The 54,841-nt window shown below is 58.8% G+C and carries 63 protein-coding genes, 4 tRNA genes, 1 pseudogene and 1 riboswitch (2 of these 69 running past the window's edge); of the genes and pseudogenes, 13 read left to right on the top strand and 55 right to left on the bottom strand.

Annotated features, from left to right (window positions below):
- The 3 genes and pseudogenes from M516_RS23315 to def form a co-directional block, all read right to left on the bottom strand.
- Positions 1-347, bottom strand: a pseudogene (locus M516_RS23315) (PhzF family phenazine biosynthesis isomerase) (it extends 387 nt beyond the left edge of the window).
- 143 nt (positions 348-490) lie between these two features.
- The gene (locus tag M516_RS0111160; RefSeq protein ID WP_029099199.1) at positions 491-1,507 is read right to left on the bottom strand and encodes a homoserine dehydrogenase; all 1,017 of its coding nucleotides are present in this window, start codon (positions 1,505-1,507) and stop codon (positions 491-493) included.
- 54 nt (positions 1,508-1,561) lie between these two features.
- On the bottom strand, positions 1,562-2,086 hold the full coding sequence (gene def, locus M516_RS0111155; protein WP_029099198.1) for a peptide deformylase: 525 nt from the start codon (positions 2,084-2,086) through the stop codon (positions 1,562-1,564).
- A 173-nt stretch (positions 2,087-2,259) separates the two neighbouring features.
- Between def and M516_RS0111150 the strand changes: the two genes are divergently transcribed.
- On the top strand, positions 2,260-3,561 hold the full coding sequence (locus tag M516_RS0111150) for an aminotransferase class I/II-fold pyridoxal phosphate-dependent enzyme (RefSeq protein ID WP_029099197.1): 1,302 nt from the start codon (positions 2,260-2,262) through the stop codon (positions 3,559-3,561).
- Between the two features lie 77 nt (positions 3,562-3,638).
- On the opposite strand, the gene M516_RS23310 is transcribed toward M516_RS0111150, so the two are convergent.
- From M516_RS23310 to dacB, 14 genes are all read right to left on the bottom strand, one after another.
- Positions 3,639-4,343, bottom strand: a complete 705-nt coding sequence (locus M516_RS23310; RefSeq protein WP_193746964.1) for a YczE/YyaS/YitT family protein — start codon at positions 4,341-4,343, stop codon at positions 3,639-3,641.
- 46 nt (positions 4,344-4,389) lie between these two features.
- The gene (locus M516_RS0111140) at positions 4,390-4,794 is read right to left on the bottom strand and encodes a MarR family winged helix-turn-helix transcriptional regulator (protein WP_238550963.1); all 405 of its coding nucleotides are present in this window, start codon (positions 4,792-4,794) and stop codon (positions 4,390-4,392) included.
- 135 nt (positions 4,795-4,929) lie between these two features.
- The gene (locus M516_RS0111135) at positions 4,930-6,108 is read right to left on the bottom strand and encodes an acyltransferase (RefSeq protein WP_029099195.1); all 1,179 of its coding nucleotides are present in this window, start codon (positions 6,106-6,108) and stop codon (positions 4,930-4,932) included.
- Positions 6,109-6,220: 112 nt separating this feature from the next.
- Positions 6,221-7,414 (bottom strand): DUF418 domain-containing protein, encoded by a 1,194-nt coding sequence (locus M516_RS0111130; protein WP_035289463.1) that lies wholly within the window; start codon positions 7,412-7,414, stop codon positions 6,221-6,223.
- 215 nt (positions 7,415-7,629) lie between these two features.
- On the bottom strand, positions 7,630-8,940 hold the full coding sequence (brnQ, locus tag M516_RS0111125; RefSeq protein ID WP_238550968.1) for a branched-chain amino acid transport system II carrier protein: 1,311 nt from the start codon (positions 8,938-8,940) through the stop codon (positions 7,630-7,632).
- 283 nt (positions 8,941-9,223) lie between these two features.
- A complete protein-coding gene (locus tag M516_RS0111120) occupies positions 9,224-10,060 on the bottom strand; it encodes an alpha/beta fold hydrolase (RefSeq protein WP_029099192.1) in 837 nt (278 codons plus the stop codon).
- 71 nt (positions 10,061-10,131) lie between these two features.
- Entirely contained in the window at positions 10,132-11,412 is a 1,281-nt protein-coding gene (locus M516_RS0111115; protein WP_029099191.1) for a purine/pyrimidine permease, read from the bottom strand.
- Position 11,413: 1 nt separating this feature from the next.
- Complete coding sequence (locus M516_RS0111110) at positions 11,414-12,205, bottom strand: putative hydro-lyase (RefSeq protein WP_029099190.1); 792 nt, start codon at positions 12,203-12,205, stop codon at positions 11,414-11,416.
- 87 nt (positions 12,206-12,292) lie between these two features.
- A complete protein-coding gene (locus tag M516_RS0111105; protein ID WP_029099189.1) occupies positions 12,293-13,480 on the bottom strand; it encodes an NRAMP family divalent metal transporter in 1,188 nt (395 codons plus the stop codon).
- Between the two features lie 21 nt (positions 13,481-13,501).
- Positions 13,502-14,269: a LamB/YcsF family protein gene (locus tag M516_RS0111100; protein WP_029099188.1), complete on the bottom strand. Its 768-nt coding sequence runs from the start codon at positions 14,267-14,269 to the stop codon at positions 13,502-13,504.
- Positions 14,270-14,280: 11 nt separating this feature from the next.
- Complete coding sequence (locus M516_RS0111095) at positions 14,281-15,285, bottom strand: 5-oxoprolinase subunit C family protein (RefSeq protein ID WP_029099187.1); 1,005 nt, start codon at positions 15,283-15,285, stop codon at positions 14,281-14,283.
- Positions 15,282-16,025 (bottom strand): 5-oxoprolinase subunit PxpB, encoded by a 744-nt coding sequence (pxpB, locus tag M516_RS0111090; protein WP_029099186.1) that lies wholly within the window; start codon positions 16,023-16,025, stop codon positions 15,282-15,284. The genes M516_RS0111095 and pxpB overlap by 4 nt, the downstream gene beginning before the upstream one ends.
- Positions 16,022-16,186 carry a hypothetical protein gene (locus M516_RS25565; RefSeq protein ID WP_193746963.1) on the bottom strand — a complete coding sequence of 55 codons (165 nt, stop codon included), beginning with the start codon at positions 16,184-16,186 and terminating at the stop codon, positions 16,022-16,024. The genes pxpB and M516_RS25565 overlap by 4 nt, the downstream gene beginning before the upstream one ends.
- A gap of 171 nt (positions 16,187-16,357) precedes the next feature.
- Positions 16,358-19,252, bottom strand: a complete 2,895-nt coding sequence (gene dacB / locus M516_RS0111080; RefSeq protein ID WP_029099185.1) for a D-alanyl-D-alanine carboxypeptidase/D-alanyl-D-alanine endopeptidase — start codon at positions 19,250-19,252, stop codon at positions 16,358-16,360.
- Between the two features lie 199 nt (positions 19,253-19,451).
- Between dacB and M516_RS0111075 the strand changes: the two genes are divergently transcribed.
- Together M516_RS0111075 and M516_RS0111070 are read left to right on the top strand one after the other, a co-directional pair.
- Complete coding sequence (locus M516_RS0111075) at positions 19,452-19,994, top strand: hypothetical protein (protein ID WP_029099184.1); 543 nt, start codon at positions 19,452-19,454, stop codon at positions 19,992-19,994.
- 139 nt (positions 19,995-20,133) lie between these two features.
- A complete protein-coding gene (locus tag M516_RS0111070) occupies positions 20,134-21,270 on the top strand; it encodes a glycosyltransferase family 4 protein (RefSeq protein ID WP_029099183.1) in 1,137 nt (378 codons plus the stop codon).
- Between the two features lie 452 nt (positions 21,271-21,722).
- On the opposite strand, the gene M516_RS0111055 is transcribed toward M516_RS0111070, so the two are convergent.
- The 9 genes from M516_RS0111055 to M516_RS0111015 form a co-directional block, all read right to left on the bottom strand.
- Entirely contained in the window at positions 21,723-22,757 is a 1,035-nt protein-coding gene (locus tag M516_RS0111055; protein ID WP_029099182.1) for an ABC transporter substrate-binding protein, read from the bottom strand.
- Positions 22,758-22,772: 15 nt separating this feature from the next.
- The gene (locus M516_RS0111050) at positions 22,773-23,552 is read right to left on the bottom strand and encodes an ABC transporter permease (protein ID WP_029099181.1); all 780 of its coding nucleotides are present in this window, start codon (positions 23,550-23,552) and stop codon (positions 22,773-22,775) included.
- Complete coding sequence (locus tag M516_RS0111045; protein WP_029099180.1) at positions 23,552-24,328, bottom strand: ABC transporter ATP-binding protein; 777 nt, start codon at positions 24,326-24,328, stop codon at positions 23,552-23,554. Before M516_RS0111045 ends, M516_RS0111050 begins: the two co-directional genes overlap by 1 nt.
- A complete protein-coding gene (gene tenA / locus M516_RS0111040; RefSeq protein ID WP_029099179.1) occupies positions 24,313-24,993 on the bottom strand; it encodes a thiaminase II in 681 nt (226 codons plus the stop codon). Before tenA ends, M516_RS0111045 begins: the two co-directional genes overlap by 16 nt.
- A gap of 8 nt (positions 24,994-25,001) precedes the next feature.
- Positions 25,002-26,270, bottom strand: coding sequence for an acetylornithine deacetylase (locus M516_RS0111035; protein ID WP_420796321.1), 1,269 nt, complete (start codon positions 26,268-26,270; stop codon positions 25,002-25,004).
- A 1-nt stretch (position 26,271) separates the two neighbouring features.
- Positions 26,272-27,045, bottom strand: a complete 774-nt coding sequence (locus tag M516_RS0111030; protein WP_029099177.1) for a thiazole synthase — start codon at positions 27,043-27,045, stop codon at positions 26,272-26,274.
- A 1-nt stretch (position 27,046) separates the two neighbouring features.
- Positions 27,047-27,250 carry a sulfur carrier protein ThiS gene (gene thiS, locus M516_RS0111025; RefSeq protein ID WP_029099176.1) on the bottom strand — a complete coding sequence of 68 codons (204 nt, stop codon included), beginning with the start codon at positions 27,248-27,250 and terminating at the stop codon, positions 27,047-27,049.
- A 231-nt stretch (positions 27,251-27,481) separates the two neighbouring features.
- A riboswitch (TPP riboswitch) is annotated at positions 27,482-27,592 on the bottom strand.
- A gap of 39 nt (positions 27,593-27,631) precedes the next feature.
- Positions 27,632-28,018, bottom strand: coding sequence for a kinase-associated lipoprotein KapB (gene kapB / locus M516_RS0111020; RefSeq protein ID WP_029099175.1), 387 nt, complete (start codon positions 28,016-28,018; stop codon positions 27,632-27,634).
- A gap of 27 nt (positions 28,019-28,045) precedes the next feature.
- The gene (locus tag M516_RS0111015) at positions 28,046-29,266 is read right to left on the bottom strand and encodes a serine-tRNA(Ala) deacylase AlaX (RefSeq protein WP_029099174.1); all 1,221 of its coding nucleotides are present in this window, start codon (positions 29,264-29,266) and stop codon (positions 28,046-28,048) included.
- A 97-nt stretch (positions 29,267-29,363) separates the two neighbouring features.
- On the opposite strand from M516_RS0111015, the gene M516_RS0111010 reads away from it, so the two are divergent.
- Positions 29,364-29,753 carry a DUF2203 domain-containing protein gene (locus M516_RS0111010; protein WP_029099173.1) on the top strand — a complete coding sequence of 130 codons (390 nt, stop codon included), beginning with the start codon at positions 29,364-29,366 and terminating at the stop codon, positions 29,751-29,753.
- Positions 29,754-29,795: 42 nt separating this feature from the next.
- Here the strand turns inward: M516_RS0111010 and M516_RS0111005 are convergent, their stop codons facing one another.
- From M516_RS0111005 to M516_RS0110995, 3 genes are all read right to left on the bottom strand, one after another.
- On the bottom strand, positions 29,796-30,023 hold the full coding sequence (locus M516_RS0111005; RefSeq protein WP_029099172.1) for a hypothetical protein: 228 nt from the start codon (positions 30,021-30,023) through the stop codon (positions 29,796-29,798).
- Between the two features lie 104 nt (positions 30,024-30,127).
- Complete coding sequence (locus tag M516_RS0111000) at positions 30,128-31,411, bottom strand: glycoside hydrolase family 18 protein (RefSeq protein WP_029099171.1); 1,284 nt, start codon at positions 31,409-31,411, stop codon at positions 30,128-30,130.
- 66 nt (positions 31,412-31,477) lie between these two features.
- Complete coding sequence (locus M516_RS0110995; protein ID WP_029099170.1) at positions 31,478-31,789, bottom strand: thioredoxin family protein; 312 nt, start codon at positions 31,787-31,789, stop codon at positions 31,478-31,480.
- A gap of 204 nt (positions 31,790-31,993) precedes the next feature.
- Between M516_RS0110995 and M516_RS0110990 the strand changes: the two genes are divergently transcribed.
- The gene (locus M516_RS0110990) at positions 31,994-32,491 is read left to right on the top strand and encodes a GNAT family N-acetyltransferase (protein WP_035289454.1); all 498 of its coding nucleotides are present in this window, start codon (positions 31,994-31,996) and stop codon (positions 32,489-32,491) included.
- A gap of 88 nt (positions 32,492-32,579) precedes the next feature.
- Here M516_RS0110990 and M516_RS0110985 read toward each other — a convergent pair whose 3' ends face one another.
- The 6 genes from M516_RS0110985 to tlp form a co-directional block, all read right to left on the bottom strand.
- A complete protein-coding gene (locus M516_RS0110985) occupies positions 32,580-32,954 on the bottom strand; it encodes a DUF779 domain-containing protein (protein WP_029099168.1) in 375 nt (124 codons plus the stop codon).
- A 33-nt stretch (positions 32,955-32,987) separates the two neighbouring features.
- Positions 32,988-34,508, bottom strand: a complete 1,521-nt coding sequence (adh, locus tag M516_RS0110980; protein ID WP_029099167.1) for an aldehyde dehydrogenase — start codon at positions 34,506-34,508, stop codon at positions 32,988-32,990.
- A gap of 211 nt (positions 34,509-34,719) precedes the next feature.
- Positions 34,720-35,232: an ACT domain-containing protein gene (locus M516_RS0110975; protein ID WP_029099166.1), complete on the bottom strand. Its 513-nt coding sequence runs from the start codon at positions 35,230-35,232 to the stop codon at positions 34,720-34,722.
- 42 nt (positions 35,233-35,274) lie between these two features.
- Complete coding sequence (locus M516_RS0110970; RefSeq protein ID WP_029099165.1) at positions 35,275-35,601, bottom strand: hypothetical protein; 327 nt, start codon at positions 35,599-35,601, stop codon at positions 35,275-35,277.
- Positions 35,602-35,622: 21 nt separating this feature from the next.
- Entirely contained in the window at positions 35,623-36,735 is a 1,113-nt protein-coding gene (mnmA, locus tag M516_RS0110965) for a tRNA 2-thiouridine(34) synthase MnmA (RefSeq protein ID WP_029099164.1), read from the bottom strand.
- Between the two features lie 127 nt (positions 36,736-36,862).
- Positions 36,863-37,084 carry a small acid-soluble spore protein Tlp gene (gene tlp / locus M516_RS0110960; RefSeq protein ID WP_029099163.1) on the bottom strand — a complete coding sequence of 74 codons (222 nt, stop codon included), beginning with the start codon at positions 37,082-37,084 and terminating at the stop codon, positions 36,863-36,865.
- 161 nt (positions 37,085-37,245) lie between these two features.
- Here tlp and M516_RS0110955 point away from each other — a divergent pair, with 161 nt between their 5' ends.
- Positions 37,246-37,458 carry a hypothetical protein gene (locus M516_RS0110955; RefSeq protein WP_029099162.1) on the top strand — a complete coding sequence of 71 codons (213 nt, stop codon included), beginning with the start codon at positions 37,246-37,248 and terminating at the stop codon, positions 37,456-37,458.
- Here M516_RS0110955 and M516_RS0110950 read toward each other — a convergent pair.
- The 3 genes from M516_RS0110950 to M516_RS0110940 form a co-directional block, all read right to left on the bottom strand.
- Positions 37,455-37,805, bottom strand: coding sequence for a DUF952 domain-containing protein (locus M516_RS0110950; protein ID WP_029099161.1), 351 nt, complete (start codon positions 37,803-37,805; stop codon positions 37,455-37,457). The genes M516_RS0110955 and M516_RS0110950 overlap by 4 nt on opposite strands.
- Positions 37,806-37,828: 23 nt before the next feature.
- Positions 37,829-39,196: an FAD-binding oxidoreductase gene (locus M516_RS0110945; protein ID WP_029099160.1), complete on the bottom strand. Its 1,368-nt coding sequence runs from the start codon at positions 39,194-39,196 to the stop codon at positions 37,829-37,831.
- A 74-nt stretch (positions 39,197-39,270) separates the two neighbouring features.
- Complete coding sequence (locus M516_RS0110940) at positions 39,271-39,516, bottom strand: hypothetical protein (protein ID WP_029099159.1); 246 nt, start codon at positions 39,514-39,516, stop codon at positions 39,271-39,273.
- A 202-nt stretch (positions 39,517-39,718) separates the two neighbouring features.
- On the opposite strand from M516_RS0110940, the gene M516_RS0110935 reads away from it, so the two are divergent.
- Positions 39,719-39,997, top strand: coding sequence for a phospholipase A2 family protein (locus M516_RS0110935; protein ID WP_029099158.1), 279 nt, complete (start codon positions 39,719-39,721; stop codon positions 39,995-39,997).
- Between the two features lie 91 nt (positions 39,998-40,088).
- On the opposite strand, the gene M516_RS24330 is transcribed toward M516_RS0110935, so the two are convergent.
- Both M516_RS24330 and M516_RS23300 read right to left on the bottom strand, forming a co-directional pair.
- Positions 40,089-41,786 (bottom strand): WG repeat-containing protein, encoded by a 1,698-nt coding sequence (locus M516_RS24330; RefSeq protein WP_051188186.1) that lies wholly within the window; start codon positions 41,784-41,786, stop codon positions 40,089-40,091.
- A gap of 120 nt (positions 41,787-41,906) precedes the next feature.
- Positions 41,907-42,119, bottom strand: a complete 213-nt coding sequence (locus M516_RS23300) for a hypothetical protein (protein ID WP_035289451.1) — start codon at positions 42,117-42,119, stop codon at positions 41,907-41,909.
- A gap of 202 nt (positions 42,120-42,321) precedes the next feature.
- Between M516_RS23300 and M516_RS0110920 the strand changes: the two genes are divergently transcribed.
- A complete protein-coding gene (locus tag M516_RS0110920; protein WP_029099157.1) occupies positions 42,322-42,546 on the top strand; it encodes a hypothetical protein in 225 nt (74 codons plus the stop codon).
- Positions 42,547-42,815: 269 nt separating this feature from the next.
- Here the strand turns inward: M516_RS0110920 and desA are convergent, their stop codons facing one another.
- A complete protein-coding gene (gene desA, locus M516_RS0110915) occupies positions 42,816-43,838 on the bottom strand; it encodes a Delta(5) desaturase DesA (protein ID WP_029099156.1) in 1,023 nt (340 codons plus the stop codon).
- Positions 43,839-44,291: 453 nt separating this feature from the next.
- Between desA and M516_RS0110910 the strand changes: the two genes are divergently transcribed.
- Together M516_RS0110910 and M516_RS25560 are read left to right on the top strand one after the other, a co-directional pair.
- Positions 44,292-45,083 (top strand): DUF2935 domain-containing protein, encoded by a 792-nt coding sequence (locus M516_RS0110910; protein WP_029099155.1) that lies wholly within the window; start codon positions 44,292-44,294, stop codon positions 45,081-45,083.
- Positions 45,084-45,574: 491 nt separating this feature from the next.
- Positions 45,575-45,745, top strand: coding sequence for a hypothetical protein (locus M516_RS25560; RefSeq protein WP_162836722.1), 171 nt, complete (start codon positions 45,575-45,577; stop codon positions 45,743-45,745).
- Between the two features lie 93 nt (positions 45,746-45,838).
- Here the strand turns inward: M516_RS25560 and M516_RS0110900 are convergent, their stop codons facing one another.
- From M516_RS0110900 to M516_RS0110885, 4 genes are all read right to left on the bottom strand, one after another.
- Entirely contained in the window at positions 45,839-46,192 is a 354-nt protein-coding gene (locus tag M516_RS0110900; protein WP_029099154.1) for a YolD-like family protein, read from the bottom strand.
- A complete protein-coding gene (locus M516_RS0110895) occupies positions 46,177-46,419 on the bottom strand; it encodes a LexA family protein (RefSeq protein ID WP_029099153.1) in 243 nt (80 codons plus the stop codon). Before M516_RS0110895 ends, M516_RS0110900 begins: the two co-directional genes overlap by 16 nt.
- Positions 46,403-46,624, bottom strand: coding sequence for a WYL domain-containing protein (locus tag M516_RS26390; protein ID WP_029099152.1), 222 nt, complete (start codon positions 46,622-46,624; stop codon positions 46,403-46,405). Before M516_RS26390 ends, M516_RS0110895 begins: the two co-directional genes overlap by 17 nt.
- Before the next feature lie 282 nt (positions 46,625-46,906).
- Complete coding sequence (locus tag M516_RS0110885) at positions 46,907-48,067, bottom strand: iron-containing alcohol dehydrogenase (RefSeq protein ID WP_029099151.1); 1,161 nt, start codon at positions 48,065-48,067, stop codon at positions 46,907-46,909.
- A gap of 398 nt (positions 48,068-48,465) precedes the next feature.
- Between M516_RS0110885 and M516_RS0110880 the strand changes: the two genes are divergently transcribed.
- Positions 48,466-48,912 (top strand): hypothetical protein, encoded by a 447-nt coding sequence (locus M516_RS0110880; RefSeq protein WP_029099150.1) that lies wholly within the window; start codon positions 48,466-48,468, stop codon positions 48,910-48,912.
- Between the two features lie 112 nt (positions 48,913-49,024).
- Here the strand turns inward: M516_RS0110880 and M516_RS0110875 are convergent, their stop codons facing one another.
- The 3 genes from M516_RS0110875 to M516_RS26155 all read right to left on the bottom strand — a co-directional run bounded on the left by M516_RS0110875 (position 49,025) and on the right by M516_RS26155 (position 51,885).
- A complete protein-coding gene (locus M516_RS0110875) occupies positions 49,025-50,011 on the bottom strand; it encodes an NADPH:quinone oxidoreductase family protein (protein ID WP_029099149.1) in 987 nt (328 codons plus the stop codon).
- Positions 50,012-50,216: 205 nt separating this feature from the next.
- Positions 50,217-51,011, bottom strand: a complete 795-nt coding sequence (locus M516_RS23295) for a DUF817 domain-containing protein (RefSeq protein ID WP_035289447.1) — start codon at positions 51,009-51,011, stop codon at positions 50,217-50,219.
- A 751-nt stretch (positions 51,012-51,762) separates the two neighbouring features.
- Complete coding sequence (locus M516_RS26155; protein ID WP_255433485.1) at positions 51,763-51,885, bottom strand: hypothetical protein; 123 nt, start codon at positions 51,883-51,885, stop codon at positions 51,763-51,765.
- 110 nt (positions 51,886-51,995) lie between these two features.
- Between M516_RS26155 and M516_RS0110855 the strand changes: the two genes are divergently transcribed.
- Together M516_RS0110855 and M516_RS26310 are read left to right on the top strand one after the other, a co-directional pair.
- Positions 51,996-52,262 (top strand): hypothetical protein, encoded by a 267-nt coding sequence (locus M516_RS0110855; protein WP_029099147.1) that lies wholly within the window; start codon positions 51,996-51,998, stop codon positions 52,260-52,262.
- 183 nt (positions 52,263-52,445) lie between these two features.
- The gene (locus M516_RS26310; RefSeq protein ID WP_035289444.1) at positions 52,446-52,631 is read left to right on the top strand and encodes a DUF6199 family natural product biosynthesis protein; all 186 of its coding nucleotides are present in this window, start codon (positions 52,446-52,448) and stop codon (positions 52,629-52,631) included.
- 88 nt (positions 52,632-52,719) lie between these two features.
- Here M516_RS26310 and M516_RS0110845 read toward each other — a convergent pair.
- The 7 genes from M516_RS0110845 to M516_RS0110815 form a co-directional block, all read right to left on the bottom strand.
- Positions 52,720-52,793 (bottom strand) — tRNA-Gly (locus tag M516_RS0110845).
- Positions 52,794-52,820: 27 nt separating this feature from the next.
- Positions 52,821-52,906, bottom strand: a tRNA-Leu gene (locus tag M516_RS0110840).
- Positions 52,907-52,948: 42 nt separating this feature from the next.
- Positions 52,949-53,033 (bottom strand) — tRNA-Tyr (locus M516_RS0110835).
- 13 nt (positions 53,034-53,046) lie between these two features.
- Positions 53,047-53,122 (bottom strand) — tRNA-Thr (locus M516_RS0110830).
- A 113-nt stretch (positions 53,123-53,235) separates the two neighbouring features.
- Positions 53,236-53,544: a hypothetical protein gene (locus M516_RS0110825; RefSeq protein WP_029099146.1), complete on the bottom strand. Its 309-nt coding sequence runs from the start codon at positions 53,542-53,544 to the stop codon at positions 53,236-53,238.
- 356 nt (positions 53,545-53,900) lie between these two features.
- Entirely contained in the window at positions 53,901-54,467 is a 567-nt protein-coding gene (locus tag M516_RS0110820; protein WP_029099145.1) for a thioredoxin family protein, read from the bottom strand.
- Between the two features lie 337 nt (positions 54,468-54,804).
- Positions 54,805-54,841, bottom strand: the final stretch of a protein-coding gene (locus M516_RS0110815; protein ID WP_029099144.1) for a hypothetical protein. The gene runs 164 nt beyond the window's last position; 37 of the gene's 201 nt are visible here — the last part of the coding sequence; the start codon falls outside the window, past its right edge; the stop codon is at positions 54,805-54,807.

The raw sequence follows: 54,841 nt of genomic DNA, 5'->3' as shown, positions 1-54,841 counted from the left end.
TTCCAGCCGCTTCACCGGAACCAGAAGGGTCCAGATGCCGGTGCTGCCGTACATGACCGGAAGTTCCTCGTCCAGGTCGGCTCTGGTCAGCCCGATCGCCCCGGCCAAATCGTCCAGGGAACCCTCGAACAGAGATTCACCTCATGGCCGGGCGTGAAAAACCGAATGCGCAGATCAGCCGTCTCGGCCGGCAGAACAAATGCCGTTTCGTTGTAACCCACCTGACGGGCGACCGCCAGCATGTGCTCGTCGTCAAGATCGCTGGCGTCAAGCACGACCCCCGCCGGATTGCCCTTGTCGGGTACGGTGCCAAACGCATTGTAATGATACACGTTGACTTCCGCCATTCGCTCTTCCCCCTTTTTCCCCTATAGAATCGCGCCGGTGTTTTTTTTCGAAACAGTGCGTCACTTTGCGGCGGAACCGGACAATTTCGCGCCGCATCCTTCCCGCCGGCCGCCCCTCTTTGATTTCCGGAAGGCAGCCGGTTCTAGTCGAATGCCTGGAGGATGTGCTCCAAATCTTTCAACGCAGCCGCCGCAGCAGCGCGCGGATCGGACTTCCCGCCGATGACCAGCAGTTCGCCCATCGCGTCCGTTTCGACCCGGATGGCCTTGGTCGTGCCGTGAACGCGGGCGAAGGGATGGTCACGCTCGTACAGGCGAAGTTCCACGGCCGCTTTCACCCCTTCCGCCGTCCGCCGAATGCTGCCGACGAGCTTGGGCACGCGTCCGGCCTGCCGCCACGCGTCCATCTGCGCGCGCGTCAGATGCGCAATTCCCGTCCGCTTCACGTCGTCCAGGCGCAGGCCCGCCCCGAACGCGGCGTTGGCGATAATCGTCAGCTTGCATGCGGTGTCCCATCCCTCCACGTCAAAGCGCGGGTCGGGCTCGGCGATCCCCAGTTCCTGTGCCCGGCGGATCGCTTCCTCGTACGGGATGTCCGCTTCCATCATGCTGCTCAGCACAAAATTGGCCGTCCCGGTCAAAATGCCTTCCACGACGGCCGCTTCGCATCCCGCCAGATTGTATTCGAGAAGATCGACGGTCGGCAGTGCGGCCGCTGTGGCGCCGCTGATTTTCAGGACGGCGCCGGTTTTCTTCGCCAGCGCGGCCAGTCCCGGGTAGTCGGCGACGAGCGCCCCTTTGGAGACCGCAATCACGTGCGTTCCCTGTGCCAGCGCGGTTTTCATGTAAACGGAACCGGCCCCGCCCGTGACGTAGTCGGAGGGACCGGTTTCGATCAGTACATCAGGGCGGGTGCGGGTGAGAAAATCGGCTCCCGTACACGCCGGATCGCCGGCCAGTTCGCCGCGCGCAAACGCCTCCCAAACCTCCGCGGCCAAACCCTGATCATCGTAGCAGCCGGTTCGGGAACGGGCGACGCCGACAAGCCTCACCTCCACGCCGTACCGCGTCCGGTAGCGTTCCCGCCGCTCATCCAGCAGGCGGGCCGCTTCTCTGCCCACCGTGCCAAATCCGGTAATGATCACGTTCACGTCCTTCACGCCCGACTCCCCCTCAGCAGCTTCGCTCGTTTCGTCATCGCTGGGCAGACCGGTTTACCGGACCCATGCGCGTTTGTGCGCGAGGATCGGATTGGCGGCTTGCGGTTTCAGCCGCTTGCCGGTGTTGGCGTCATACAGGACGTTGACGTAGTCGATGTACAGGATTCCATTCAGATGGTCGATTTCGTGCTGGATGCAGCGGGCCAAATAACCGTCCGCTTCGAGGACCACTTCTTCGCCCGCCCGGTTCAGCGTTTTTACCTTCACGTACGAGGCCCGTTTCACCCTGCCGACCACGCCGGGAATGGACAAGCACCCTTCGGTCCCCGTCTCTTCCCCTTTTCTTTCCACGATGTACGGGTTGATCAGTTCCACCAGGCCGGTACCGCAGTCCATCACGACCAGCCGTTTCGGTATGCCGATCTGGATCGCGGACAACCCCGCCCTGCCCTCGTCGGCGTAGATGGTGTCCGCCATGTCGTTCAGGATTTTTTCCACGTTTTTCGTGACGGCGGTCACCGGCTTCGAGATTTCCCGCAGCACCGGATCGCCCAATTTCACGATGAGCCGTTCTGCCATGCCTGTTCTCCTCTCGTTTGAAAACTGTCGTGTATTCACCGTATCAAATGCGTCTCCCGTCCGTCAATTGATCAGATCCCGCTGCCGCCCGTTTTTTCAATCGACAAACACACTTATATGCGCTATCTTTAATGGTAAACATGATGTTGATGGAAACGAAGAGGGAGGAAACCATGCATTCATTGGCAGCAAAGCTCAACGAAACGCTTCAGTGCGAAAATCCGCACGTCTATGCCATGCTGTCCGATCTGGGCAAACTCATCTACTTTCCCAAGGAAGGCATTCTCAGCCAGTCTGCCGAAGCAAAAGCAAAAGGGCGCAAATACAACGCCACGATCGGAATCGCGTTGGAAAACGGCCAGCCGATGCATCTGGACGTGATTCAAAGCACCTTGTCCGCCTACGATCCCAAGGATCTGTACGAGTACGCGCCGCCCGCGGGAAAACCGGAACTGCGCGCGGCATGGCGGAAAAAGTTGATCGAGGAACAGCCGTCGCTCGCGGATAAAACCTTTGGCAATCCGATCGTCACCAACGCGCTGACCCACGGCCTGAGCGTGGTCGCCGATCTGTTCGCAGGCCCCGGAGACGCCGTAATTCTGCCGGACAAAAACTGGGAAAACTACGAGCTCACCTTCTCCGTCCGCCGCGGAGCGGAACTGGTCTACTACCCGCTCTACGACGCGGACATGAAGTTTAACGCAGCCGGCCTGCGTGATGCCATCCTGGCGCAAAAGGAAAAAGGCAAGGCCATCGTCGTGCTCAACTTCCCCAACAACCCGACGGGCTACACGCCGGGCATCGAGGAAGGCAGGCAGATCGTTGCCGCGCTGAAGGAAGCGGCCGAGGCCGGCATCAACATCGTGGCCGTTACGGATGACGCGTACTTCAGCCTGTTCTTCGAAGACTCGCTGCGCGAATCCCTGTTTGCCGACCTGTGCGGCCTGCATCCGCGCGTGCTGCCGGTAAAAGTGGACGGCGCCACCAAGGAGGAATACGTCTGGGGATTCCGCGTCGGCTTCATCACTTACGGCGCATCCAGCGAAGCGGTGCTCGCCGCGCTGGAACAGAAAACGCTCGGCATCATCCGCGCGACCATCTCCAGCGGTCCGCATCCGTCGCAGACCTTTGTCCTGCGTGCGCTGAACGCGCCGGAGTTCCAGGCGCAAAAGCGGGAAAAATTCGAGATCATGAAGCGCCGGGCCAACCGCGTCAAAGAGCTGCTCGACAGCGGCCGGTTTGACGATGCCTGGACCTACTATCCGTTCAACTCCGGCTACTTCATGTGCCTCAAGCTGAAAACCGTCAACGCGGAAGAACTCCGCACCCATTTGCTGGAGAAATACGGCGTCGGCACGATCGCCCTCGGAGACACCGATCTGCGCATCGCCTTTTCCTGCATCGAAGAGGAGAACATCGAGGACCTGTTCAACCTGGTGTACAGCGGGGTAAAAGACCTGCAGGGACAAAAATAGCCGATGACCGCAGCACTGCCCACCAAAAAAGCGTTTTGGCATCAGCGCCAAAACGCTTTTTCTTTTTCGCTTCCCGGTCAGGAGGCGTGCTCCGCCTGGCCTTGAACGGGCGGGATCGCCTGCGGTCCCGCCTGCTCCCCGCCCCAGCGTTCCCAGCGCTGTACCTGGCTGCGCCAAAAGCCGAGCGAGGCCTGCATGACCGGACCAATCAGGAACACGGAGACAAACGTTCCCACGGAGACGGGACCGCCCGCCAGCCAGCCGCACAAGAGTGCGATCCCTTCCAGAAAGGTGCGGACGAGCCGGATCGACCGGCCGGTCAGCCGAGCCAGGGAAAGCGTCAGCCCGTCTCGTGGACCCGCCCCGATGCCGGAAGCCACGTACATGCCGGACCCGATCCCCATCAGCACAATGCCCGCAAGCAGCAGGGCAAACCGGGCCCACAACGATGAAAACGACGGCACGATCCCGGCGTCGAGAAACCCGTTGACAAAATAGCCGATCAAGAGGATGTTGGCGACGCTGCCGATACGCGGCCACTGGCGGTCCAGCACACACGCCATGCCGATCATCGCGATGCCGACGATCTGCACCCACGAGCCGATCGACCAGCCCGTCAGCCCGGCCAGTCCGATGTGCAGCACGTCCCAGGTGGCCGCGCCCACCGCGGCGCGCATCAACGACACGGCGCCCAGCGCCAGCACCATCAAACCGGCGACAAACAGCACCAGCTTGGCGCCGATAACCCCCGCACACCTCATCCTTTCTTGTTTTCGCTTCATTGCGATCTCTGCTCCTCTCCTATCCTGCCGCCTGCTGCGGCTCTCTCTACGATTCACTCAGATTGTTCATCATGCGATCAATCACGCTGGCAAACACAGCCAGCTCGTCAGCGGAAATCCCCCGCACCGCTTTCGCTTCGACGAAGTCCGATGCGCGCATCCACTCGTCCGCCATCGCCCGGGCTTTCTCCGTAAGGGCCACCCGCCGCTCCCGTTTGTCCGCACCGCAGTGCCGCTCGATCCATCCCGCCTGCTCCATCCGGGCCAGCGTGCGGGTCATGGTCGGCGCTTCCACGCACAGGTATTGGCACAACTCCGTCTGAGTGGCCGGCCCTTCCAGCAGCCGCACGACGACGGCCCACTGCGCCGTGAACAGCCCGAGCGGGGTCAGCCGTTCGTTCAGCGTCTTGGAAAAACGCCTGCCCAGTTGATTGACCTTGTGTCCGTACACGGTGACACCTTCCCCACCAATTATTTACCTAGCTAAGTATATGCATGCTGCGTGGAAATTGTCAATCCGACTGGCCAAATGCCAAAAAAGGCTTCCCCCATCCGCGGATGAGAGAAGCCTTTTCGTTTCAACCCCTTACATCGCCTGCTTCCACTGCCGTTCCGATTGCCCCGGCGCGTTGGCCCGCTTTTTCTCCGCCGCCCCGACCAGCCATGCGCCGAACGGCAGTTTCGCCAGTCCGTACGAGAGGGCGATCGAAGCCGCCGAACAGAGCAGAAACGCGAACACGCTGCCAAGCATGGTGCTGCCGGTGACATCCCAGACGTTCAATGCCTTCATCACGTACGTGAGCACAAGGGCGTGAACCAGATACGCCCCGTACGAATTCCGGCCGATCATGGAGAACCAGGCAGTCCATCGCGAGTCCCGCTTTGTCAGCAGGACGGCCAGCAGGTAGACCAGCAGCAGTTGGGCCACCGTATAGAAAAACATGGACGGCTTCAGCGACGTGGCCACGTTGAGGTTGACCAAAAAGCCGCCCGAATCCCTGACCAGCTCATAGCCGATGTACGCGTAGGCGGCGGCAAACACAGCCAGCAGGTAGGGCCAGCGGCGCTGCAGCAGCGAGCGGAACGCGGGCAGCGCCAGCGCGACCATCCCGCCCAGCAGGAAATAAAAGGAGTAAAACAGGAAGTTGCGGTCCCTGTACGTGATCAGGTACGCGTCCAGCCAAGCCGCGTCAAAACGGAACGGATGAGCCGGCAGATAGCGGGCCGACACCCACATCAGTCCCGCGTACAGGAACGCCGCCGCCCCGACGGCGGCCACCTTTCCCGCGCGGCCGGACAAGCGTTGTTTTGCCGCCTTGAAGCCTTTCAAAAGCAGCGGGTACAGCAGGTAAAACTGGAAGATCATGACGACAAACCACAGGTGGTACGAGGCGCTGCCCGTGATCAACTTTTGGACCACGCCGACGAGCGTCGAGACGTCCCACCCGGTCACGTCCCGATGCCACACCATGTAGATCAGCGACCAGATCGCGTAAGGCACGACGATCTCGGTGAACCGCTTGCGGATAAAGCCGGGGTAGTTCACCCGTTCGTAGTAGTTGTAAAACAGGACCAGGCCGGTAATAAAGACGAAAGCCGGGACGGCAAACTTGAGCAGATGGAACAGCTTCCCGTAAAGAAACGCCGTCATCTCGTCCACTCCGGGCTTTCGCATGTAGACGCCGATCACGTGCTGATACACCACTGCCAAAAAGGCAAAAGCGCGAACCGCGTCCAGTTCGACAATTCGTTCTTTTCGGGCCATTGACTCGTTACCAAACCTTTCTACCTTTCGTGCAAAACAGACAATCCCATCTTACCGCTCCACCGCGGCTGCCGCAAGTCCTGCGCGGGCGGATGACCGATGCTGCTCCGCCTCATCTTTTCATCGGTGGGACAAAACCGTATGTCAAACAGCGCCACAGCCATTCCAGCGGTCCGAATCGATAGCGGGAAAGCCACCAGCGGCTCCACGCCGTCTGCAGCGGAAAAATCACAAGGCACAGCACAAGTCCGAGCCACATCTCCGCCTGCCCGTAAAGGTAGAAGAGCCGCGCAATCCCCAGCGACAGGACGGTTTGAGCCAGGTAGTTGGTCAGGGCCATCCGCCCCACGGGCGCAAGCGGTGCCAGCAGCTTCCGTCCCCGCCCCGTCCGCAGCAGCAGAAGCAGCGACGTGATGTAAAACGCGCACAGCGACAGGCCGCTCCACTCGATAAAGACCAGCACGGCCAGCTCGGGCGGTGCGGGCAGGTCCACGGCGCCGGATTGAACAGGCGGAATCATCGCCACCAGCGGAACGCTCGCGGCTAGCGCCAGCAACCAGACGCGCTTGATGGCGGCAGCATGCTGTTCGGGACGATGAAAGACGCCTTTTTTGGCTGCGTACAGTCCCATCAAAAACAGCGGCAGGACGGACAGTACGTTCATCCACTCGTACTCCAAAACGATCGGCATTTCATGGGTCCAGCGGAACTGCAGCCATTCTGCCGGTCCCCCCTGGTTGTACACCGTGATCGCTTCCTGTGCCCGCTGCCATGTTTCAGCGCTGTACGAGGATTCCCCGGGAACCAGCAGCGTCAGCGCCATCAGCAGGTTCCACCCGATGAGCAGAAGGAGCGCCGCGCGGCGTATGGACGCTTCCTGTCTCTTGTAAAACCAGAGCAAACACAGGCCCGCCAGCGCATAGGTGTGGAGAATGTCCCCGTACCAGAAGAACAGCAGGTGGACCACCCCGAACAGCATCAGCACCGTCAAGCGGCGCAGGTAAAGCCGTGTGGCCGGATGTCCCTTCTGCTCCGCCCGGCTCATGAACAAGTAAAATCCGGCTCCGAACAAAAACGAAAAAATGGTGTAAAACTTGGCCTGGACAAACATGTCAAACAGCAGGCGGATCCATTCGTCCAGGGCCGTGTGCGACAGCGGCAGACGGTCTTCCGGCAGGAACAGGTCCGGCTGCAGGAAAGTGGGCATGTTGACCAAAAAGATGCCAAACAGGGCAAAGCCGCGCAGAACATCCAGTTCGGCAATCCTCTCCTCGGCCGAAACGGGTGATGCTTTCACTCGCGTCATCCTTTCTCGTTTTCGTCTCTCCCGTGTCTCTCCATGTGGCGTTCCCTTGGTTACTACGAACGTACGGGCGAAAAGTCACGGCCGCCCGCAAAAACAAGGGCACATGCACGAGGTTTCGCCACGGTGAATCCCGCGCTTCCTGAGTGAGATGCGGGACAAAACAAAAAGGGCGGAAAAAGCAGAATCGTCTGCTTCCTCCCCCCTGCACGGCCGTCTTAGGACGGCTGCTCTTCTCTTCTTTCGCCCCGACTGCGTCTGCCGAAATCAAGCAGCATTCCGGCGCAGCCCCCGAGCAGCGCTGGCATCACCCAGCCGGCTCCCTGCGCGTACAGCGGCAGCGCGTTCAGCCAGGTGTCCCAGCGGTGATCCCCCGCCGTCGCATTGATCAGATCGATCACGCCAAACAGCGCCACCAGACTGACCGTGGTCACGTAGACGAACGAGCGGGCGGAGATGACGCGGTCGGCCAGCGCCAGAAGGATGAGGACGATGGCGACCGGATAGATCGCTCCCAGGATCGGTACGGAGACCGCGAGAATTTGCGTCAGCCCGAGGTTGGCAATCGCCATGCTTACGAGACAGAGGACGCTCACCCAGGCCCGGTACGAGAGGCGCGGCAGCAGGCTGTTGAAGTACTGGCTGCACGAGGTGACTAGGCCGATGGAAACGCAGAGACAAGCCACCGTAAACACGACGCCCAGAAGAATTTTTCCGCTGGGACCGAACAGGTAGCCCATCACGCTGGTCAGAATCTGCGCCCCGTTGTCCGCTTTCCCCAAAAACGAACTGGCGGAACCGATCATCCCCAGCATCACGTAAATGACGCCCAACAGCACGCCCGCCCCCAGACCGGCGCCGATCATGTAGACGGACAGGCGCCCTTTGTCTTCGATGCCCTTGGCGCGCAGTGTGTTGGCCACGACAATGCCGAAGACCAAGGCGGCCAGCGCGTCCATGGTCAGGTACCCGTCCAAAAACCCCTGAAACGCGGGATGTTCTGCGTACGGCCCGACAGGCTGCGCCGACGGCCCCATCGGAGACAGCAGGCTTTTGGCAAAGATGAGCACAATGATCGCCAACAGCGTCGGGGTCAACAGCTTGCCGAAGCGATCCACCAGCTTGGACGGGGACAGGCTCAGCCAGAAGACCACCGCGAAAAAGACGGCGGAGTAAACGGCCAGCCCCCACGGCTGTGCGGACCAGGTGGCCGGCAGAAACGGCGCCATTCCCATCTCGAACGCCAGGCTTCCCGCGCGCGGAATCGCCAGACCCGGACCGATCGAGACGTAGATCAAGAGCGGGAACAGCCAGGCAAAGACCGGATGCACGCGTTTGGCCAACGCGGAAAAGCTGCCCGCCTTGGCGATGGCCACCACCCCGAGAATCGGCAGCCCAACCGCCGACAGCAGAAAGCCTGCGAGGGAAAGCCACACCTGCTCGCCGGCCGATTGGCCGAGAAACGGCGGAAAAATGAGATTTCCCGCCCCAAAAAACATGGAAAACAGCATAAAACTGATCAGGACCATGTCCTTTTTGGACAGCGTATGTTTCACGGTGCAGTTCCCTCCTCCCATATCGAGAGGGATTCTATCAACTTTTCCGCCGCGAATCCAGTAGCAACGCGATATTCGTAATGTTCAAGAAAGTGAATGATTTCAATTTATTTTAAAAAATATCAGCTCCTGTACAGGATGGTACGGCGTGTCCTGTGGCCTGCACGCTGGAATTGATACTCGTGCTGACGACGGACGGGGGCGGCAAGCGCAGCGGATGTTGGCGGAAAAAAACCGGCAGTCTGTGCGACGCAGACTACCGGTTTTGCCTGCGAAGCTCCTCCTCCACTCGGTCCAGCCATTCGTGAACGAGAGCGGTAAACAGCCGGCTTTGCTCGATCTGCAGGTTGTGGCCCGCGCGATCCAACACGACGAAGCTGGCCCGCGGAAAATGCTCCAGGATCGTCCACGCGTCCCGGTACCCCGTGCGGTCATCCTGCCGTCCGGTCAGGATCAGCACCGGTTTGTCATACCGCCCGACCAGCGGTTCCACGTCAAACGAAAACGCGTACCGCCGCTTCAGCTTTTCCAGAAAGCGCATGTCGGCCATCCGCACGCCGGAGAGGATTTCCCGCTCAAAACGCTCCCAGTTGTAGCGGTCCTGCACGACGGCAATGGAGGCAAACTCCTCTCGCTCTTCCGGCGTCAGCTCGGCCAGCAGTTTCTCATCCCGAGCCAGCACGGTAAAGGGGGGCAGGTCCCGTTTTTCCTTTTCCGCGTGAATGGCCGCACAGATCAGCAGCATGCCGGCCATTCGATGCGCCTGCCGGGTGAGCAATCCCCTGGCCAGATAGCCTCCGTAGGATTCACCCGCGACCAAAAACGGCGCCCCGGGCGGTATCAGCCGCTCCACCACCCGCTCGACGACCGCCAGCATGTCGTCCGATCCTGTGATCCAGTCCGCTCCTTTGGTCCGTCCCATCCCGGGTAGGTCCAGATAGATCCGCCGCCAGCCCGGGCGGTCGGCGAAGACAGGCTCCATGCAGCCCGTCATCAGCCGATGATCGGGTGAAAATCCGTGCAGCATCACTACAGGGAATCCCTCACCGTACTCTACATAATGAACCGTCACGTCGTCCAGCACGCATTCCATTCGCCCTTCCCCCTGACTCGAACATTTGTTCCATCTGTTATCATACCACGTTTGCAGAAAAATGGAAAGAATCATTCGCTTTCCCGGCTGAATGCAGGCTGCGAGCGGACCAGCCGCTCCAGCGCCATGCAGATCAGCACGCCCATCAGCAGCCCGTTGCTGACGAGCGGACTGATGTAGGGCGGAAGCTGCGCCAGGAATGAGGCGGGCAAAAACATGCAGCCGACACCGGCCATCAGCGCAACGCCGACGATATATCCCTGCCGTTCATCCAGCCCGTTTTTGGCGATCTCCCGGATGCCCATGCCAATCATGTTGGCAAACGAGAGAAACACGCTGGCGTACCCCACCGAGACGGGAATCGAGGCAAACAACAGCGTGACCGCCGGAACGAAACTGACCGCCACCAGCAGCAGACTGCCCATCAAAAACGGCCATTTTTCCTTCATCCGCGTGGTCAGGATAAAGCCGGCCGTGTAGGAAACCGGCACGAAGCCGATCGTGGAAAACGCGGCGGACAGCAGTTGGCTGATGCCCATGATCAGGCCGGACCGGTTGGCGCTGACGGGCTCGGCAGGGTGGACCACCCGTTCCACCGCTTCCATGCTGGCGATCAGGTTGCTCAGCAAAAGGACGGTGACGATGAGCGAGGTAAGCATGATTCCGCCGTCAACGTGCGGCCATCCCCACGACAGCAAATGAGGCAGGGCTACCCAGTTCTCCGCCGGGGCTTCGATTTTGTGGTACAGACCCGCCAGGACGAACAAGGACCAGCCAAACGCGATGGCGATCAGCACCGAATAGCTGCGCAGCAGTTGGTGTCGGCTCCTCGCAAGGACCAGCGACACGGCGAGCGTGGCGAGCGAAATCGCCGCCGCTTTCCCGTCAATCGCGCCCGATTTTGCGCCCAGGATGCCGGTGACAAACGGTCCGCTCATCTGCGCCACCAGCAGGAGGAAATAGGTGCCGACCACCGTCGGCGAAAACAGCCGGCGAATCGCGTCCATCCAGCCGCACGCGCTCACGGCGAGGAAAATAAGGCCGCTTGCGATCAGACCCAGTTCCAGGGCGGGGAGCACGTCTCGCGGATGGAGTCCCATCGCGGGAGCCAGGGAAGCAAACAGGAGAAACACGCCCCACCACAACGCCGCGGGCCCTTCGGCGATGGGCAGACGGTGTCCCCAGAGGGCCTGCAGGACCGATACGACGCCCAGGACAAACAGCGAGCGCTGCACAAAGTCGGCGATTTCTACCGGCGTCATGCCGTACGCCTGCCCGATGGCAAGCGGAGCCACCACGCTGCCGGCGAGGATAAACATGGCCCACTGAATGGTCGACAGCGCCTGCCGCATGTTACAGGACCCCGTACTGCGCGTCCCGCTGGTCGGTGATAAACATGTGACCCGGAGCGTGGGTGATCATCAACTCCGGCTTGCAGCGCATCGCCACGGCTTGCGGCGTCACGCCGCAGGCCCAGAAGACGGGCACTTCGCCGGGATAAATCGGGACGGGATCGCCAAAGTCAGGCGTGTTTACATCGGCAATCCCGATCTGCCGCGGGTCGCCGATGTGGACGGGAGCCCCGTGCACCGCCGGAAAGCGGGAGGTGACCTGTACCGCCCGCACCACCTGATCGTGCGGGATGGGCCGCATGCTGACCACCATCGGGCCGGAGAATCGACCCGCCTTTGCACAGTCCAGATTGGTCACGTACATGGGCACGTTGCTGTTTTGTTCGATGTGGCGAACCGGAATGCCGCTGTCCAGGAGCGCCTGCTCAAAGGTAAAGCTGCAGCCCAGCAAAAAGGCGACCATGTCCTCCCGCCACAAATGATCAATCCGGGTGACTTCCTCCGTCAGTTCACCGTTCCGGTACACGCGGTATCGGGGAAGATCGGTGCGCAGGTCGGCGTCCGGAGCCACCAGTTCCGGAACGGGTGATCCGGGTTCGGTCACATCCAGCACGGGACACGGCTTCGGATTGCGCTGACAGAACAGCAAAAAGTCGAAGGCGAGCGCCTTTGGCAAAATCACCAGGTTGGCCTGCGCATATCCGGCGGCCATTCCTGCCGTCGGCTTGTCCCAACGCCCCTCCCGCATCAACAGACGGGCCTCTTTCGGATGCATCGACGTAAACTCGTTCATTCTCAATCCCTCCCATTCGGTCGTGAATCGCACAGAAAACACCGCAGGCGGCGCGGCGAGCGTCCTGCGGCATCTCCTGCTTTCCGATTATTGGAACAGTTTTGGCAGTTCGTTTACCATGGTGTACACGCCCATGACCGCCATGGTGACGGTGACGATCAGGCCGAAGATGGTCATCCACAGCGGGTGCTTGTAATCCCCGACGATGTTTTTGCGGTAGGCGGCAATCAGCATGACCCCGAGCGTGAGCGGGAGGATCAAGCCGTTCAGGGCCCCCACCAGGACGAGGATTTTCACCGGACGGCCGACCAGCACAAAGACCAGCGTGGAAACGGCGATGAAGCCGACGATGATCCAGTTGTGGAAACGGTCGATCTTTTCATGGAACGTACGAATAAACGAGACTGATGTGTAGGCGCTGCCGATGACCGAGGTGATGGCCGCGGCCCACATGACGACGCCGAAGATCTTGTACCCCACCTGCCCTGCCGCCAACTGAAAGACGGACGCGGGCGGATTGGACGGGTCCAACTGCAGCCCCTGGGCTACAATGCCCAGCGCCGCGAGAAACAGGATGATGCGCATGACAGACGCGATGGCGATGCCGGAGACGGAGCTTTTCGTCACTTCCGGCAAGGAGGAAACCCCCTTGATGCCCGCGTCCAGGAGACGATGGCCGCCGGCAAACGTGATGTATCCCCCGACCGTGCCGCCCACCAGGGTGACGATCGCCAGTACGTCGATGGTGTCGGGAACAAAGGTTTTGATGACCGCTTCACCCACAGGCGGCGACGAGGTGACCGCGACGTACAGGGTCAGGGCAATCATGACAACGCCCATGAGCTGGGCAAATCGGTCCATCAGTTTGCCTGCCTCGCGCACGAGGAAAATCCCGATGGCGATGATTGCACTTACCAAAGCCCCCGTCTCTGCGGACATGCCAAACAGCACGTTCAATCCCAGACCCGCTCCGGCGACGTTCCCGATGTTGAACGCCAGGCCGCCCAGCACGACCAGCAGGGCGACGAGGTACCCCAAGCCGGGCAGGACCAGGTTGGCGACGTCCTGGGCCCGCCTTTCCGACACCGCGATAATGCGCCACACGTTCATCTGTGCCCCGATGTCGAGCAGGATCGACATCAGGATGACAAAGCCAAAACTGGCGGCCAGCTTTTGCGTAAAAACGGTCGTCTGCGTCAGAAAGCCGGGTCCGATGGCGGACGTAGCCATCAAAAACGCGGCGCCCAACAGCAAGCTGATTCTCGATGCTTTCATGAAATATCCCCCCGTTTGTCTCTACGCTGGATGATTCATCGCCTTGACCGCGATGCCGGACGCTTCCAGCGCCGCGCGAATGTTGCGGGCGAACGTCAGCGCGTGCGGACCGTCGCCGTGGATGCAGACGGTTTCCGCCGCAATCTCGATGTCCGTCCCCTGCCGTGTGGTCACCTTTCCTTCCTTGACCATGCGGATCACCTGGGAGACCGCCTGTTCGTCATCGGCAATCAGCGCATCCGGTTGGCTGCGCGGCGTCAGCGACCCGTCCTGCTGATAGGTGCGGTCGGCAAAGACCTCGCTCTTTACCCGCAGGCCGATTTTTTCCCCCTGCACAACAAGCTGACTGCCCGCGAGGCCAACCAGGTAGAGCTCCGGATTGACCCGGTAGACGGCTTCGGCAATCGCCCGGGCCAGCTCCGGGTTGGCGGCCGCCATGTTGTACAGGGCGCCGTGCGGTTTCACGTGCTGCATCGCGCCGCCTTCCGCCTGCACAAACCCCTGCAGCGCTCCCACTTGATAGACGATCAGATCGTACGCTTCCTGCGGGGAAATGGCCATGTTGCGCCGGCCGAAGCCCTGCAGATCGGGCAGGCCCGGATGGGCGCCGATCATGACGCCGTGTTCCAGCGCCAGCTTCACCGTCCGGCGCATCGTGCCCGGATCGCCGGCGTGAAAGCCGCAGGCGATGTTGGCCGACGTGATGTACGGCAGGATCGCTTCATCGTTCCCGATCCGGTAGGCGCCGAAGCTCTCTCCCATGTCGCAATTCAAATCCACGCGGTACATGCAAATCCCTCCTATGCGAGTTTGAACTGAATGCCCAGCTTGGCCTGGCGAATGCTGCACTCCCTGTCCAGCAGCAGCGCTTCCGCTTCGGCCCGGCTGATTTCGACGAACCGGATCACATCCCCCGGCTTGGTCTGGGCGATGAGCGGCAGATCGACACTGGCAATCTGGGCGATTTTCGGGTAGCCGCCCGTCGTCTGTCGATCGGCCAGCAGCACGATGGGCTTTCCCTCGGCCGGGACCTGCACCGTGCCGAACGACACGGCTTCGGAGATCAGCTCCGTCTGCCGGACGAGCGACAAGACAGGTCCCTCCAGCCTGTAGCCCATCCGGTCCGATTGCGGCGTGACCCGAAACGGCTGCGAAAAAAACGCCTCCTGGCTGTCTGCCGCAAACCAGTCCCACTGACTGCCGCGGATGGCCCGAATCACCGGTTGGGATTCGTACATCGGCAGCAGTTCCGGTCCGATTCCCCACTCCGCCGGGACAAACGCGCCCTCTTCCGCGTGCGTGCGCAGGTGGCGGATCATCAACGCCGACTGCTCCGGCAGCGGACCGGATTTCAAAACGTCTCCGGCACGAAGCGGCCGCCCCTCATGACCGCCGATTCCGGCCCGCAGGTAGGTGGATCGGCTGTTCATCACCACCGGCACCTGTATCCCTCCAGCCACGGCCAGGTAGCTGCGAGCCCCAAAACGGCAGCCGCCCGACTCCAGGACGGTGCCCTTTTTTACCCACACCGGTTTCCACAGCGGCACGGGAACGCCATCGATCGTGGGCGACAAATCGGCGCCGCAGATGGCGATCAGCGCGTCCTCCGTGAATTCGAGGGCGGCCCCGATCAGCGTCATTTCCAGCGTGGCGTCCGAATCGCGGTTGCCCACCAGCAGATTGGCGGCCCGGTGGGCAAACGGGTCCATGGCCCCGCTCACGATGACGCCGTGTTTTTGATAGCCGTAGCGCCCTGTATCCTGGACCGTCGTCAGCAGTCCGGGGCGGATGACGCGCATCGTCATGCCGATCCCTCCTCGTATGCGCGAAATTCCTCTTCGGTTACGGGAACAAACCGGACGCGGTCCCCCGCCTGCAGCAGGCTGGGCGGATCCGCTTCCGGACGGAACAGCCTCAGCGGCGTTCGGCCGATAATCTGCCAGCCTCCCGGTGTCTCCAGCGGATAGATGCCGGTCTGCTTGCCGGCGATGCCGACGGAACCTGCGGGGATGGACAGCCGGGGCGACTGTCTCCGGGGAGTGGCGATTTTCTCCGGCATCCCCCCGATATAGGGAAATCCGGGCGCGAACCCGATCATGTACACCTGGTAGTCGCCTGAGGCATGCGTTTCGATCACTTCCTGCTCCGTCAGGTTGTTGTGGCGGGCCACTTCTCCGAGGTCGGGCCCCACTTCGCCCCCGTAGAGAACGGGAATCTTCACCACCCGACCGCTGGCGGGGGCCGCTTCTCCCAGGCTGTTCAGCCTTTCGCGGATCTGCCCGCAGTACCATTCGTAGGGAGAAAACGGCGGCCGGCTTCCCCCGTCCGTCCGCTGCCAGCCTTTGTTCCGCTCGTATACCGCGACGGGGTCATAGAAAATCGTGACGGTGGCATAAGCGGGGATGTATTCCACCATGCCGGGCAGCGGATCCTGCTCCAGGGATGCGGAAAATTGCTTCACCTGCCCGTGGATGTGCGGGTCAATGCTTGTCCCGAACCGGACGACCACGGCATGATCGCCCAGCGGTTCCACATGTACCTTCATCGCCGATTCCCTCCTGTCGGTTTTCTCCATCCCAGACCGTGAACGGACGTGTTCGGGTGACCGGAATGTTCGACCGTTTCCGACAGCGGCAGCTGCCGGCGGTCGAGAAACAGATGAAGCAGATCCGCCGCCGTGCGGACCGTTTTGTTGATCTCCGACAAACCACACCCTCCGTTCCGATATTCGGAATTTTTGTTCCGTTTTCTATTTTTGTTTTTCATTATACGACAATTTTCAATCCATATACAATCGTGAATTTTCCGTTAATAGAAAACACCCGCAATCCACTTGCCGTCTTTCCGACAAGCGGCTTGCGGGTTCACCTTCTTCTGTCAGTCTTGAAAAGAGGCGAGCGCGATGGCGATCTGGTCCTGCATGTCGGTAAAGGTTTTGCCGTCTTTCGCATACCCGTTCAGCAGGATGGAGAACGCCAGCTTCTTGCCGTCCGGGGTGGTCACGTAGCCGGACAGGCTGTTTACGCCCGTCATGGAGCCTGTCTTGGCGCGCACGTTCTGTTCGGCCGCCGTTCCCTTCATCCGGTTTTGCAGCGTGCCGTCTACGCCGGCCACCGGCAGGGAGTCGTAGTACGCCTCAAAGGTCTCCTGCCTGCTCATTCCCTCCAGCACCGACAGGATGTGGCGGGCGGAGATGAGGTTGTAGCGGGTCAGACCGGAGCCGTCCACCATGTCGAAATTGGTTGGGCCCCCAAGCGATTGGACCGTGTCCCGCACGATCGTTGCTCCGGCGGCGGCGCTGCCTTCCTCGCCTTTGACTGCGCCCAGCGTTTTCAGCAGCATTTCGGCGTAGAAGTTGTCGCTTTTCTTGTTGAGATAGGAGACGATCTCCCGAAGCGGCTGCGACGCAAACTCCGTCCACTTGACCGCCTGGGCGGGAACGGTTCCGACCGATACCTTGCCGCTGCCGGCGAAGGTGATCCCTTCCTTTTCCAGCGTCTCCCGCAGGACTGTGCCGAAGTACAAGGCGGGCTCTTCCACCGGTACCCGTTCGTAGTCGCCTTTCGTTCCCAGCGGCAGGTTTCCGGTGACGCGGATCGTGTTCGTCCCTCGGTCGCGCGTGATGGCAAAGGTGTTTTCCTCACCGGCCGCGACCGTTTTCGCTTCGTTGATGACCTTGACGTACGCGGTCTTGGGCAGCAGATTTACCTGGACCGCCGCTCCCGCTTTCGCGCCCGGCTGGTACTCTACCATTACCGTGCCGCGGTTGAGGGCCAGCGCGCCGATCAGCGGATTGTAGTAGTAGCTCTCGTCGTCCCAGGCCCAGCCGAGGCCGAGCCGCTGGTCATCAAAATAGCTGTCGTCCAGCACGAGATTGCCGTTGATCCGCTTGATGCCCTGCGCTTTCAGCCAGCCGGCGATCTCTTCGACGGAAACGCCTTCCAGCACTTTCAGGCTGTCCTCCGTGTGCAGGGTGGGATCGCCGTAGCCCTTGACGTACAGATCGCCGTTCAGCACGCCGTTTTTCGGCAGGGGCACCGACCCGTACAGCTCCGTTTTGAATGTATACTCGCTCCCCAACTGGATGAGACTCGCAGCCGAAGTCAGCAGCTTCAGGTTGGAGGCCGGCGTCATCAGCGTGTCGGCGTTTCGCTCGTACCAGACGGCATCGTCCCCCGTTTCGTCCAGCGCCTTGACGATCACGCCCGCCGTAATTCCGGACTGATCGGCACCGTCGAGGATCGGGTCCAACAGCGCCGAGAGCTTGTAGGTGGCGGGCTCCAGCGCCTCGTATCCGTCCGGTGCGCTCAGCTCCGGGTACTGGGCCAGCAGGATCGCGATCTGGTCCTGCAGATCGCGGGCGTACTTCGATTTGTAGATGCCGTTGATCAGGATGGAAAACGCCAGCTTGTGGCCGTTCTTGGCGGTGACATACCCGGACAGGCTGTTCACGCCTCCCATCGAGCCGGTCTTGGCGATGACGTTCCGCTCCGCCGGCGTTCCCTGCAGACGGCTTTTCAAGGTGCCGTCCACACCGGCGATCGGCAGGGATGTTTCCAGCGCATCCCGGTACTCCTGCTCCTGCACGAAGGCGAGCAGTTTGACCATCTGCTCGGCGGTGATCCAGTTGAAGCGGGACAGGCCGGAACCGTCCACCTGCTGATAACCGGCGTCTACACCGGCCCGCTTCAGCACGTCGGCGACCACTTCGCTGCCCGCCTTGGCGCTGCCTTCCCCTTTTTGCGTGGCCCCGAGCGTCTTCAACAACATCTCGGCGTAGAAGTTGTCGCTCTCCTTGTTCAGCTCCACGAGCAGTTCGGACAGCGGTTTGGACAGGTGCGTATGGAGCGGGACGCCCGTGGTGACCGTGGTTTTGGCCGTTTTCGCCTGGGGACGCAGCGTGATCCCGGCGGCGGCCAACTGCCGCTTCCACACTTCGGCCGCAAACAGGGCGGGGTCTTCCATCGTCACGTCTTCCTGGTAGGGTTGGGCCTGGATGCCGATTGTTCCGGAAAAGACGACCGTATTTGTGCCGCGCGGCCGCTCGACACTGACCTCGCTTGTGGTGCCCTCGACGGTTTTCAGGTTGTTCACCAGCCGGATGTAGGACGTGTCCGGCTCCATCGTCAGCGTCGGCGCCTCTCCCGCTCGTTTCGCCGGCGTGACCGTTACGGTGATGCTGTTCTTATGTACCGCCAGTGCGCTCAGTTGGGCACTGTAGCCGTATGGCTCGTCATCCCACATCCAGCCGGAGCCGAGGCGGACGTCATCGAAATAGCTGTCGTCCACCAGCAGATCGCCGTTCACCTGGGTCAGCCCCTTCTCTTTCAGGGCGGCGGCGATACCCTGCAGGTCTGCGACAGACAGTCCGGGGTCCCCGTATCCTTTCACGATCAGGTCGCCGTTGAGCACGCCGCTCGGCAGCAGCCTGCCGGACGTGTACACCTCCGTCTTCCATTGGTAATCGGGGCCCAGTTTGTCCAGCGCCGCAATCGTGGTGAACAGCTTCAGGTTGGATGCGGGTACGTACGTTCGCTGGGCGTTGTGCCGGTACAGAAACGCCTTTTCGTTCAAATCGTAGACGGCGATGCCGGCGTGAAGACCGACGCTGTTCTCGTCCTGGGCCAGGTCGGCCAGCCGCTTGTCGATGTTGGCCGTCAGCGGGTCGGCTGCGGCCGCCGCGTTTTGGGCGAAGGCCGGCACCGCCGCCGCATTCAGCAGCAGCAGCAGCGTCAGCAGCCACACCCCGGTGCGTTTGAGTAAATGATTCATAATACCCTCCTTCTCCTAGTGTTGTGCCAGATTGAAAAATCTAGCAGCCCTACGTTCCATGATACCATTTTGCGGCATTTTTCGAAATATTGTTACAACAAAAAGGACAGTTTCTCCTGTATATCGTGCCGGATCGTATATCGCTTGCGGCAGCGTTCATACTAAAACGGAATGTGCCGTCTAGCGGGAGGGATTGAATGTGTGCAAAAAAGGACTGCTCGTTCTGATCGTACTGCTGCTGGTAGCCGTCCCGGCGTCGGCCCAGCCGGGCATTGCCAACCTGCGGGTGGACACCACTCCGGTCAAAGACGTGCGGGAGTTGGTGCGCCAGAGCACGCTGATCGTCGTCGGGACGACCGACGCCACCTACCGGTCATACCCGACAAGCAGACGAGTGGCCGCCGGGAGACTGGTCAATTTCGTGCAGATGGTGAAGATTGAACGATTCCTGAAAGGGTCGGGTTCCCGGACGGTCAAGCTGCTCAGCACCGGCGTCCAGCCGCTGCCCCCTCCTCCCGATCCGATCAACCTGATCTACCCGGGTCCGCTCGGCGAAGGCAGGTACGTCCTGTTTTTGCGGGCTCTTCCCGGCACGGATGTAAAAAGCGCCGTCGGGATCTGGCAGGGCGTTTATCCGCTCATCCAGGGGCGAACGATCGCGCTGCGGGGGGCGGGCTTTGCGGAGCTGCACAACCTGACCGTCGCCGAATTGGAACGGAAACTGAGGGCGGCCGGCCGCTAGGGCCCCGCAAGGCCGTTTGTGTCCCCGCACGGGCGGCCTATTTTGCGAAAACAGGTAGTCGTCTAGGAGATCGCACCCCTTCCCTACATAGGATATACGGGCATAAGCTCAACACTCGTACACGTGGAGGGGTGAAGAGGTGCGCATCCTGGTTATCTGTCCAGAGCAGCTGCCGGTCCCCCCGATCAAAGGCGGCTCCGTCGAATCCGTCACGTACAACATTTTCAAGCGCATGGCGCAAAGCGAGAAGGTCGTGGTGCTCAGCCGCAGCCATCCCCGCTTGCCGCGCGTCAGCCGGTACGTCGGCGGCAACCTGCTGGTGATCCGCGTCCCCAGCCGCAAGCCGTTCGCCTACCTGCGCTCCGCATTGGGCAAAGTGGCGGGACGGTCGTTTCACATCATCCAGATTGAGAATCGGCCGCGATTTGTTCCGTACGTGCGAAAGGTGTTCCCCCGGACGCCGATCATGCTGTCGCTCCACTCGCTCACCTTCATGTCCCGCCTGTCCCAACCGCGGGCCAATGCCATTCTCCGTCAGGTGAACGGCGTCACTTCCGTCTCTTCGTTTGTCACCAACACGATGAGACGGCGCTATCCCGCCCACGCCCGCAAATTCCGCACCGCCATCCCCGGGGTGGATGCGGCAAAATTCCGCCCGTGGTCGGCCGCGTCGAAACTGCGTCTGCGGAGACGCATGGGATTGGCCGGGAGTTTCAACGTCCTTTTCGTCGGACGAATGGTCAGAGGCAAGGGGCTGCATACCCTGATCCGCTCCGTCGCCCTGTTGAAACGGCGCATTCCCAACATCCGCTTGGTGGCCGTCGGCGCCTCCTGGCCTGGCGTGAGGCGGCAGACGGCGTACATGCGGTACGTCCGCAGTCTGTCCAAGCGCTTGCGCGTCCCCGTCCGCTTCACGGGCTACGTGCCGCCTTCCCGCGTGCACCAGATGTTTCAGCTCGGAGATGTCTTCGTCTGCCCCACCCTGTTTCGCGAAGGCCTGGCCACCGTCAACTCCGAGGCGATGGCGTCCGGCATCCCCGTTGTGGCCTCCAATAGCGGCGGGATACGGGAAGTGGTCGTACACGGACACAGCGGCTTGCTGGTCAACCAGGCCGGCAGCCCGGCCGCTTTTGCCCGCGCCATCGCCCGCATCCGCAGCAATCCAGCGCTGCGGAGACGGCTGGTCGCCAACGGCAGGGCAAGGGTCCGCTCCGCCTTCAACTGGCACGGCACGGTCCGCAGACTAAAGACGCATTACCGGGCTGTCCGATCATAGGCCAACCGGCCAAAAAAAGCCACTGACCGGCGTCAGTGGCTTCATCGTTGTTCCCCTTTATTCAAAACAAGATCAGGTACATGTAAATGGCGACGGACAGCGTACAAATCAACACGCTGCCGACAAACGTCCAGATAATCAGCTTGTTGTAGCGATCTTCGCGATTGTCGTTCATCAAAACGTCTCCTTGTCCTGAATTCCCCTTTCCATTATAAGACGGCTGCCGGCAAAAAGAAAAGCGTTTGTGGGACCGAAAAGGGAAAACGCACGGTTTATCAGCGCTGGGAGGAATTTTATCGCTTGTTCTGCGACCGGATCGGCCAGCTCGGCGAGGATGATCTGTTTGACCTGGACTACGCCATCCATAAAATCATTCGGATCCTGGGAAAGCTGTGACAACCAGCGGCAGACAACAAAGCCCAAACACGTTGGTCCGTGTTTGGGCTTCGCGTTTACTTCACCAGATTGCGCATGACTTCGTCCACGTTGACGTCTTTCGTGATCAGCTTCTCCTGTTTCATCCAGTCGATCAGCTTCTGCCAGGATTCGGCCGTCTGGCTGCCGAACGGCTGGTCGCCCGCGTCCATCAACGGCAGCAGGATGTCCAGGCTCTTCGTCTCCACGTCTTTATCCAGCGGGAACTCTTTGGCCTGTTTGTCCAAGAGGAGCTGGAGCGCTGTTTCCTTGTGTTTCGCCACGTATTCCTGCCCTTTGGCGGCCGCGCGCAGGAACGCCTCCAGCGCCTGCTGCTTTTTGCCCAGGGTCTCGTCGCTGGTGGCGATGACCAGCTCGTAGTAGGAAGGGACGCCAAAGTCACTGGGCTTGATCACGTTGACGGGCACGCCGTTTTTCTCCAGAATCAACTGTTCGTGGTTGATGTAGCCGCCCACGACCGCATCCACTTGTTTCGCCGTGAGCGCCGGGATGATGTCAAAGCCGATGTTGGTAAAGCTAAGGCCGGAATCATCCGCGCCCGCATGCTTCAGCACAGTGCGGACGATCGACTCGTCCAGCGGAATGGACGGGTAGCCGATGTTCTTGCCAACCAGCTTTTCCGGCGTGTCCAGACCGCTGTCCTTGCGCGTCATGATCACGTTCAGCGGCTGGCGCACGAGCGCCGCGATGGAGACGACCGGAATGCCTTCGGAACGCGCCTGCACCACCTGCGGCTGGTAGCTGATGGCCATGTCCACCTTGCCGACCGCCACCATTTTCAGCGGGTCGTTGGTGTCCGACGGCATTTGCAGGTGGACGTTCAGGTTTTCCTCGCGAAAATAGCCTTGTTCTTCCGCCGCGTAGAGGAACGAGTGCACGGCGTTCGGATACCAGTCGAGCGCGATGGTCAGTTCGGTCGGCTCGCCGCCGCCCGCCGCAGGCTGACTGGCTTGCGGCGCCGTTTCGCTTCCCGTCTGGCTGCCGCACGCCGCCAGCCCTGCCGCCAGCGACAGGGTCATCAGTGTCTTGGCCCATCTGGAAAAACGTTTCATGGTTCAACAGTCTCCTTACTGTGATTTCATCTGTTTCGGTGTGTTCGTGCGCGTATGCGGTGCGAACCGCCGCTCGATCGTGCCGGCCAGCCAGAAGAGCAGCATGCCGAGGACGGAGAGCAGCAGCACGGAGGCAAACAGGGCGGGCGCCTGGAAATTGCCCGATGCCCGCCGGCCGAAATAGCCCAATCCCTCGCTCGCGCCCAGCCACTCCCCGATGGTCGCCCCCCCCACGCTGTACGTGGCTGCCACCTTCAGGCCGCTGAAAAAATGCGGCAGGCTGGCCGGAAGCTGCAGTTTGGCGAAAATCTGCCAGCGCGTCGCCCCCATCGTCCGCAGCAGGTTGACCATCTCCGGGTCGGCCGCGCGCAGGCCGTCATAGGTACTGACGACGATGGGAAAAAACGTGAACAAGATCGTCACGGCGATTTTTCCCGACAGTTCGTAGCCGAACCAGAGAATGAAGACGGGCGACAGGGCGATGATGGGAATCGTCTGCGAAATAACGATATAGGGATAGACCAGCCGTTCCACGGTGCGGCTGAGATTCATCGCCAGGGCGAGCGCAATGCCGAACACGATCGACGCCGCCAATCCCATCAGCACTTCCCGCAGCGTCGCCCACAGGTGCAGGCCGAATAGCTGCTCGCGCAAATCCCATACGGCCAGCAGCACGGCGCTTGGCGGCGGGAGGATAAACGGCGGGATGGCAAACAGGCGGCAGACCGCCTCCCAGCCGGCCAAGAGCAGCACGAGCGAGGCGCCAAACCAGATTCCCCGGTAAACCGTCCTCATCACGCATACCTCCCGACCGGCTGTGCTGCCGTTGATTGGCGCAGCAGCTCCCAAATCTGCTCACGCAGCGCCTGAAACGCCGGGTGACTGCGGCTCGACAGCGAGCGCGGCCGCGGCACCGGGACGGCCAGTTCCACCGGGCGGCTGATCGGGCTGCCGAGAAGCACGACGATCCGGTCCGCCAGAAGGATCGCCTCGTCGATGTCGTGGGTGATCAACAGCATCGTGCTGCCCGTCTGCTGCCACATCGCAAGCAGCCACTCCTGCATCTCCATCCGGGTAATGCCGTCCAAGGCGCTGAACGGTTCATCCAGGAGCAGGAGGTCGCTGCCCGTCATCAGCGCGCGCAAAAACGAGACGCGCTGCCGCATGCCGCCGGAGAGCTGCGCGGGATAAGCGTCCGCCCAGCCGCCCAGACCGAAGCGGGGCAGCTCCTGCCGCACCCGGGCCTGCGCTTCTTTGCGCGGCATTCCCTGGATCTCCAGCGGCAGCGCCGCGTTTTCCACGACTGTCCGCCACGGCATCAGCAGATCACGCTGCGGCATATAGGCGACCTGCCCCAGCCGCCGGGCCGCCGGTTCGCCGTCCAGCCTGATCTCCCCGTCCTGCGGCTGCAGCAGGCCCGCCGCCAACTGAAACAGCGTGCTTTTGCCAATCCCGCTGGGCCCGATCAGGCTGACCAGTTCGCCGCGCCCGACCGTGAGCTGAAAACCGTCGAGAATGGCTTTCTCCCCGTAGGAGAATCGGACGCCCGCGAAGGCTAGTTTTTCTCGCACGGCCACATTTCCCTCCGGTACGCCATCTCCCAGAACAGGTACTCCATGCGCGACGTATTGAGAAAATGCTCTTCCAGACGGGCCAGTTCCCGCTTGCTTTTGCCTTCCGCCAGTTGATCCATCAGCCCGATCAGCCACTGCGCCAGTTGGCCGAACTCGTCCGAGCTGTAGGTGCGCACCCACTCGCCGTAGAGCTCATGATCCAGCGCGCCGTCCACCTGCGCCAGTTGCTTGCCGATCTCCCAATAGCTCCACATGCAGGGCAGAACGGCGCTGACCAGTTCGGCGAGCGTGCCTTGGTGGGCCACTTTCAGCATGTAGCTGGTGTAGGCCAGCATTACAAACGACGGCTGGGTCGCCTCCAGTTCTTCGCGGGAAATCCCGAAGCGGGCGGCGTACTGACGGTGCAGTTCCATCTCGTGATGGAGCGTCGCCTCCTGCAGGGCGGCAAACTTGGCGCTGGTGGCCAGATCGTCCGCCTTGGTGCTGGCGATCGCGAAGAGTTTGGCGTAGTCAATCAGGTAGACGTAATCCTGCTTCAGGTAAAACTTGAACGATTCAACCGGCAAACTGCCGTCGCCCAAGCCGGTTACGAACGGATGGCGATGCGTGCGCTCCCAGATCGGGGCCACGCTGTTCAACAGGCGCTGTGTAAAAGTCGCCACGACGATATTCACTCCTTCTCCGTGTTGCACCAGTCTGCGAGAAACCGGGCCATGATTTGCGCAAAGCGGACCAGTTCGTCCGGATCGATCGACTCGTCGACGGCATGGGCCTGGGACAGCTCGCCGGGACCGAATATCACCGCCGGAATTCCGGCGTGGGCAAACCAGCCCGCATCCGTCACGGTTCCGGACATGTCCACCACAGGCGGACACTGCATCTCTGCCTCATAGGCCCACTTCAGCCTGGACAGCGCCGGATGGCCGAGATCCAGTTCCAGCGAGGGGAAAATCTCGCCCCGCTCTTCGATCATCGACCGGCCTCCCCAGCGGAATGTGGGCGGGTGGTCCCGCAGCCACGGGTCGGCCGCGGCCGCCGCCAACACATGGTCTTCGATCTCGCGAATGATCGCTTCATGCGATTCGTTCGGGTAAAAATGGACGGTAATCCACAGCGCGCAGCGGTCGGCGATAAACGCCGCATGCCGGCCGCCTTCGATGACCGCGGGATTGATCGTGTTGCTGCCCGGCGGAAATCCGGGGTACGTCTTCATCACCGCCCAGTGGCGTTCCAGTTCCTGCAGCGACCCGATGATCTTCATCATCTTCTCGATCGCGGAGGCGCCGTGCACCCGTCCGCCGGCATGGATGGTTCTGGCCCGCATCCCGTCGTGCAGGGTGACGGGGCTCTCTACCATGATCCAGCCGGTAATCACGCCGCCCTGTCCCTGCATGTGCAGGTGGCTGGTGTCCACGACGACGGCGTAATCGGCGGTATAGCCCCGTTCGATGGCGGCGAGGGTGCCTGCTTCGCCCGCTTCTTCGCCGATCACGGACTGGAAGATCAGGTCGCCTTTCAGCTCGATTCCGTGCTCGCGCAGCATCTGAATGGCAAACAGGCTGGCTGCCAGGCCGCCTTTCATGTCAGCGACGCCGCGTCCGTACAGTCGTCCGTCCCGGCCGCGGGTGAGGGCGAACGGCGGATACGTCCAGCCGCTGTCGTCGCCCACTTCCGCCACGTCGATATGTCCGTTGACAATCAGGCTGTTCGCCCGCTCCGGTGCGGTGCCCCTCAGGCGGCCCACCACGTTGTCATCGCCGGGAAAGACCGTCCAGCGGTCCACGTCAAAGCCCAGCTCGCGCAGCTTTCGGGCGATCAGGCTCTGCGCGCCGCCGCTGTTGCGGGCGGGCGGGCTGACCGTGGGATGGGCGATGAGCTCGGCCAGCAGGGCGAACAGCTCTTCTCTCCGCTCGGCAATGGCTGCCGTGACGCGTTCCACGTTATTCAATCATCCCTTCTGTCGGACTGCTGGCCGAGGCGTAGCGCTTTTTCGGGATGCGCCCGGCGAGGAAGCCCTTGCGCCCCGCCTCCACGGCCAGTTTCATCGCTTCGGCCATCAGCACCGGGTTGTCCGCCAGCGCCACCGCCGTGTTCAGCAGGACGCCGTCCGCGCCCAACTCCATCGCCTTGGCGCAGTCGGCCGGCGACCCGATGCCCGCGTCCACGATCACCGGAACCTTGGCGTCTTCGATGATGAAGCGCAGGTTGTGCTCATTGAGTATCCCTTGGCCGGAACCGATCGGCGACGCCCCCGGCATGACCGCGTGCACGCCCACTTCCTGCAGCCGTTTGGCGAGAATCGGGTCGTCGTTGGTGTAGGTCAGCACGATAAAGCCTTCTTCCACCAGGATGCGGGAGGCCTCCAACGTGCCGATCGGATCGGGCAGAAGCGTCTTGGGATCGCCGATCACTTCCACCTTGATCATGTCGCACAGCCCCGACGCCTTGGCCAGCCGGGCGATCCGCACCGCCTCCTCGGCCGTGTAAGCGCCGGCCGTGTTGGGCAGCAGGGTGAATTTTTTCAAATCCAAACGTTCCAAAAAATTGGGCTCGTGCGGATTTTCCAAATTGAGCCGGCGCACGGCAAAGGTGAGAATCTCCGCTTCCGATACGGCCACCGCCTGGCTCTGCGTGTCCAGATCGGGAAATTTGCCGGTTCCCAGCAAGAGGCGGGAACGAAACTCATACGGTCCAATTTTTAATGTATCCATCATGTCAGCCTCCTCCGACAAAGTGAACGATTTCGATCCGATCGCCGTCCGCGACCGGCGTGGATTCATAACGGGCGCGGTCGACAATCTCGCCGTTGCGCTCGACGACCACGATTTTCTCCTGCAGTTGGTAGGACAGAAGCAGGGCCCGGACGGTATTGACCTCGTCGTCCAGCTCCACGCGCTTGCCGTTCAACTGTACCAGCATGTTCCCCCTCCTTTTGTCAGCGCCGCCGGGAATGGCCGGCCGCCTGTCGCCTTCCTGCCGTAAAAAAACGGCTTCCCTGCCTGACCGAACCCCAGACAGAAGAAGCCGTTCGCACGGATATCGGGCGGACGGCAAACAAAAAAACCATCCGCCACGGATGGTTTTGGTTGCGCATGTGCAGTGGTCGCACTCCGGCGCGCGTGACGCGGCACGGAATCACGACAGTGCGTTGATGCAGCCGATACCTCTTCCTCCGCTGGCATGACCCAGGTCAGGTTCAACGGTCAGTAACACATTCGTTACAATCTCAGCCGACTATGCTCGGCTCCCGTTTGGTATTGCGCTATGCGGTTTTGCTTGCTTGACTACTACAGTAGCACGCTATCCGTTGTTTGTAAAGGTCTCCTTGCGCAGTGCCTCCAGCTCGTCGAGACAGCGCTGGGCCCACGTGACCATCTTGCGCAGTTTGTCCATCTCCCGCTCCAGAGCGGTCCGGACCGATTCCTTGTAGTCGGGCACCGCTCCGCCGTAACGGATCACGGTCTGACTGGGCACCATGATCTTTTCCTGATAGGACAGGGCGGGACGCTGATGAAACAGCGGCACATCCACCTCGTACGGGTTGTGCAGGTCCCCCTGCGTCGGGTATTTCAGCACCGCAAGCACCTTGACCAGCAGTTTGTCCCCGTGATCTTCCAGCACTTCCGTTACGTATTCACCCGTCTTGTAGGAGACGCGGACCAGGTCTCCCGTGTTCCAGATCGACATGCCTTTCTCTCCTTTCCTGAAAAAGCGTCAGTCCTGTTGGACCCTGATCGATTCCTCCAGCAGCCGGCGGGCGTGGGCCAGCACCGCTTCCGCAGGACGGACCGGCGCGCCCCCTCCCTGGGCCATCGCCGGATTGCCGCCCCCCTTGCCGTCGATCAAGGGCAGCGTATCCTTCAGCAGTTGGTTCATCGGCAGCGCCACCTGCTCGCCGCGGGCGAACACGAACTGCAGCTTTTCTCCCTCCGCCGCGAACAGGCAGACCGCGTCCGCTGCCTGTGTCGTTACCAGTCTGGCGAGCTGCTGCAATTGCTGCATGCTTCGACCGGCCAAAACGGCCTGGACCAGCCGCATGTCGGACAGACGGGCCGCCTGCGCCAGCAGGGACTGCGCCTCGCCTTCGAGCAAACGTTTTTCTTTCTCCTCCAGCGTCTCTTTCAACTGCTCCCGTTCCGCCACGAGCCGCTGCGCCTGCTCGGCCAGCTCCGCCTCGCCGGCGTTCAGCGTGCGGGTCAACTCGCGCAGCAGCAGATGCTTGCGGGAATAGTCGGAGAGCGCCCGCCAGCCGCAGAGGAACGTTACCCGGATGTTGCCGCGGTGCCGCTCCCAGCCTGTGATTTTGATCGGCCCCACTTCGCCGGTCCGGGCCGGATGGGTGCCGCCGCAGGGGTTGTAGTCAAAGTCGGGGATGATCACCACACGGATGTTCTCGATGACGGTCGGCTGCTTGCGGAGAGGCATGACGGCCAGTTCGGCTTGCGTGACAAACCGGGCCTCGATGGGCCGGTTTTCCAGCACGATGCGGTTGGCCAGGGCCTCTACCCGCTCCGCCTGCTCGACGGACAGTTCGTCCAGCCGGACGTCGATGGTGACGTGATCCCTGCCGAGGTGAAAGGCGACGGTCTCCGCCCCCAGCGCCTCGACGAACGACGCCGAGAGAATGTGCTGCCCGGCGTGCTGCTGCATGTGGTCAAACCGCCTGGGCCAATCGATCTGTCCCGTGATCCGCTGCCGCTCCTGAGACAGCGGAGCTTCCAGCCGATGGCGGATGTCACCGTCCACTTCCTCCACGTCGATGACGCGGATGCCGTCCAGCTCGCCCCAGTCGCAGGGCTGCCCTCCCCCTGTCGGGTAAAAGGCGGTGCGGTCCAGCACCACGTACGGGGTCCCGTCGGGTTCCGTCCCCTGCATCAGCACGCACGCTTCAAACGTGTGCAAATACGGATCGTCATAGTACAATCGGTTGTTCATAGCCACTCCTTACTGCCGGTTCCTGTCTTCCTGCCGGCGTTCTGTCCATTTCCTCCGCTCGCGGTACTCCCTATAATAGAACCAGGAGGTGGGATGCTTGGCAAAAAAGTATTTCACGGTGGAAGAAGCCAACCGGATGCTGCCGTATGTACGCCAAGAGCTTTCCTTTTTGCAGGAGGCCAAGCGCCAATTCGCTGCAACCTATCAGGAGCTGCAGCAGGCAAAGAAACAGCAGCCCCCGGACGACGGCACGGTCTTTACGCTGGAATGCCGCCTGGAATTCATGGAACTGGAGGCGCAGATGCGCATTAACCGGCTCCACGAACAAGGCGTTCAGGTAAAGGATATCGATATCGGCCTGTTCGACTTTCCTTCGGTGCTGAACGGGCAGGAGGTGCTGCTCTGCTGGCGTCAGGGCGAGCCGACAGTCAGCCATTACCACGGCATTCACGAAGGGTACGCCGGCCGCAGGCCGATCGGCGAATAGCGGGCCGGTCGCGGACAAGCGGCGCTCATGGATGGGCTCCTCTCAGCCGGCCAGACGTGCCAGCTTTTGCTCCCGTTCCGCCCGTTCCTCCGGCGAAGCGAGATCGTATTTTTTCAACAGGTGGAACAGTTCGTTTAACGTCTCCTGGGACAGCGGCGTTGCGAGCAGCCCTTCCAGGCGGGCAGCCAGCGCTCCGGGCAGGTAGGGCGTCTGCTCCGCCAGCTTCGCCCGCACGTCTTCCGCGCTGTGATTCAATCTGCATTCTCCCATAGGCTCTCTCCTTCTTCCGTTTTGCACCATCATACCATGATTGGCAGGCGGAGAAAAAGGCGTACACCCCGTTCGGAGGTACGCCTTTTGTTTCGCCGCTTCGTTCACGCTCGCTTGCGCACGCGAAAATTGTCTTCGATCAACAGCCAGTTCTGCGGAAACGGCAGCCCCAGCTTCCAGTAGCTGACGCCGCGCAGTCCCAGTTCCTTGACCAGGTTGAATTTGGCCTGGATCGAACGGGCGTCTTCGAACCAGACGCGATGGCGGTTCTGCTCGTCGTCCGAATACTCGAAAAACGGCGCCTGCGCCCGATAATCGTACTGGATGTTGACATTCCTCTCCAGCGCCAGCGCGACCGCCGCCTGCGGACTGAGGGAGCGGGCCGTCGTTCCGGGGCGGTAGGGCAGCCTCCAGTCGTACCCGTACAAGTTTTGGCCCATCAAGATCTTGTTGGCGGGCATTTCCGTCAAGGCGTACTGCAGGACCCGGCGAACGGGACCGATGGGCGAAACCGGCATGGGCGGACCGCCGCTGTATCCCCATTCGTACGTCATGATCACGACAAAGTCGACGATCTCTCCGATCGCCCGGTAGTCGTGGGCGGGGTACCACAGCCCCGGCTGATCGGCTCTGGTCTTGGGCGCCAGAGCGGCGGAGACCATTTTCCCCACTTCGCTCGCCCGCTGGCGGGCGCGGCGCAAAAAGCGGACATAGGCGTCCCGATCGGTGGCGGGCAGGGCTTCCATGTCGAAGTGAATGTCGCCAAAACCAAGCCGCTGCGACGTACTGATGATGTTGTCCAGCAGGCGGTTTTGCACCGTCATGTCGTTCAGCACCAGGCTGCCCAGTTCCGAGCTGAACCGTTCCCCCTCCAGGTTGGTGACCACCAGCATCAGGACGTTCCGATTCGCCTGGGCAATCTCCGCAAAGTCATTCAGCGGCGGGGGCGACAGCGTGCCATCCCGCCTGATCCGAAAGCTGAACGGAGCCAGGTACGTGAGATGCGGCGACGCTCGGCGAACGTCCGCCTCCAACGCCGGCGGCACCGTCCGGCGCGGCTCGGCATAGGCATTGAAGTCGGCTGCCGGTCTCGGGCGCGGCGGAATGTACAGCCGCATTCCCACCTGTAGAGGACGGAATTGTGAGATTTGGTTGACCCGGGCCAGCTCCGCGGCACTGATCCCGAAACGCCGGCCGATGGTGTAGAGCGTATCCCCCTGCCTCACCCAGTAATAGCTGCCCCGAATGGGGATCACCAGCGCCTGTCCGATGACAAGCCTGCCGGACTCGGGGAGCTCGTTTGCCCGCGCAATCGCCTCGACCGATGAGTCGTACGCCTGGGCGATGCCTGACAGTGTCTGCCCCTGCTGTACCACATGAATTTGCATGCGCCTCCTCCTTCGCGTTTTGTCTCTCTCTTCCATGTATGCAACGCGCGGGAGATAGGTGTTTGTCTAGGCAAAACGCATGAGCACATGATACAAAAAATCAACCGAGCGAAGCGCGTAGTGCCGTTCGGCGACGGCCCCCCGCTCGAGGATGAGGAGCGCCGGCACGCTGGTCACCCGCCACATCTCCGCCAGTTCGGGCAGGAGGTTCAGATTGGCCCGGTACAGCGTCAAGCCGGGCAGCGCCTCCTGCACCACCGTTAGCATGCGCTCGGCCAGCTTGCAGGTGCCGCACAGCGGCGTGTAAACGAACACGGCTGCCGGTTTGTCCGTTTGGCTGGCGAGCAATTCCATTTCCGTCTTCGTCCATTCCCGCACAGGTGTTCTCTCCGTTTCTACAGTCAAGTCAATCGTCTTCTCATGCTAGCCGCAGGGGGAGCCGGTGTCAAGGACGTCGTCTTCACGAATGGTTCACGGAAAACGGCCCTGTGCTTGTGATCACAAAAAAAATGGAAGCGACCCCTTGATCATGTAAGAAAACCTCACATATAATTACCTCAAATGTGCAGGTGGTGAACCCATATGTCAAGGATTCGTGTACGAAAGGCAGCCGAATGTGACCTTCCCGCCCTTTTGGACATCTACAATTACGTTGTGCGCACTTCCGCTGCCACGTTTGACCTGGAGGAGCAGACCTTGGAGCAGCGGCGGAAATGGTTTGCGAAATTTGATGACCAATACCCTTTGCTCGTCGCCGATGAGGACGGGACCGTCGTTGGCTACGCTTGTTTGAGCAAATTTCGCGAAAAGCCTGCCTATCGCCAAACAGCGGAATCATCTGTCTATGTGCACCGCGATCATCAAGGGAAAGGAATCGGCAAACGGTTGATGACTGAACTCATCGGTCTGGCACAAACGCTGGGGTATCATACCATCGTGGCCGGCATTACCAGCGGCAACGAAGCCAGCGTGAACCTCCACGTACAGCTCGGATTTCAGCCGATCGGCGTTTTTCGCGAAGTCGGCTTCAAGTTTGGCGGCTATCACGACGTCACGTTCTACCAGCTCTTTCTGCGCTGAGTGTTTTCGTCGTAAAAACAGAGGCATCCCGAAGATGATCCTCCGGGATGCCCCGTTTCCTGATGGAATGGCACCGCGCCGCCGCTTGTCACAGCGCGCCGGTTTCTTTCAAGGTGCGGTACTCCTCGTCGGTAAACACCCGCGGGCGGGTGAGGAACCGGACGCCCTCCGGCCCTTCCAGGGAAAACATGCCCCCTCTCCCTGGCACCACGTCGATGATGAGCTGCGTGTGCTTCCAGTAGGCGTACTGGGCGGCGCTCATGTAAAAGGGCGTCTCGCCGATTTCGCCCAGCAGGACGTCGTTCTCACCGATGAGAAATTCTCCGCGCGGATAGCACATCGGCGAGCTGCCGTCGCAGCATCCGCCCGACTGGTGGAACAACAGCGGCCCGTACCTGCCCTTCAGCTGCTCGATCAACCGCAGCGCCGCTTCCGCAGCCAGCACTTTCGGCACTGTGCCCATGCGCTTCCTCCTTTCGCCGGGACTTCGTTCCGATCAGAAGAAACCGAGCGCATCCGGGCTGTAGCTGACCAGCAGGTTTTTCGTCTGCTGATAATGATCGAGCATCATCTTGTGCGTCTCTCGGCCGATGCCGGATACCTTGTACCCGCCAAACGCGGCGTGCGCCGGATAGGCGTGGTAGCAGTTGGTCCAGACGCGGCCGGCCTGGATTTCGCGCCCCATCCGGTACGCCAGATTCACGTCACGGGTCCAGACGCCCGCGCCGAGGCCGTACAGCGTGTCGTTGGCCAGTTCCAGCGCTTCCGACTGGTTCCGGAAGGTGGCCACGGAGACGACCGGGCCGAAGATCTCTTCCTGGAAGATGCGCATCTTGTTTTGTCCTTTGAACACGGTCGGCTTGACGTAATATCCGTCTTTCAGGTCGCCGGAGAGGATATTGCGTTCGCCGCCAATCAGGCACTGAGCCCCTTCCTGTCTGCCGATGTCGAGGTAGGAGAGGATCTTTTCCAACTGTTCCGCCGACGCCTGGGCGCCGATCATCGTCTCCGTGTCGAGCGGGTTGCCCTGCTTGATCGCCGCGACGCGGGCCAGCGCTTTTTCCATGAACTGGTCGTACACCGATTCCTGGATGAAGGCGCGAGACGGGCAGGTGCAGACCTCGCCCTGGTTGAGCGCAAACATGACGAACCCTTCCACCGCCTTGTTGAAAAACGCGTCATCCTTGGCGCAGACGTCCTCAAAGAAGATGTTCGGCGATTTGCCGCCCAACTCCAGCATCACCGGGATGATGTTTTGCGACGCGTACTGCATGATCAGGCGGCCGGTTGTCGTCTCGCCCGTAAAGGCGATTTTGGCGATCCGGCTGCTGGTGGCCAGCGGTTTGCCGGCTTCCAGTCCAAATCCGTTGACCACGTTGACGACACCGGGCGGGATGAGGTCCTGTACCAGTTCGAGGAAGACCAGAACGGACGCGGGCGTCTGTTCGGCCGGCTTCAACACGACGCAGTTGCCCGCCGCGAGCGCCGGAGCCAGTTTCCATACGGCCATCAGCAGCGGGAAGTTCCACGGGATGATTTGGCCGACGACGCCGAGCGGCTCGTGGAAATGGTAGGCCACCGTGTGGTCGTCGATCTGGCTGATGCTTCCCTCCTGGGCCCGGATGCAGCCGGCAAAGTAGCGGAAATGGTCGATCGCCAGCGGCAGATCGGCTGCCAGCGCCTCGCGAATCGGCTTGCCGTTGTCCCACGTTTCCGCTACAGCCAGCATTTCCAGATTGGCTTCCATGCGGTCGGCGATTTTGTTCAAGAGGGACGCCCGCTCCGCCGGCGATGTGCGCCCCCACGCCTCTTTTGCCTCGTAAGCCGCATCCAGCGCCAGTTCGATGTCATCCGCCGTGGAGCGGGGCACTTCGCAAAATGCGCGTCCCGTCACGGGCGTGACATTTTCAAAGTACTCCCCTTTTACCGGCGGAACCCATTTTCCCCCGATAAAATTTTCGTACCGCTTTTTGAACGAAACCTTTGCACCTGATTGTCCCGGCTGCGCGTAGATCATCGACGGTCACGCCTCCTCATCGAATTGTTTTTCCATACCTTTCCATCCGTATGAGGTCGGCGGACAAAACAGAAGCGTTTCTCTGCCCGGGTCTCGTACAATATTCGGGCCGCCCGATTCCGGCCATCAGGCCAAATACAGCGAAATTCCCCCTCACCCCTCTGCCCATGCACGCAAAACAGCCGCCCGCGGTTGCGGACGGCCGTGTCCTTCATTGGAGGGAAAACACGCGGGTGATCTGCGGCAGCTTCTCGATGGCGGCGATCACGTCCGGCGTGAAGGCTTCGTCGGTAATGGAAACGAGCAGCGCGTTTTTCCCTTTTTGCTCTCGAGAGACATTCAGTTTGGAGATGTTGATTCGATTATCGGCCAAAATGCGGGACACGTCGTAAATCACGCCGGGATAATCGATGTGATAGACGAGCAGTCCGTGCGATTGCGGCGGAATCCGGCACGGACAGTAATTGATCTCGGCGATGTACACCTCCCGCCAGTCCTGGGCGATCGTGTACTTGCTGCCGCCCACCCGGAAAACGGCCAGGTGGTTGGCGTACTCCCCCGAGCTGGTCTGTACCGGTACGTCCGCACCCAGCCCTTCCACCAACGCCTTGGCAATGTCATCGCGTTGATCGTATGCCAGGATCGTCAGCGACGCTCCCGCCAGATTCGGCTCCAGCCTGCGGATCAGGCGTGCCAGGTCGCGCAGTTTTTCCGCATTGGTCATGGTCATGCACTCACGTCCCCTGTCGTCTCTTTGTTTCGGGTTTTACCTGGGGAGAATCCACGCTTCTTCCTCCTTGATGATCGAGGAATGATTGATGGAGCGATACCACGCCGTCAAGGTTTTCCCGTCCTTTTCGTACGTGATTTTGTAGATCGTGTTTCCCTTGCCGCTCTTCTCAAACGGGCTCTCATCCACGGGGACGACGGTAATGGTTGTGACCCTTCCCCCTTGGCTGGCGATCTTCTCGTTAATGATCGACACGTGCTCCTGCCCCGTAGCGTACATGCCCATGTAGGCTAGTCCTCCGACGAGAAGCGCCCCCAGCAAAAACAAAACGATAATCAGCTTTGATTTCTGTGTCGCTTCCACGCTCCGATTCTCCCATCCGCGCTATTTCTCGGCATCCAGCAGCGTCACCCGGTCGATGATTCCGCCGCCGAGGCACTCCTCCCCGTTGTAGAAGACAACGGCTTGTCCCGGCGTAACCGCTTTTTGCGGCTGATCGAAGACGACCTCCACCGTGCTGTCTTCGCGCAGATGCACCGTCACGCCCTGATCCGGCTGCCGGTACCGAAACTTGGCTGTACAGGTAAAGGAAGACGCCGGCTCCTTGCCGCTGATCCAGTTCACATCGGTGGCGATCAGACGGGTGGAGTAAAGGCGGGGATGGCCGGCCCCTTCGGCGACGATCAGCACGTTGCGCTCCAAATCCTTGTCGACCACGAACCACGGCTCACCGGTCTTTCCGTGTCCGCCGCCGATGCCCAGACCCTGCCGCTGCCCCAGGGTGTAATACATCAAGCCGTCGTGGCGGCCGATCACTTCGCCGTCCACCGTTTCGATGTCCCCCGGCTTGGCGGGCAGATAGTTTTGCAGAAACTCGCGGAAGTTGCGTTCCCCGATGAAGCAGATCCCGGTGCTGTCCTTCTTCTTGGCGGTGGCCAGACCCGCTTTTTCCGCGATCTCCCGCACCTGCGGCTTGGTCAGGGAACCAAGCGGGAACATCGTTTTGGACAGTTGGTGCTGATCGAGGGCGTTGAGAAAGTAGGACTGATCCTTGTTGGAGTCGACACCGCGGAGCAGCCGGTACGCGCCGTCCCGGAACTCCACCCGGGCATAGTGGCCGGTCGCGATGTAATCGGCGCCGAGGTCCATCACCTTGTCCAGCAGTTCGCCAAACTTGATTTCCCGGTTGCACATGACATCCGGATTGGGCGTGCGCCCCCGTTTATATTCATCCAAAAAATACTGGAACACTTTCTCCATGTATTCTTTTTCAAAGTTTACCGTGTAGTACGGGATGCCAATTTGTTCGCAGACGCGCCGGACGTCCTGGAAGTCGTCTTCCGCCGTGCAGTGGCCGAATTCATCGGTATCGTCCCAGTTTTTCATAAAGATGCCGATGACGTCGTATCCCTGTTGTTTCAGCAGGTAAGCCGTCACGGAGGAGTCGACCCCTCCGGACATGCCGACGACGACGCGTGTGTCTTCTGGTCGCTTCATGGTCTTTCTCCTCTTTTCACTAAGGTTCCCTATCAGCATACCACGTTTCGGTCGACAATTCATGTGTGGATATGCTGTGGAGTGCGAAAAAAGCACCTGCCGTTGGTCCGGCAGGCGCTTCTCGCCGTCATTGCAGCCGAGCGTTCTCGTCCTGGATCTCCGAGCGGAACCCCTCGATGCTCTCTTCGCGGCGCTGGTTTTTCTGTTCGATGTTCGCCCGTTCTTCGGGCGTCAGCTCGTCCGCGTGCGCCTTCACGTAATCGCGCGATTCGCGGATGTTTTCCATCGTGTTCTGGATCATCTCCTGCAGTTTCTCCACGTTGTCCGAACGATCATCCGGCTTCGCCATCGGGGACACTCCTTTGCATGGGTAAGTTTGGACGTACCTTACCATTTTGCGCCCGCGGCGGCGGGATTATGTACGCCGGAATCAGCCGACAAACCGGCGAGGACACCAAAACGGCTGTGGTATAATGCAAACAGGAGAGTGTGAGAACCGGAGGGAATGACATGTCTTCGTTGGATTTGCTGGAACGAAAACTCCTGCGCATCCTGGCAGAGACGGAGCCGATCCGGCTGAAACGGCGCTGGATTCAAAGCGGTGCGCCCGTTTCGGAAGAAGAGCAGCGGCAGCGGATCAGCCTGCTCCTGCGCCGTCTGGACTCGCTGCCGGAAGCCAAGCGGCAGGAAGTGAGGGCGCTTTTGAAATGGTACAACGGTTAACGGGACGGGCAGGAGGCGCCGATGCCCCAGTGCCCTTCCCGTTTTTCCATCCGCCGCACCTCGACGATGGCGTCCTGGTTGAGCGGACCGTAGATGTGCGGGTACAGCCGCCCGTCCTTCGCCTGTTCGTATGTGACCGGTGACGTGACGCGCTCCTCATCCACCACCAGCACCAGCAGGTCGCCGGTAAAATCGGCATAGACCCGATCGGCCACCCGGCCCAGCAGCTCCTCCCCTTTTGTCGCGTGAATAAAGCCTTCTTCCTCGTAATCGCGGGGCAGATAGATGTCCCGTTCCGCCCACTGCTCCCAATACGCCTTCGGTACCAGACAGTAGATGATGTGCATGTGCCTGCTTGTCTCCTTTGGTGTCAATTGATCGGCAGCTTTTTCCCCGGGTTGAGGATGTTGTGGGGATCAAACAACTGTTTTACTTGTCTCATCAGATCGAGCGCCTCTCCGTGTTCGCGGCGGAGGTATTTCAGCTTGCCGACCCCGACCCCGTGCTCGCCGGTGCAGGTGCCGCCGCAGCGCAAGGCGTAGTCGACGAGATTGGCATTGACCCGCTCCGCCCTGTCCAGATCGTCTTGGTTGGTCGGATCGACCAACAGCAGGGCGTGGAAGTTCCCGTCGCCGACATGGCCAAGCAGGCCGCCCTCCACTCCGGCCGCCTCGATCTGCTCGCGGGCGTAGGTGATGGCCCCGGCCAGTTCGCTCAGCGGCACGCAGACGTCGGTGACCATGATCTTCTTGCCTTTCGAGCCGTGGACAAACGCGTAGGCGAGGTTGTGCCGCGCTTCCCAGAGGGTGTTCCGCCCTTTGGCATCCGTTTCAAACGCGAAGCCGCTGCACCCGTGATCGGCGGCGAGGTCCTTGGCGAACTGCACGTCCTGCTGCAGCCCGGCTTCATTGCCGTGAAACTCCAGAAAAAGCGTCGGCGCTTCCTCATAATGAGTACCGCTGTGCCGGTTCAGCTTTTCCATCGACACCCGGTCGACCAGTTCCACCCGCGCGATCGGAATGCCCACGGCCAAGAGGGAAACCGCCGTGCGGACCGCGCTTTCGACGCTGGGAAAGCTGGCCCGCGCCGCCAGGATGGACTCGGGAATGCCGTAGACCCTGAGCGTCAGCTCCGTAAAGATTCCCAACGTCCCTTCCGAGCCGACAAACAGGCCGGTCAGGTTGTAGCCGGCAGACGACTTGACCGCCAATCCGCCCGTACGGATGATCTGACCGTTGGCGAGCACCACTTCCAGATCCCGCACCTGGTCCCGCATCACGCCGTAGCGGACGGCCGTCGTGCCGCTGGCGTTGGTGGCCGCCATACCGCCCAGGGTGGCATCAGCTCCCGGATCGACCGAGAAGAAGAGGCCGTATTTTTTCAGCTCCTTGTTGAGCTGGGAACGCGTCACCCCTGGCTGCACCCGCACCAGTTGGTCCTCCGGGCGAATCTCCACAATCTGGTTCATCCGTTGAAAATCGAGCGTAATCCCGCCCTGGTAGGGGATGACGTGTCCCTCCAGACTGGTGCCCATGCCAAACGGCACGACAGGAATGCGGTGGCTGTTCGCAAACTTGACAACTTCGCTGACCTCGGCGGCGTTTCGCGGAAAAACGACGACGTCGGGCGTGTGCGGCCGATGATAGGATTCATCGCGGCTGTGCTGTTCCAGCATGGTCGGATTGACGCTCACCTGCTCGTGGCCGACCAGTTGACGAAGCGCTTCCGTCAGATTCATGTGCTTCCCTCCCCCAGCATGACTCGCTGCTTTTTCGCCCAATTTTATCCGCTTTTGGCAGCCCTGTCTACGGGTTACCGGCTGGTAAGCGTTCGTTCAATGTGGCGGATCGCCTTCAAGTAGGCCGCTTCGTCCAGCCGCCCCTGCTCACGCTGCCACTCGATGTAATTGCGCAGGGAAAGGAGGTCGACCCAAGCCTCCTTGGACTGCGGGTTGTCTCCCGGCACCTCGCCGGTGATTTCGCCTTCCCGCACCAGCTTGGCCATTTTCGTGGGATGGATGCCGATTTGATAGGCGATCTGGTATAATGCCGTCTTCATGGAACTCTCTCCTTCGTGAAACGCTTCGGCCCTGTACAGGGGACCCGGCTTGTCCTTTTCATTCTGCCAGTCTTGACGCCGGCTGCCAATCCCCGAACGGGTGATGGTGAGAAAGTTGCGTCAGTCGATCAGGTATGCGTCCAATCACTTTTGGCGAAACCCGATATGGTAGTAGTAACACCATCCACGGCGGTGATGCGAGATGCCAAGCCGCAAGCGGCGTTTTGGATCGATACCCTGTTTTTACGGCAACTGGTGCGGTCCCGGCTGCTCGGGGCCGGAACCGCCCATTGACGAGATAGACCGGTGCTGCATGATGCACGACAAGTGCTACCGAAAACGCGGCTATTTTGCCTGCAGCTGCGACAAAAAGCTGGTGAAGTGCCTGAAAAAGCACATTGATCGGACGACGGAGAAGGGGAGAAAAGCCTATCTAATGTATCTGTATTTTCGCAACAGCATCTGCGACCCCAAGCGCTAAGCGAAACGTAACACCCGCCTAGGATCGCGAAACCGGTAATCCGCCTGTCATCCGTCCCTCACGTCGATGCGATCGGGCCGGATCCATCCGCTTATTTCGTTACGCGGTTCCCTCTTTTATCGATATAGGTTTGTTCGTTCGACCCGTCCGCTGTTACCAGCGCCAATCCGTCTTGAAAACTGCGCGCATTGGAAAATTGCGGCGGAATCACGAATGTTCCGGTTTTGTCGATAAATCCGTCTTTTCCCTTGATCCGGACGCGCGCGAGCCCCTCGGAGAATGGGTCTGCCGCATCAAATTGCGCGGGGATCACCATTTTCCCCGTCTTGTCGATATAGCCGAATCGGTAGCCAACCCTCACCAAAGCCAGGCCGTCAGAAAAATCGGTGGCATAATCACCCGTTTGGTTGCGGCTGTCAAAAGCGGGCGGAATGACGGTCTTTCCGGTTTTATCGATATACCCGTACTTCCCGTTGATCATGACCAAGGCCAGTCCCTCGTGAAAGTCAAACAGCCGCGGCGCGCCGCTGTAATTGTAATTGAGCCCCTCCACCGAAAATTGCGGCTTGATGACGTAGGCACCGGTTTTACCGATATAGCCGTACCGACCGTTTCGCGCTACCGCGGCCAGGCCTTCATGAAAGTCGTTGGCGATGTCGAATTGCGGTTTGACGGCCAGTTTTCCGGTTTTGTCGATATATCCCCACAGGTTGCCGACCCGCACGGCGGCCAGTCCCTCCCGAAACGGCATGACCTCGTCATACGCTGCCGAGACAACCTTTCCGCTTTTGTTGATGAAGGCGTATTTGTTCCCTTGTGCGACGACGGCAAACCCCTCGTGAAAATCGACGCCTCTGTCATACTCGTAGAGGGACCCCAGTGGATAGACGGGGTTGATGACCCACTGCCCTTTTTGATTGATGTACCCGTACTTGTAACCGACCCGCACGGCAGCCAGTCCCTCACTGAAATCTTTCACATCATCAAACTGCAGGGGAATCGCCAGTTCGCCATTGGCTCCGACAAATCCCCATTTGCCGTTGAGGTATACAGCCCCCAATCCTTCCCGAAACGGTCTGGCATTGCTGTACTGCGGATCGACCAGGACCCGGCCCGCCGCATCCATGTATCCCCATTTGCCGTTTTGGGTAAACGGGTACAATTTCGCACTCGGCGGAATGAGCGGAGCAGACGGCTGATCGGGCGCCTGTTTGGCCTGGACGATGGATTTGTCCGCCAAATTCTTGATGAATTGAACCGCTTCCGTCCGGGTGAGGTACGATTCCTTGGCGAAGCCGGTCAAGCTGGCCGTTTCCCCCCGCCCTTTTACCAGCCCCTGGTTGTACAAATACTGGACCGCGTTGTTCGTGTCGTAACGGAAGCCCTGCGACGCCGCAATCAGTTTGGCTACGCTGCCCCGTTTGATCGGACGGTCCGACTGCTCCCGGGACACCGGCCAATGATACGCTTCGGCCTGCCGGTAATAAACGTCAGCCCAGTATGTACCCGCAGGCTGAAGCGTCAGTGCGTTTCCGCGGTTTGCGTAATAACGAAGCAGCATCGCCAAAAACTCGCTTTCCTTGACGAACTGATCCGGCTTGAAGGTGTGGTCCGGGAAACCGGAAATCAAACGCTGCTCCACACCCCATCTGATCGTATCGTATCCCCAGTAGGCCGGGGAAACGTCCTGAAACGAAACGGATTCCGCCGCGGCCGTCAATCCGACGCTGCTCCACGCCAAAACGCCGGCGGTCACCATGTTCAAGCAGTTCTTCCTGTACTTCTTCATGTGACTTTTCCTTCTTTCGTGAAATGTGCTGCAATTGTAAAGACGCGAAAGGGAAGGAAAAGTTTCGAATACCAGTAAGGTATGAGACTGCCAGCCTGCGTTTAAGAAAGTGGCACAACCTTATCGAGAGAGGGAATCCAAAAAGGACTCCGCAGCGTCGTCCAACAGCTTTTCCCGGTTCGGATCCTCATTTGCGTCGCTGTCAACCTCAAGCTCTCCACCGTTGATTGCCGCCGTGTCCTCCGCCTGTTCGGTGATCAGCGGGGTGTCCATGTTTTGTTTCGTGGTAAACAGGTTGATGTTCGGGATGTTGTTCCTGACATCCGTCTCCATGATCATGCTCCTTGTGGTCAGTATTGAGGGGAAGGCGGTCGTCCGCAGCCGGGGATGGATCGGACAGACACACTCTTACTATGCGCGGTCAGCACGAGAATTATTTCCGGGAAATCACAATCCTCTCCGTTTCATCAGAAGGGCTATTTCTGCTTGCTTCCATCCCCGTTGGGGCATACTAACGCGTAAAGGAGCGTGGACCATGTTGGATAACAAATCGACGTACTACGTTACAAACTGGGACGACGCGTGGGAGTATACGCGGGCACTGGAGGTGATGAACATCCCGTACGTCGTCGAATCGCCGGGCTCTCCCCTCCACCTGAACGAGGGGGAACTGGCCATTGTGTTTCCCCACCTGACCATGAGAACGTACGCGAAGGTGCGAACCCTCTTTGGCGGTGACGGAGAACGGTATCCGGATTAGCGCGGCCCCCTTGCCAACCATGTTTTGGCAACCTGCCGTCTGCCGGGTCCCATCCAAAGCCTCGCATGGACGAAAAATGGACCGGCGGCAAGACTTGTCTTTGTCAGGGCCGGGGAACGAACGGAGCCCTTTCCACAGCGGAAAACGGATAACTCCAGGGGGCATGCCTGCTTAACAGGGGCCGCGTCAAACGATAAAGGGGCTTTTCCCTTGCGGTCTGCATCGAAGGGATAATGTGACGAGACGGCCGTTACTCATGTGCTGCTTTTTCAAATGGAATCCGTTTCGTTGCGCTTGGCCGAAATTTGCTTCAAATCCTTGAATCCCACAAATGTCTTGCTGCACTCGTTCCATAATCGGAAACGGAGCGATCGCAGGCTGGACAGCAGCGTCAGGGTATGTACTTCCTGAAAACGCGGGTGATTCCTGTGAACCGCTTCCAGGTAATAGTTGGGGATCCGCGGGCTCAAGTGGTGAATATGATGAAAGCCGATATTTCCGGTGAACCAGCGCAGGACCTTCGGCAGCTTGTAGAAAGAACTCCCCTGCAGGGCAGCCTTCACGTAGTCCCAATTTTCTTCCTCTTCAAAATACGACTGCTCAAACTGGTGCTGGACGTAAAAGAGCCAGATGCCGGCCATACCGGAAAGGAAAAAAATCGGGCCCTGAACCAGGAGAAACGCTTGCCATCCTACTGTCCAGCAAAGCAATCCAGCCACCGCAGCGATGCCAAGGTTTGTCACGTAGGTGTTGATGCGTTCCTTCAGCCCGGCTCGTTTTCGGTTAAACCGATACGCGATCAGAAAAATGTAGATCGGGCCAACGCCAAACATGATGAGCGGATTACGGTATAGCCGGTATGCCAAGCGTCGCAGCAGAGGCGACGACACATATTCCTCTACCGTAAGCGTCCAAATATCCCCCGTCCCCCGCCGATCCAAGTTGCCGTTGGTGGCGTGATGAACGGCGTGGCTGTGCTGCCATTGGGAATAAGGGCAGCAGGTCAGAATGCCGGTGAACGTCCCGACAATCTTATTTGCCGCCCGATTTTTGAAGTACGATTGATGACAGCAATCATGAAAAATGATGAAAATCCGTATCAGAAATCCACCGGCAAGAATGGCCAGTGCAAGGGTAAGCCAATAGGAAACCGACAGACTCAGATAGGCGGCGTACCAGAGCAGAAAAAAAGGCAACAGGGTATTGATAATCTGCCACACACTGTACTTCACACATGGTCTTTCGTAAGGTGCGATGTCTTTTCGCCATCCGGCTTGTTCCTCATGAGACATTCGTATAGATCTTCCCCTCTCCGAATCCATTCTGTAGGTATCGTATGCTGAAAATCGTTCAAGTTTCCATCACGTCCTGAAAATTCCACGATGTCTGTTACGCATCCCCAATGAACCAACCTGTACCCTTCTCAAAGCATGTTTGAATCATATCATAGAATTCCTTAAAAAACACAGCTTTTTCCACTTATCGAAGGCAGTTCATACCGTCAAACCGTCTCATCATCCGCAGCCATTTCCTGGGGCTTTCTTTTACGAATTGGGCTTATATCCCTTACGTTGATGTAGGCGTGAGCCCATTCCATGCTCTGGGTACATACATAGAGATATATCGTACTTACAAATACAGGAGGAGTCGTCTGCAGATGCGAAATCGAGGTTTGGAAAGTCTGTCCATTCTTAGTGTGCCGCGTTTGCGCTATGCGACACAAAAATACATGGGGGAGGCGCCGTATGGCAGATGCATTTGTTGATAGGTCGTTAGATGAAATCAGATTTTGGTCGAGAATCATGAAAGAACATTCTCTTTTCCTTAAATTAGGGTTTCATTGTGACGATACCAAATTAATCGACGAAGCAAACCGGTTTTACACCATTTTTGAAGACATTGAAAATCAGGCCCTTTCCCTCTCACCGGATGTAGACCCGCAAAGAATTTTCGATTTTAACAATACCGTTCACAATGCGGTTTGTCACATTTGGAAGTTCAAACGAAAAGTACTTGACTTGATTATTCGTTGCAGGATTGGAGGGAACAATTTTCCGTTGTTGGTCGATCATGTCAGCAGGGAAGCTGCATATTTCATGAAGCGATTAGAGCAATTAAATACGGGAACCCTTGATCCCTTACCCGATGCCATCATTAATGAAAATGTATTCTTCCTAAGAATCATGGCCGACCACGCCAAATTTATCAACCACTTACTTGATCCTTCCGAAAGAAAACTTGTAGAACAGGCTCGTGAGTTTAGCCACGACTTTGATCAACTCCTTTTTCAAGCGATTGACCTCAATTCCATGCGACCTCAGTCCCAAACCCTTCCTCTCCTTGATCAATTTGTAGATCAAAATCGGGTTTCTGTTCGTCAATTACGTGACTTCAAGAAGACAGCTCGTGATCTGATTGAGGCATGCAGAATAAAAAGCATTATCCCACCGCTGCTCGCTGATCATGTATTCAGAGAAGCATCACACTTCCTCGAAATATTGGATTCATTTGAGTTGGCTTTGTCCTCCTCGAAATAAATAGATCGTCTCGTCTTATCCGTCTGTAAACATTCACGATATGCCCCCACATTGGGGGTTTTACTTTTTTCAAAAAGGGCAGCCTTGATGATCCTCCTTTCCACTTTCTTGCTGCAATTTGCCCTCTCCGATTACACATTATGGAAAAAGTCGGTTTCGTTCCAGCGTGAAAACCAGATTAGGTTGAGGGGAAAGTTCCTTCAACAACAAAATGGACATTTTGTCTTCATGGTTCGTCCAATCATTTCTAGCGATTATTCATACAATAAAGTATCAAACACGAAAGAGGTGGTATTATGTCATTCTGTTTCAGACGTCGTCGCCGCCGCTGCTGTTTCCGTCGCCGCCGCCGCTGCTTCTGATCACCAAACGTCCGGATAGTTATATTCGGACGTTTATCACTTCATTACCTCCCACAATTTGCAACATTTGACCAATTGAGAGATTTGTTGTAAGGTGAATGGGAATGACCAAAAAAGGTGTGTGCTTTTATGGCGAAAGAGTATGCGGTTGGCTGGGGAACCTTGGCGCTGATCAATGCCGGATTGGCCCAGACAAAAAATCAAAGTGGACTTTTATGGTTTTTCCTCTCCCTGTTACTCGGCCCCATTGCAACCTTTATGATTGTTGTTTTGGTGAAGGTTCCGAAAGATGAACATTGATCGAAATCACCCGGTCTGCGAAGAGACGGACAAAACCGAATCGTCCGGACGATCTGCGCCGCCTCCACGGCTTTCTTCCATGATGCGGCCAGCTTAACCGGTGAACGATTTCGTCACGCGCACGACATCCTCTACCCGAATCCACACAGAATCCCAATCACTGACCAGCAGGAACCGACGTTCGTCCGGGTCAATCTGCTTTACGATCCCCCATGCCGTTTCAAACACGCCGCGTCCTCCGTACATTTCCCGGAACCATGTAACGTTGATCGCGTAATCGTACTGCGTTGAGTCATAGATACGAAAACAGTTCTCATCATAGTCGATCTCATCGACAACCGGTCTCCCTGCGAGCCCCTCATCCGCGTTCACACGCCGGCTTTCTGTTTTCTGTTCCGGCTGTACCATCCGCATGGATCCGAACCAATCCTCTATCTTCCGCTCCATCTTGATGTCTCCTTTCGTTCCCACGCTTCCAGCAGCTTGATGTCGTCCGGGCGTGATCGATCCCATTCGATGTACGGTTCCCGTGCCAACGCGGCCAGTACTTCCATGACGCCGCCGCGGCTGCGGCCGGTTTTCACGCACAGTTCGTCCACCGTCGGGGTGCGCCGACGACCAACGGAAAAGTTGGCGATGATGCGGAGCACCTTCCGTTCAATATCCTGCAGCACGATGTTTCACCACTGGCACAGCGGCAAGGATGTTGTCAACGGAAAATACGCGAAACGCCCGACGCGCAAAACAGTAGGCTTTCACATTCCCCCTGCTGATCTCATGGATCCGGACGGTTCGCTTCGACGTTCGCCCGTGGCGATCCACATAGATGATCTCGACAAGCTGACCGCTGTTCATATAGCGCTGCAAGTTCCCGAGCATAGTCGTTCCCCCCTCGTGAATGCGAACGTTTGTTTGTATTATATGCGAACATGAGGCGAACATGCAAGAAAAAATGCCCCACTACCAGTGGAGCAAGTGATGGAAAACAATCTTCGGCCAATCGTGTTGATTGCGTCAGATATGCAGCGCTTTAGAATCGCTGTTAGCCTGGAACCATTGGGGCTCCGGTATTCCCTCGAGGAACTCCCTTTCCCCTTTTTTCCGCTGTACTGTATTTTTGAAGCACCCGGGGACTTTTACCGGCAATTGTTTCCGTCCTTCTTACGACCGATACGCCTCCTCCAGAATGCGCAGGTAATCCTTCGCCGTAATCGTCCGCACATTGCTTGGCGTGGAGCCGTTTTGCACCGACAGCTCCACGATCCGCGGGAAGTCCTCTTTGCGGACACCCGGCAAGTCCTTCAGCTTTGGAATGCCCAGGCCGTGCGTAAAGGCCTCGATGCCGTCAATCAGCTTTTCGACGGCGAGCTCGTCCGCGTCGGCATCGGCGGCAAACCCCATGTAACGCGCCAGTCTGGCGTGCATCGGCTTGTTTTCCGCAGCGTTGAACCGAAGCACATGAGGCAAAAATACCGCATTCGCGACGCCGTGGGGCGTGTCGTATAGCCCGCCGAGCGCTTCCGCCAGACAGTGCACAGCCGCGACATCCGCCGAGCCAAAACAGAGCCCCGCCAGCAGACTGCCCTCCAGCATGGCGGCACGGGCCTCTTCGTTCCGACCATCTGCATAAGCAGCCGGCAGTGCGGAGACAATCGTCTGCATCGCGCGGGCGCCGAGGGCTTGCGAGATCGGATTGGTCACTTTGCAGGTATACCCCTCGATGGCGTGAACCAAGGCGTCGACGCCGGTGGCAGCGGTGACGGCGGGCGGAACGCTGAGCGTCAGGCTGGGATCAAGCACGGCGAGCGTTGGGCGCAAGGCGGCGTGTTTGAGCGTCATTTTTCGGTGGGTGGCCGACTCGGTGATGACTGCGGAGCGGGTCACTTCCGATCCCGTCCCGGCTGTAGTGGGGACGCAAATGATCGGGGCAATGTTCGCGTAGGGAAGCCGTCCGTCCGCGTAATCGGCGGGAGTTCCGCCATTTGGTCCGCACAGCGCGATCGTTTTCCCCGTGTCCATGGCGCTTCCCCCGCCGATGGCCAACACCATGTCGGCGCCGCTGTCACGGAATTGTTCCGCTCCCGCCAAGCATTCCGTATCCCGCGGATTTTGGCTGAGCGACGCAAACAGCGACACGGCAAAGCCCGCTTCCTCCAAAGCTGTCTGGATCGGTTCGACCAGGCCCGCGCGGATCACGCCGGGGTCGCTGACCAGCAAAATGGACGAGCCGACCTGCAGGGAATGCAGCAGTTCCGGCAGGTGGAGAGCCCTGCCCATCCCCATTTCAATACGCGTGGAGCAATAGTAGTGAAAGGCATTCATCCGGTTTCCTCCCGATTTCTACAAGCTCGTGTCAGTACCATCATACAGGCTGGGAAAGAGGGTTTCCACAAAAATTTGAAATATTCGGCTTATTGAAGGGAACAAAAATGTGAAACGAACAGAAAACGCCATACGAAAACTCCTTTCCTTGGGAAAACACTCGTTCCCTATTCGTAACAAATGTTTGGAAATGTCTCGTTCTCTTGCTTCAGGCGTTCGAAAATATTTTTCGACGTGACTTCTATCTTCGCGTGGGATGAGGTTTCCGTAGATGCACCCTTTCCTTTCGTCAAGCGTATCCCTTCCATTTCTCTCCCGAACCGCTTCGTTGTTCACGTAACCAAATAGACGATCCGTTCGTCATACGGTATGAACTCCAGTTCCAAGGGGGGCTCGCGGTGATAAAAAATGGCTGGTATGTCATTACAGGTTCCTATTTTGTTACCCTATTCCTTACGTCATGGATGTACACCGCTATCACGAAGCTGCCGATTGACCGGTATCGAGACATTTCGGGACTGGTCATAGGCTCTGTTATGGTGGTCATCCCGTATCTTGTTGGTGGTCTTTACGCAGGGATCTCTCATAAACGAGGAGCAACAAGAGCAGCCGTGTGGATCAGTATGGTCCCCGCCATCTCGGAAAAGTTTCTGATTTTTCTGATTGGCGCCTGCTTTGTCGCGGTGGAAGGGAACCGTGTCACGTGGGAAAATGTCATGATGTTCGTCAGCGCCGAAGCCGTTCCCTATTTTACAAATGCGTACCTATTGACATTCCCCTTGTCTGTTCTGGTAAGTGTTGCGGCAGCAGCGTGCATCCATGTCCGAACCGGATCGAAGGAATAAACGATGCTTCAAACGGAACGGATGTGTTGGCAAAAAAACCTGCCTCCGCGCAGGAGGCAGGTTTTCCTGACGAACTGCCCGACAGCGTTAGGTGTCAAGGCATGTGATTCGCTTACAAGCGAACAATGGTTCTTCCGCGCACGTCCCCTTTTAGGATGGCGGAGACGGCCAAGGGAATCTCATCCAGTGCGATTTCGTATCCGATGCTGTCCAACAGGTTCTCCGGCTTGAGATCCTCCGCCAATCGCTCCCACAGCTTCACACGGACGTCCATCGGGCAGTAGACCGAATCGATTCCCAGCAGATTGACGCCCCTCAGGATAAAGGGAAATACCGTACCGGCAAATTCCGATCCGCCTGCCAGTCCGCTGAGCGCAACAGATCCCCCGTATTTGATGGAGCTTACGACAGAGGCCAGGGTTTTTCCGCCAACCGGATCCACAGCAGCCGACCACCGCTCTTTTTGCAATGGACGGGTGTCGGTCAGCTCGTCACGACTGAGGATTTCCGCTGCTCCAATCTTATGTAAATACTCATGTTCAGACGCTTTTCCCGTGCTTGCTGCCACATGATAGCCGTTCTTGGCCAGCATCGCCACTGCTGTGCTGCCAACCCCGCCAGTCGCACCCGTTACAAGAACAGGTCCCCGATCCGGATTCACCCCGTGTTCTTCCAACCGTTGGATGGACAGTCCCGCCGTAAAGCCCGCCGTACCGAGTGCCATCGCTTCTTTCAAGGTCAGCCCCTGCGGCAGTTTCACAACCCAGTCGGCCGGCACGCGGGCGTATTCACTGAATCCGCCAAAATGGGACACCCCCAGTTCGTAACCCGTGACAATCACGTCGTCCCCTTCGCGGAAACGGGGATCGCGCGATGCCGCAACCGTGCCGGCCAAATCGATGCCCGGAACAAACGGGTATGATTTGACGATCCGGCCATTCGGAGTGCATGCAAGACCGTCTTTATAGTTGACGCTTGAATACGCGACCCGAATGGTGACGTCACCGTGCGGCAAATCGTCGAAGGTCAATTCTTTTACGTTCAAGGATAATGAATCTTCCGTCTTTTCAACCACCAATGCACGAAAATGAGTCGTCAATGGTTTCACCCCGCCAGAACATATCGTCTACGATGGTCTTATTCTACCAAACGAAACAATTCCCTTCATGAAATGAAATGTGGACGGAAAGGCGTGCGCATTGCAGCATGTCTGGTTCGGCAATACATTTGTGCCGACAGCACCGGTTGCGCACGCCTTGATCATCGTCCATTTCGTTACCGGCTGGAGGTTTTTACCGGGGAGACTACACCGGCTTGTCCTGAGAGGAGTGCTGCACGAGCTGCTGCTTGACGTACTTTAGTTCAGCCACGATGATAAAGCTGACGATCACAAGCAAAAACCAGGAGCTGATCTTGCTCAGGTGCACCAGCTCCCATCCTTCCCGCTGATGCGGATAACGCCAGGCACCGAAAAACGTCGCGATGTTTTCGGCAATCCAGATAAAAAAGCCGATCAAGAAAAACGACAGGGGCAGCGGCATCCACAGGCGTTCTTCGGCCACGCGAAAGGTGACGCGGGTACGCCAGAACACCACGAAGATAGCGGCGGTCAACACCCAGCGCATGTCCCAAACATAATGATGGGTAAAAAAGTTTAGATAGATGGCAGCCCCGAGCGTCACGACGAACAAATGATGCGGCCGGCCCATGATATCGACCTCCAGACGGCGCCACGCCTGGCACAGATAGCTGGCCACGCTTGCGTACATAAAACCGCTGTAGAGAGGCACGCCAAATATCTTCGTGTAGGCCTCTTCCGGATACGACCAGGACCCCATGTGCACCTTGAACACCTCCAGTATCAGGCCGATCAAGTGAAACACGGTAATGACCTTGAGCTCGTCCTTTGTTTCCAACCCGCTTTTCACCATCAGCACCTGAAATGCCAGGCAAAGCAGGAGCAGCAGGTCGTATCGGGGAAGACCCGGTATGGCGACGAGCTTGGACAATGCCAGGGCAGCAAAAATGAAAACCGGAAAGAGGCAGGACATCGCCTCCTGATAGGTAAAGTGCAGAAGAAGCCGAACAAACCGTCTCATGTGATAACCTCACCTGCAGATGTGGGCTGCTGCCGGAAGGTCATCGGGGTACCCGACTCTCCCGCATCCGGCGTACAGTCGGGCATCGGGGGAACCGGCGTGTACGTTTGTTTCATTGGACAGATCCCGTTGCAAAGGAACATCCTGCGCCTTGGGGATAGCAGATGGTTTCTATTTTTCCAAGTTGATTTTACCATGGTTTCGCCGTGTGGTACCAGTGGCGCGAACGTTCTTTCCCGACTTTCCCATATTTCCCGTGTCCCCCAGGATCATGGCCGGCTCATTTCTTGCCGGGACCGTGATTGTCATAGGATACCATACTGCCGATCTGGGCCAGCTCACACCGCAGGCAGGAAATAAACGTCCCCGGAATGAATGGTGAAACCTTGTGAACCATGGTATCTTCAAACACGAGGTGATGATTGTGGATGATTCGTATGACGACCTGAGACGTGATGTGCAGATCGGCCATGAGATCGAGTTTGTGTACAAGAGCCGTAGATTTTCCATTACGCAGGCTCAAACGGGTTGGGTTTTGTCCGAATTCCAGGGATCATTTCAAACATTCACCACGTATAATGAGCTGCTTGAACATGGGAGGATTGACGGCCATTGCCTTGCAGACATTTGGGGCAGCGTCGTTGTCGAAACAATCTTCTGACGGCCTCTGGTACTGTTGTGGGAAATCAGCCCGCGTTCTTGATGGTCCAGTGAAATGCATCCGGTTCGTCCTCCCGCTTGGCTCAACTCTTCATGATTGCGATGGCACACCGCCTTTTTGCACCTTCTTGGTCTGTTGAGAAATCGGGATATGGACGGCTTTGATCCGCTTCTCCTGACTGTCCGAATCGTACGTTCCGACTTTCATCCCCATTCTCGTACCTCCATCCATCCTATCGTGTGTTGTGTTACGTAACTTGATCATTTACACTATCTTTTACATGCACTACCAATTTTTTAATACCCAGGTGGAGAGGTTTCAACATGAATAAACATAAGACAAAACAACCCATATGGGCTTGGATCGTGATTGTTTTAACAGGGGGATGCCTGATTCTACTTGGTTCTTCAGCGTGGGCGCTTTTTGCCATTCCGCTGCTAATGGCAGGTTTTTCTACTGATTCGCCAAGTACTCCAAAATACGTGCCAATCCTGATATTGATTATCGGTTACGGCATATTGATCGGCTGGGCTCTGCTTTTCTATACTGCAATTCGTTCTGTTATACGAGCGTTTAAAAAGAAAGCATAACGCAATCATGTTCTTCTTCCAGTAATGGAGCAGGTTTAGAAAGGAATGCCGGACTATACTGGCTAGTCCGGCTTTTTGCATTCCTCCGTGTATTTGGAAGTAGCAGAACCCGAAACCTATCGAAACGTTTCATGCAAAAAAACGTAACATGAAAGTAGTTATCATGATCCAAAGGAGGCCAACATGTTCCTTTTTGGTGTACTTCTCATTCTGCATGGCCTGTTGTCCATCATCTCTCCGCAAATCTTGTGGTTTCTAACGGAAGGATGGACATTCAAAGATGCAGAGCCGTCAGATGCCGTCACCATCTTTGGCAGAATCTTCGGGGTATTTACTCTTGTTGTCGGTATATACCTCGTCTCCCGTTGATTACACGTTGAGCATTGCGCCCGTTTATCCACCCTCGAAAGCCCCCCTAGAAAATAAAAAAAGCCTTGATTTCTCAAGGCTTTTCGTATGGAGCGGGTGATGGGAATCGAACCCACGCCGCCAGCTTGGGAAGCTGGAGTTCTACCATTGAACTACACCCGCATCGGCGAGAGGATTGGGCTGGGAAGATGGTGCCGGTGAAGGGACTTGAACCCCCACTCCATTGCTGGAAACGGATTTTGAGTCCGTCGCGTCTGCCATTCCGCCACACCGGCACGTCTGTATATTGTTATAGCAGATTGGTGAGAAATCGTCAATGGTGGGGAGAGACGGATTCGAACCGCCGAACCCAGAGGGAGCAGATTTACAGTCTGCCGCGTTTAGCCACTTCGCTATCTCCCCGTATGAATGCCCGTGGTGCCGGCGATAGGAATCGAACCCACAACCCCCTGATTACAAGTCAGGTGCTCTACCAATTGAGCTACACCGGCAGGTAAGCGCCCTCTCCCATTTCCCATTTTTATCCTCAGTGAAAAAGGAGGAGACGCTTTTAAATCTATCATATTAAACTATCGCATGTCAATAGAAAATTTCCGAGAAAATTTCATTTCCCCTGTTCTTCGAGAATGCGTCCCGCCCACTCGTGAAAAACCGGCAGCGCCTGCTCCACGTCGGGGAACACCTGCTCCGCTTCGCAGACGAAGTCGGGAAAATCGGTGATGCGGTTCTTGCGGATGCGGACGCCGTCCGATTCGCACTTGATCTCCAGAAAGTGCGGGACCGGCTCGTCCACGCCCCATTGATTCTCCACGAACTCATAGGTACGCACCCATTCCAGAATGCGAATTTCCCCTGGTTTCAGGCGGAGCACTTGTTCCAGGGACATAATCGTCTCATTTCCGTAGTAATGCATGCTCGTCATCCCTTCTGCTGCACCTCCGGTCGTGTTTCGCGTTTCGAGCCTGGCCGGAGGATTTCCGTACTGCCGCTACACTGTCGGGGCAGCGTTTTCCTGTTGAGGTCAGTTCGCCGGCGTGCCCTTTCATTTCCGCAAAGAAAGACGGGATCGCCGCGTCTCCCGTCCCGTTTTGCTCTTCCGTCGCAAGAACCCCTCTGTCGCTCTATTGTCCCCAGATGAACGACCGGGGCTTGGGGGAAGTTGTTCTTTGCTGCATCGGGCAGCCGGCACGCAAATCAGATACGTTCCGATACCGGACTTGCAAGAGAAAGAGAACCTCCCCACGTTGCGGCCGGAAGCCCATCTTTCACCTAGATCGAGGAAAGCAGTTCTTTCAGTTCTTTGACAATCACTGCCTGGTAGCCCGTTCCCTCGCCGTACTTCTCCAGCATCTCCGCGCGGGCAAGCTTGATCTTTTCCTCGTAATCCGGCGCGCTGCGGTCCGGGTTTTGCTGTTTGAAGGCAACCATTACGGCTTGGACGTGCTGCGGGCGCGGTCCCCATTTCCCCAGCACATGGCCGCCCGTGTCGGCAAAGATGGCGATGGGAATCGCTCTGCCGCCCATGGTGAGAAACTGGTCCATCAGATCGAGATGTTCTTCCATCACCAGTACTTCCACAGGCATTTCCGTCTCTTCCAACGCGCGGAACAAGACGGGCACATTGCGCACGACGTCTCCGCACCAATCGGCGGCCAAAATCAGACAGCGCAGGTCGTCACGGTGGCGCAGCGAGGCGAAAAACTGCCGCTCCTCTTCACTCGGCCAGGAAAATGCCTGATACCACCCGGCAAAGGCTTCCTTGTTTTTGCTCATGGTGTCCATGAACGCCTGGGGCTTCAATCCGCTTCCAAACTTGTGGGCCACATTGACCGACATGGTTTCCCCTCCTCGATTTCCACTGTACCGTTCTAGCTTTCCACACGGCCGAACGAAAATCCTCTTTCTCCCCGCACGCAGCGAAGATCCCCGCGGCTTTTGCGGCCAGGAAAGCTCTCATCTCCCCAAAACAAGTCCTGCCCCGGCCTGCAGAGCCAGCGCAGGGACCATCGCTCTCCGTCTGCAACTGTTCGCCCCCGATTGCATCGGCCTTTCGCCTGCGCGGATGGCGGCACCGGCACCAGGGCTCGTCCCGTGCGAGGTTTTCCTGCCGTCGCCTTCATTCCAGACCATCCCCCAAAAAAACAAACAGCGCGGGCTGGCGCTGTCGTTTCCATCAAGACCGGGGAGCCGTAAGAATGCAGGGCACACCG

The organism is Brevibacillus thermoruber 423 (assembly GCF_000454065.1).
Classification (GTDB): Bacteria; Bacillota; Bacilli; order Brevibacillales; family Brevibacillaceae; genus Brevibacillus; species Brevibacillus thermoruber.
Note: the sequence above shows the minus strand (reverse complement) of the source record. Positions and strands in the feature narration are given on the sequence as shown.

Bases quoted from the DNA above. Each gene is read 5' to 3' on its own strand.
- def (WP_029099198.1), bottom strand. From the start codon at position 2,086: ATGGCAGAACGGCTCATCGTGAAATTGGGCGATCCGGTGCTGCGGGAA.
- M516_RS0111150 (WP_029099197.1), top strand. From the start codon at position 2,260: ATGCATTCATTGGCAGCAAAGCTCAACGAAACGCTTCAGTGCGAAAAT.
- M516_RS23310 (WP_193746964.1), bottom strand. From the start codon at position 4,343: ATGAAGCGAAAACAAGAAAGGATGAGGTGTGCGGGGGTTATCGGCGCC.
- M516_RS0111135 (WP_029099195.1), bottom strand. From the start codon at position 6,108: ATGGCCCGAAAAGAACGAATTGTCGAACTGGACGCGGTTCGCGCTTTT.
- M516_RS0111130 (WP_035289463.1), bottom strand. From the start codon at position 7,414: ATGACGCGAGTGAAAGCATCACCCGTTTCGGCCGAGGAGAGGATTGCC.
- brnQ (WP_238550968.1), bottom strand. From the start codon at position 8,940: ATGGTCCTGATCAGTTTTATGCTGTTTTCCATGTTTTTTGGGGCGGGA.
- M516_RS0111120 (WP_029099192.1), bottom strand. From the start codon at position 10,060: ATGGAATGCGTGCTGGACGACGTGACGGTTCATTATGTAGAGTACGGT.
- M516_RS0111115 (WP_029099191.1), bottom strand. From the start codon at position 11,412: ATGCGGCAGGCGCTGTCGACCATTCAGTGGGCCATGTTTATCCTCGCC.
- M516_RS0111110 (WP_029099190.1), bottom strand. From the start codon at position 12,205: ATGAACGAGTTTACGTCGATGCATCCGAAAGAGGCCCGTCTGTTGATG.
- M516_RS0111105 (WP_029099189.1), bottom strand. From the start codon at position 13,480: ATGAAAGCATCGAGAATCAGCTTGCTGTTGGGCGCCGCGTTTTTGATG.
- M516_RS0111100 (WP_029099188.1), bottom strand. From the start codon at position 14,269: ATGTACCGCGTGGATTTGAATTGCGACATGGGAGAGAGCTTCGGCGCC.
- M516_RS0111095 (WP_029099187.1), bottom strand. From the start codon at position 15,285: ATGACGATGCGCGTCATCCGCCCCGGACTGCTGACGACGGTCCAGGAT.
- pxpB (WP_029099186.1), bottom strand. From the start codon at position 16,025: ATGAAGGTACATGTGGAACCGCTGGGCGATCATGCCGTGGTCGTCCGG.
- dacB (WP_029099185.1), bottom strand. From the start codon at position 19,252: ATGAATCATTTACTCAAACGCACCGGGGTGTGGCTGCTGACGCTGCTG.
- M516_RS0111055 (WP_029099182.1), bottom strand. From the start codon at position 22,757: ATGAAACGTTTTTCCAGATGGGCCAAGACACTGATGACCCTGTCGCTG.
- M516_RS0111050 (WP_029099181.1), bottom strand. From the start codon at position 23,552: ATGAGGACGGTTTACCGGGGAATCTGGTTTGGCGCCTCGCTCGTGCTG.
- M516_RS0111030 (WP_029099177.1), bottom strand. From the start codon at position 27,045: ATGATGGATACATTAAAAATTGGACCGTATGAGTTTCGTTCCCGCCTC.
- thiS (WP_029099176.1), bottom strand. From the start codon at position 27,250: ATGCTGGTACAGTTGAACGGCAAGCGCGTGGAGCTGGACGACGAGGTC.
- kapB (WP_029099175.1), bottom strand. From the start codon at position 28,018: ATGTCGATCTGGAACACGGGAGACCTGGTCCGCGTCTCCTACAAGACG.
- M516_RS0111015 (WP_029099174.1), bottom strand. From the start codon at position 29,266: ATGAACAACCGATTGTACTATGACGATCCGTATTTGCACACGTTTGAA.
- M516_RS0111005 (WP_029099172.1), bottom strand. From the start codon at position 30,023: ATGGGAGAATGCAGATTGAATCACAGCGCGGAAGACGTGCGGGCGAAG.
- M516_RS0111000 (WP_029099171.1), bottom strand. From the start codon at position 31,411: ATGCAAATTCATGTGGTACAGCAGGGGCAGACACTGTCAGGCATCGCC.
- M516_RS0110990 (WP_035289454.1), top strand. From the start codon at position 31,994: ATGTCAAGGATTCGTGTACGAAAGGCAGCCGAATGTGACCTTCCCGCC.
- M516_RS0110985 (WP_029099168.1), bottom strand. From the start codon at position 32,954: ATGGGCACAGTGCCGAAAGTGCTGGCTGCGGAAGCGGCGCTGCGGTTG.
- adh (WP_029099167.1), bottom strand. From the start codon at position 34,508: ATGATCTACGCGCAGCCGGGACAATCAGGTGCAAAGGTTTCGTTCAAA.
- M516_RS0110975 (WP_029099166.1), bottom strand. From the start codon at position 35,232: ATGACCAATGCGGAAAAACTGCGCGACCTGGCACGCCTGATCCGCAGG.
- mnmA (WP_029099164.1), bottom strand. From the start codon at position 36,735: ATGAAGCGACCAGAAGACACACGCGTCGTCGTCGGCATGTCCGGAGGG.
- tlp (WP_029099163.1), bottom strand. From the start codon at position 37,084: ATGGCGAAGCCGGATGATCGTTCGGACAACGTGGAGAAACTGCAGGAG.
- M516_RS0110955 (WP_029099162.1), top strand. From the start codon at position 37,246: ATGTCTTCGTTGGATTTGCTGGAACGAAAACTCCTGCGCATCCTGGCA.
- M516_RS0110950 (WP_029099161.1), bottom strand. From the start codon at position 37,805: ATGCACATCATCTACTGTCTGGTACCGAAGGCGTATTGGGAGCAGTGG.
- M516_RS0110945 (WP_029099160.1), bottom strand. From the start codon at position 39,196: ATGAATCTGACGGAAGCGCTTCGTCAACTGGTCGGCCACGAGCAGGTG.
- M516_RS0110940 (WP_029099159.1), bottom strand. From the start codon at position 39,516: ATGAAGACGGCATTATACCAGATCGCCTATCAAATCGGCATCCATCCC.
- M516_RS0110935 (WP_029099158.1), top strand. From the start codon at position 39,719: ATGCCAAGCCGCAAGCGGCGTTTTGGATCGATACCCTGTTTTTACGGC.
- M516_RS24330 (WP_051188186.1), bottom strand. From the start codon at position 41,786: ATGAAGAAGTACAGGAAGAACTGCTTGAACATGGTGACCGCCGGCGTT.
- M516_RS23300 (WP_035289451.1), bottom strand. From the start codon at position 42,119: ATGGAGACGGATGTCAGGAACAACATCCCGAACATCAACCTGTTTACC.
- M516_RS0110920 (WP_029099157.1), top strand. From the start codon at position 42,322: ATGTTGGATAACAAATCGACGTACTACGTTACAAACTGGGACGACGCG.
- desA (WP_029099156.1), bottom strand. From the start codon at position 43,838: ATGTCTCATGAGGAACAAGCCGGATGGCGAAAAGACATCGCACCTTAC.
- M516_RS0110910 (WP_029099155.1), top strand. From the start codon at position 44,292: ATGGCAGATGCATTTGTTGATAGGTCGTTAGATGAAATCAGATTTTGG.
- M516_RS25560 (WP_162836722.1), top strand. From the start codon at position 45,575: ATGGCGAAAGAGTATGCGGTTGGCTGGGGAACCTTGGCGCTGATCAAT.
- M516_RS0110900 (WP_029099154.1), bottom strand. From the start codon at position 46,192: ATGGAGCGGAAGATAGAGGATTGGTTCGGATCCATGCGGATGGTACAG.
- M516_RS26390 (WP_029099152.1), bottom strand. From the start codon at position 46,624: ATGCTCGGGAACTTGCAGCGCTATATGAACAGCGGTCAGCTTGTCGAG.
- M516_RS0110885 (WP_029099151.1), bottom strand. From the start codon at position 48,067: ATGAATGCCTTTCACTACTATTGCTCCACGCGTATTGAAATGGGGATG.
- M516_RS23295 (WP_035289447.1), bottom strand. From the start codon at position 51,011: ATGAGACGGTTTGTTCGGCTTCTTCTGCACTTTACCTATCAGGAGGCG.
- M516_RS26155 (WP_255433485.1), bottom strand. From the start codon at position 51,885: ATGGGGATGAAAGTCGGAACGTACGATTCGGACAGTCAGGAGAAGCGG.
- M516_RS0110855 (WP_029099147.1), top strand. From the start codon at position 51,996: ATGAATAAACATAAGACAAAACAACCCATATGGGCTTGGATCGTGATT.
- M516_RS26310 (WP_035289444.1), top strand. From the start codon at position 52,446: ATGTTCCTTTTTGGTGTACTTCTCATTCTGCATGGCCTGTTGTCCATC.
- M516_RS0110825 (WP_029099146.1), bottom strand. From the start codon at position 53,544: ATGCATTACTACGGAAATGAGACGATTATGTCCCTGGAACAAGTGCTC.
- M516_RS0110820 (WP_029099145.1), bottom strand. From the start codon at position 54,467: ATGTCGGTCAATGTGGCCCACAAGTTTGGAAGCGGATTGAAGCCCCAG.